This window comes from Pseudomonas agarici (assembly GCF_900109755.1).
GTDB lineage: Bacteria > Pseudomonadota > Gammaproteobacteria > Pseudomonadales > Pseudomonadaceae > Aquipseudomonas > Aquipseudomonas agarici.
On sequence record NZ_FOAR01000013.1, the window covers coordinates 57,672 to 115,342 of the forward strand.

A 57,671-nucleotide genomic window follows, 5' to 3' on the forward strand; every position below is an offset into this window, starting at 1 on the left:
GTTCCTTGCCGTCGTTGGTATCGACCACCTCCAGCCAGAGGCTACCGCAGCGTGGAAACATCGCCAGTTGGGCGAGAATCACGCTGATACGGTCGGTTTCCGGCAAGTCGATAAAACTGCCTCGGGCCCACTGGCGCGGGAAAATCAGTTCGGCAAAGCGCAGGCCGGCCATCAGCCGCACAGCGCCGTCATCTTCGCTGCAGACAAATTCGGCATAGGCGCTGCCGGCCCTGGCCTTGGCATAACCTACGACGTTGAGGTTCGCGGCATGCTCGGATATCTCGGAACAGACTTCGCCTTCGAAGCCGGGCCGGCAGTGCATAAAGAGGGTGTTCACAAAAAAATCCTGGGCTGGGCGACTGTAACGACGAGGCTTGACGGCATCTTGCGGACTTTCCCGCCCCATCGCCGGCAAGCGGGCGCGTACAAACGCGAACCTGTCACTTAAACCCGCGCATGATAGCCGAGTTGACAACCTCGTGGCCTGTACGGTGAGTAGGTGATCATGTACGGCTGACACACGGCCATGACCGAGGCGCTGTCACCCGTCATAGCCCGCTATGGCGAGGAACCGCAACGCCCGTCGGAGGCCGGTGGCGCCGAAATTGACTCACAGAACTCGCCACACACGCCACTAGTACTGCCCCGTAGAGTCCGACGATTAGCTAAATCTCAGGATCGGAGCTAGATTCAAGGCTCAGTTCGTTCCACCCGGCCCGTGCCGCGCGGGCCTCAAGGAGTCATTTCATGTCATCCCTCGATAGCCTGAAAACCCTTAGCACCCTGAAGGTAGGCAACAAGACCTACCACTACTTCAGCCTGCCCCAAGCCGCCCAGTCACTCGGCGACTTGGACAAGCTACCGATGTCGCTCAAGGTACTGCTGGAAAACCTACTGCGCTGGGAGGACGGCAAGACCGTCTCCGGTACTGACCTCAAGGCACTCGCCGCCTGGCTCACGACACGCAGCTCCGACCGGGAAATCCAATACCGCCCGGCCCGGGTCCTGATGCAGGACTTCACCGGTGTGCCGGCGGTGGTCGACCTGGCCGCCATGCGGGCCGCCGTGGCCAAGGCCGGCGGCGATCCACAGCGGATCAACCCGCTGTCCCCGGTCGACTTGGTGATCGATCACTCGGTGATGGTCGACAAGTTCGCCACGGCGGCGGCGTTCGGCCAGAACGTCGATATCGAGATGGAGCGCAATGGCGAACGCTATGCCTTCCTGCGTTGGGGCCAGAGCGCCTTCGACAACTTCAGCGTGGTGCCGCCGGGCACCGGGATCTGCCATCAGGTCAACCTCGAATACCTGGCGCGCACGGTCTGGACCAAGGACGAGGACGAGCGCACCTATGCTTTTCCCGACACGCTGGTCGGCACCGACTCCCACACCACCATGATCAACGGCCTCGGCGTGCTCGGTTGGGGCGTCGGCGGCATCGAGGCGGAAGCGGCAATGCTTGGCCAGCCGGTGTCGATGCTGATTCCCGAGGTGATCGGCTTCAAGCTCACCGGCAAGCTCAAGGAAGGCATCACCGCCACCGATCTGGTGCTGACGGTGACGCAGATGCTGCGCAAGAAAGGCGTGGTCGGCAAATTTGTCGAGTTTTACGGCGACGGCCTGGCCGATTTGCCTCTGGCAGACCGCGCAACCATCGCCAACATGGCCCCGGAATACGGCGCCACTTGCGGTTTCTTCCCGGTGGACGAGATCACCCTGGATTATCTGCGCCTGTCTGGCCGACCAGCCGCGACCGTGGATCTGGTGGAGGCTTACAGCAAAGTCCAGGGGCTCTGGCGCCTACCGGGCACCGAACCCCTGTTCAGCGATAACCTAGCACTCGACATGGGCAGTGTCGAGGCCAGCCTGGCCGGGCCAAAACGCCCGCAGGATCGGGTCTCGCTGCCGAATGTCGCCCAGGCTTTCAACGACTTCATCGGCTTGCAACTCAAACCCGCCAGCAAGGAAGAAGGTCGCCTGGAAAGCGAAGGCGGCGGCGGTGTCGCCGTCGGCAATGCCGATCAGGTCAGCGGCGTGGACTATAGCTATGAAGGCCATACCTATCGCCTGAAGGACGGCGCGGTGGTGATTGCCGCCATTACCTCCTGCACCAACACCTCCAACCCCAGCGTGATGATGGCCGCCGGACTGGTAGCGAAGAAGGCCGTGGAGAAAGGGCTGAAACGCCAGCCCTGGGTCAAGAGTTCCCTCGCCCCAGGCTCCAAGGTGGTCACCGATTACTACAAGGCCGCCGACCTCACCCGCTACCTCGACGAGCTGGGTTTTGCCCTGGTGGGTTACGGTTGCACCACCTGCATCGGCAACTCCGGGCCGCTGCCGGAGCCGATCGAAAAGGCCATTCAGCAATCGGACCTCACCGTCGCCTCGGTGCTTTCCGGCAACCGTAACTTCGAAGGTCGGGTGCATCCGTTGGTCAAGACCAACTGGCTGGCCTCGCCGCCGCTGGTGGTAGCCTACGCGCTGGCAGGTAGCGTGCGCATCGATATTAGCCGTGACCCGTTGGGCACCGGCAGCGACGGCAAGCCGGTGTACTTGCGCGATATCTGGCCGAGCCAGAAGGAAATCGCCGACGCCGTCGCCCAGGTCGATACCGCGATGTTCCACAAGGAATATGCCGAGGTGTTTGCCGGTGACGCCCAGTGGCAGGCGATCGAAGTACCGCAGGCCGCCACCTATGTCTGGCAGAAAGACTCGACCTATATCCAGCACCCGCCGTTCTTCGATGATATCGCCGGTCCCCCACCTGTAGTCGAAGACATCCACGGTGCCCGGGTGCTGGCGCTACTGGGGGATTCGGTGACCACCGACCATATCTCCCCCGCTGGCAATATCAAGGCCGACAGCCCGGCCGGTCGCTACCTGCGCGAACAAGGCGTGGAACCGCGGGACTTCAACTCCTACGGCTCGCGACGCGGTAACCATGAGGTGATGATGCGCGGCACTTTCGCCAATATCCGCATCCGCAATGAAATGCTCGGTGGCGAGGAAGGTGGCAATACCCTGCATGTGCCTTCGGGCGAAAAGCTGGCGATCTACGATGCCGCCATGCGCTACCAGGCCCAAGGCACGCCGCTGGTGGTGATTGCCGGCCAGGAATACGGCACCGGTTCCAGCCGCGACTGGGCGGCCAAGGGTACCAACCTACTGGGCGTCAAGGCGGTGATCGCCGAGAGCTTCGAGCGTATCCATCGCTCCAACCTGGTCGGCATGGGCGTGCTGCCGCTGCAATTTAAACTCGACCAGAACCGCAAGAGCCTGAAGCTCACTGGCAAGGAAACCTTGAGTATCAAGGGTCTGAGCGGCGCCGAACTGCAACCGCGGATGAACTTGTCGCTGACCTTGACCCGTGAGGACGGCAGTCAGGAAAAAATCGACGTGTTATGTCGGATCGACACGCTTAACGAAGTGGAATACTTCAAAGCCGGGGGCATCCTGCACTATGTGCTGCGGCAACTGATTGCTTCCTGATTATCCCCTAACATGTGACGCGAATACGCACCGGCATTGGCCGGCGCGTATTCCAAGGCGCATTGATTACAACCGCCACCTTTAATTCCCGAATATTATCTTACAAGCAATCAAACGGCCTCTTTCTTTCATTAATACTTTTTCTCACGCACGAAAGTAACATCGCATAAACCTTGCGCACTTTAAATTAAATCTCGACCCCTTATAAAATGGAGACAGCATCTACAACCAAAAACAAGAGAAACCATATGAATACAACGTTAGCGCAACATGAACAGGTACTACAAAAAAACAATCAAACACCAACAACTTCGCCCCCACAAATCGACTCCGGCGCGTCAGCATCTGCATACACCTCGGAAAACCGTATTACCGCCGCCGAGGCCTATTATCTATCGGTAGTGGACCAGGCGGGTGTAGTGGGCGGTCTTGGCGCGGAGCTCATTAATGTCGTCAACTCAATATTGCTTACCGCGCAAGACCAGTATCGTCACCCCGCGACCACTGCTCGCACAATTCTTGACAAGACCGATAGCGCCCTTGCCTACGCCTTTGAATTATTCAAGACAGAGAACAATCTGCCCGATAATTTCTTGTCCGATGATCAGTATGAAGGTCCGAAGGCTTATTGGGCTGACATCAGCCGCTCGCTGATCAAAGTCACTGACCAGGCACGCGCCTTGCTGGCCAAGGTGACAGACAACAATTCTCGCGCTGTGCCTGATGGGCGCCGCTACACCGCGAGCAACGTAGAAGTTGCCTGGTATGCCTCGGCGCGCAACCACCTCTTGTATTCATCGCAGGAGGCATTCATGGATGCCGTCGATGCCGCCACTGCCCACGGCAATTACCGGGAACATTATCTGCTGTTCAGTGATTGGATCGACATAAACCTGGGCAGTATCGACAAAAGCCCCTTCAAGGACGAAAAAGACCTGCTGCAACGCTGCCTGCGCTTTCTCGAACGTGCCGACGTGCAAACTTTCGCGGCCAGGCTGCTCAACGAACTGCTACCCGAATACGCCAGCCAGATCGGCAACCGAACCAACTTACGATTGACCGCCTATGCTATGGGCCGCTGGTCATACGACGATACCCTGGCGCCTTTTCATATCACCAGCCTGCTCTGGTCGGCTGACCCGGAAAATATCGAAGGTGCGCAAAACAGACAATCGGCGGATGTGCTGACCCTGCCGACCCCGGAGGGCTCGGAGCCGGTGGATATTCATTTCGCGCAGGGACTACAGCGTATTGCCCTGGATGCCCATGCCGGAGGTCTACGACAAGTCGAGCGCACGCTCAAGGCGCTCTCGGACCCAGACGACGCGCCGTTTTTTTCAATCCCTCCCCAAGATCCTTGTGCCAGCGCGCTCAGTGACGAGAAACTACGTGCTAGAGCGGATGAACGCTGGGGACAGACAAACAATATTGTCGAGGCACTCCACCCTACCGCTTTCTATCCTTTCTTTTTAGCGGGCGAGGACATTACCGGGGTAGCGCTGAAGGCGCTGAAGGCGCTATTAACCATTGATGAGGCCACGCGGTCTCTCTCGTATATCTGTCGCAGACCCGATATTCACAACCTTCTGTCGGACTTCACTGGCATGCGGATTCAATCGGGTGAAGGAGCCTGGGAGATTCTGCGTCGGCTCGTGCGCAGCCTTCTGGCCCCCATGGCCGCTATCGCAGATAACGGATTTTCTTCGATACCGGCATTTATCGCGCCCTGGCTAGCGGCTAATCAGCAAACGGATTTGCTCGAGCTGATTTTCACCAGCACGCTGCTGACACGCCAGTACCTTCCCGCCAGCGCCTGGAGACCGGGGATCGAACCACCGAAACCTACTGAAATTCCCTTGCCGGAGACCTTGCTCCTTGTGGATGATCCAGACGCCACGTTCGCGGCCAATCGACAAAAGTTGCAGGAGGTCATCAAGGAAACGTCGTCAACACCGGCATTCACCTCACGCCTGCTCGACAAGATCGGCTTGAATGCTCTCTTTATCCAGGCCCTTCCGGCATGGAACACCTTCGAACACTACCAACTGCTGCAAGGCTTGCCGACATTCAGCGAATGGGCCGCGCAAATGGCGCCGGCTCCCGTGCCAGCGACATCGGCGGCGTTGACTTCGGGCGAGCAAGCCTACCTGCTGGTGGAGACACTACTGAATATCGCCTGGCCAGCGGTGAAAGACCTATGGCAACTGGGTCCGAAGCTCAGCGGCGCGCCCACGGACAGCGAGGCCCAGACCTGGGGGAACCTCAAGGAGCGGCTGATTGCTTCTATCCATAAACGCCTGATGGACCAGAAAGTGATCGACCAGCCAGGACATGCGAGCTTTCTCGCCGGTCTGCTACTGCAACGCGCACGTCCAGAACTGTTCCTGCGCGACAGCGACAGCTTGACCCTCAATTATCAAAGTGATCCTGCCGCCATCACCTTGCGTTGGGCGGCAAGACTACTGAACGAAGTCAGTCCCCGTACCTCGATGGCCTGTTCGATCGCCGAAGTGGTGAGCATGGCCAAGGATATCGCCAGGCAAAGCGGTATCGATATCGATTCGCGGCAAATGCACGACGCCCAAATGCTTTCCCCAGCCAGGGAGGCAACGCAGCATCGACTCAGTGAGTTGAGTGGACTGATCCTGGGCGAACAGACCATCGCCACCGCCCGTGCCTGGGGTTATACCAACGCCATGGAGTGGCTCAACCTGACCAAGGACACAGAAGAGCGAAACCAGATGCATCTACTGTCGGTGAAACATGAGCAGGCGCCGGATCTGCGCGCCATGGCGAGCGTGCAACTCTGGGCCTTGGGTACTGATCCTCAAGCGAACTTCGGGGATCAGGACATCAGCACTCTCGATGCTTTTCTCTGTGGCATGAACATGGTCAATCACGATTATTACATTGCCCAGAGAAACGCCCTGCTGGAAAAGTTCACGTCTGATTCGAATCGCTACAAAGAACACTACAAGCCCATTATCCAATCGCAACTTGAATTGATCTTTCAGGGTTTGCCGCTGGAAAAACTTCATATCCTCGACACCGGGCGCTGGCGAATCCTCGCGCCCTCGTCACGCCACTCGTTGTTCTACAAAGCAGGCACCCTGGCCGTAGTCGAATTCGAAGCGCTGCAGGGCAAGCAAAGCCAATTCTTGAATATTCTGAAGTCGGATGATGGACTGCAAACCAGCTGGATCGATATCTGGAGCCGCTCCGCCATGCTGCTACCCAAGCCACCCTCTGCGGGAGGCAGGTTGGTGAGGTCTGGTATCCCTGCCGGTGTCGGATTGGAAGCCGGTGAATGGTACGCCGGGCTGAACGCATCCAGACTCTGCCCCAGCGATCCCGTCAGCACCGCCCATCAGGTAATAGATAAGCTGATCACCCCTGTATGGGATGCGCCCATGACATGGGCGGTCGATTATTCCAAGGAACAAAATATCCTCCCGCCACGCAATCGAGGAGAACGCTTCAGCCTGTTGTCGCTTATCCCGTTCTATGACTACTTTGCCAAACCTGCCGCCGAGCGAAGCAACGAGGACCATCTGGGCCTTACGATGGAGATCGTACTCACCGCGCTGCCTGGAGCCAAAGGCGTGGGTTCCGCCGTCAAGACATTGGGCACCGCCGTTCGAGCGGGCCTGCAAACGGCCCTTGGCCAAGGGCTGAAAAGCCAGGTTTTTTCCATCGGACAGCACGCGCTCACCACCGCATCGGGACAGACTGTCCGTAGAACCGTCATCGGTGGTTTATGGCAGACCTTGAATAATCTGGGCAGCGGCGTCAGCACGGGGCTGGCGAACCAGACCTTTCGCCAAGGCCTGCGCAAAGGCGGCCTGCAACTGACTTATGCGGTTGGCGAAAGCATCTTTTCCGCTTCGCCCATCCCCTTGTACAGCCCACGGACACTTGTGCGTTCGGCCAACAAGCTCTGGCAGAATATACGCAGTAGCGCAGGACAGACCGTGGAAGCGCTGAACAATGCCAAGCAGGCGTTCAAGCAACAACTTGACTCGGCGGCAAGCCAGGTCACCGGCAGGTTTCGGAAGAACAACGGCTGCCCGATGCCAGTTCGTCGCAGCCCAAGGGCGACCAACCTTCCATTCGATAAAATGCTGTCCGTTCGGGCACTTGATTGTATTTCTCTTGAGAATACCCTGCCTATCAGGCACGTTCCCAAGCTCGATCTTTTCCTCGGCTCCGATACCCCGCAAATCCTGGTAAAGCGGATACCGGAAGCAAACTCGACGAACGTACATGCAGCCTTTAAGAAGAAGGCCAATAGCCGGTCAGAGGCGATATTCACGCAAAAATTTCTGATGAAAAATCCAGATGAGAGCTGGAACATCGCGGTCCGTGATCGGGATAATAGCTGGGCGGCGCTCACTGCCAGGCAACTCACTCATTATCATGAAAAGATAGAAAGCATTCTGCCAAGTCGTGCGCTGCGCAATAAGTTTTATATGCAGATGCAAGGAGATACGCTTAATTCACCCTCATGGAAAAAACTTCATGAGACATCCTTACAGGAAGCACGGACACCCACGATTTCACGACTTAAACGCCCCGCGCCGGAAACCCCCGAATCGCCTCCCGCGACAACCCGACATTTCGATAGCGTTCCTCACTGTCCGGGCCTGAAAAGCCAGGAGATTCCGCGATCGGAGTGGAGCGAGTTCCTGTACAAATACATGGGCCGGGATAAGTATGCGGCTATTCGCGGAAGTGGCTACGGCACTGCCTTGCACATGCACCTGCCGGTCACCCGGCAAAGTCCGTTGGGCGACTTTACCCGTACCGATTATGGCATCTATGTGACCGACCTGGCACCGGGCAGCCTCCCGCACGAGAAGCTCTCCCAGAGTATTTTCGGCAAGCTGCACGGTCGCACGCAACAGAAAGCCCGAGCCTCTCATTACTTCGAACTGAGAACTTGCGAATTGCCAGAAGGTTGGACCTTGCACCGAATCTCCGGCCAAGGACTCTCGGGCGACAATATCTTCTTGATCAAAGGTCCCGTGCAAAATGGTCTCTTGCCGGACCTGCCTTTGAAAGGCTCGAAATTCAAGGAACCACTGAAGATCGTGGCAAGCCACGGTAAGTACCCACCTCCCGCACAGCCGTAACCCTCTTCAGGGACGAATACGCAGGGATTAAAAAGTGAACGGGCGCTGAAAGCTGAAATATATATTCAATATCTCTCCCGCCTGGCCGATAGGTTATCAAAGCCTTGCGGATTGAAAAACCATGCGTAACAACCAACCCATCACCCAACGCGAGCGCACCTTTCCCGCTCAGCAACGGTTGATTTCCACGACCGACGCCAAAGGTGTGATCAGCTACTGCAACGACGCCTTCGTCGAAATCAGTGGGTTCTCCCGCGAAGAGTTGATCCGTGCGCCGCACAATCTGGTGCGGCACCCGGATGTCCCGGCGGCGGTGTTTGCGCACCTGTGGAATACGCTGAAACAAGGCCAGCCATGGATGGGCATTATCAAGAACCGCTGCAAGAACGGCGACCATTACTGGGTCAACGCCTATGTCACACCGGTTTTCGAAAGCAATCAGGTGATTGGCTATGAATCGGTACGGGTCAAGCCCAACGCCGAACAGATTCGCCGGGCAGAGGCGTTGTATCGACGCCTCAATCAGGGCAAGTCGGCCATCCCCCAACGCGACAGGTGGCTGCCGGTGGTGCAGGACTGGCTGCCGTTCATCCTGGTCAGTCAGGTGAGTTTCCTGATCGGCGTCTGGCTCAACTCTCACTGGGGCTTCGCCCTCGCCGCCGCCGTTTCGGTACCGTTGGGCCTGCTCGGTCTGAGCTGGCAGCAACGCGGTCTCAAGCGCCTGCTACGCTTGGCCGAACAGACCACCTCGGACCCGCTGATCGCGCAGATGTACACCGACAGCCGAGGTGCCCAGGCGCGCCTGGAGATGTCCATTCTCAGCCAACAAGCACGCCTGAAAACCTGCCTGACCCGCTTGCAGGATACCGCCGAACACCTGAACGCCCAGGCCCGCAAGTCCGACGAGCTGGCCCGGAAGAGTTCCAATGGCCTGGACCGCCAACGTCAGGAAACCGAACAGGTGGCCACCGCCGTCAACCAGATGGCCGCCACCACCCTGGAAGTCGCCAGCCATGTCCAGCGCACGGCCGACGCCACCCAGGAAGCCAATCGGCTGACCCGCCGTGGCCGCGATATCGCCGGGGAAACCCGCGAAGCCATCGAGCGCCTGTCGATGGTGGTCGGTGAAACCGGCGGCACCGTGACCCAACTGGCTAAGGACAGCGACGAGATCGGCGGCGTGGTCGATGTGATCAAGGGCATCGCCGACCAGACCAACCTACTGGCCTTGAACGCCGCCATCGAAGCGGCCCGCGCCGGGGAAATGGGTCGTGGCTTCGCAGTGGTTGCCGACGAGGTGCGCCAACTGGCGCAACGCACCAGCGAATCCACCGGGCAGATCCATACCCTGATCGCCAAGCTGCAACAGACCGCCAGCATCGCCGTGCAAACCATGCACGCCGGTCATCGCCAGGCCCAGGAAGGCGTGGCGCGGGTCCTGGAGGCGGACGCCGCGCTGGTGGGCATCAGCGCGGCGGTAGCCAATATCACCGACATGACCACCCAGATCGCCGCCGCTACCGAAGAACAGAGCTGCGTGGCCGAAGAGATCAGCCGCAATATCAGCACCATTGCGCAATTGGCGGAGCAGACTTCGGAGCAGGCGCACGACTCGGCACAATTGAGTGAAGAACTGACCCATACCGCCAATACGCAATACTCTTTGGTGGAGCGCTTTAATCGCTGACAGATCACTGGCGACACAACAAACCCGATGACTGACAATCATCGGGTTTTTATTGTGTGAATAAAATAAGCAATTTTTCTTTTTAGCAAGTAAGAATTTTCTTTATATATACAAACTTAAAGCTTACACAAAATAAACAAACAACCCCACTCAAGCAAAACTCTTGACAACCAATCAAACTTACTATTCGTTGGGGCCTTGGCATCCTATCGCACAGGCAGTTACCTTTCATTCAAGACTTGAGTGCCTTATTTGCCAAATAAGCATGCGACAACGCAAAACACCGGCAATAAACGCCAATGCGTTCGAGTGTGAAAACGGCTGTCAATATTCAATTGGATTACAGGGATATCCGTATGAAGGATTTAGCAAGCACTCCACAAATTCGTCTCATGACCCAGGATCTTATTGCCCCCTTTGTCAAGCAGGCAGATCCGAAGGATGGGCTGTTGCAGGCCAACGACCTTAATTACCCAGTCACTGTGTCGTTTCCAACTTGGCCCGATGCGACACCTGATGACCGCTATCAACTCACCTGGAATAACACACTGATTGGCGAGCCAATGCAACTTCCATCCGCTCCACCGCCTGGAGATATGTTGTACCCCGAGCTTCCCGTGACGATGCTATCTGTCGAAGGGACCTACCAACTCGGCTATGCGGTCACGACATTTCCCGACACAATGCCCCTGCTGTCCCAGACAACACCCATTATCATCGACCGCACCCCACCTGGCGGCACACTGCTCGCTGCCCCAATCCTCCCGGCGCTCGCCGTCGACGGCCTGACCGACAGTGAACTGATCGAACTGGGTAACCAGCTCACGATCACTATCCCCGGCTACTTCGACATGCAATGGGGCGATGTCATCCATAGTTACTGGGGTGAACAGGCCGGCCCCGCGCATACGGTACAGGCTGATGAGCCCGGAACCGACAAAGTCCGGATCACTGTCGAGCGCCACTTCCTCGAACAACTGGGCAACGGCGAGCTCACCGTCAGCTACAACGTCCGCGACCGGGCCGGTAATACCTCGGTACGTTCACAACCGGTCATCCTCAAGTTGCGGTTGCAGCAACTGCCGGTCAACCTGCAAGCCCCCATCGCCCTGCAGATCGAAGGCGGCCAGGTTCACGATGTACACGCCCGCATAGGCGTGAAAATCGCGGTTCCCCGCTACGAGCATGTCGCCATTGGCGACGAAATCAGGGTGTTCTGGAACGGCGAGCAAACCGCCGGCCGACGCGTTATCAGTGCCCATGAGCAGCAAAAGCCCCTGCTGCTGAACGTGATGGTGCGTTACCTGGCCATCTCCCGTCATGGCGACGGTCCGGCCAGGGTGCATTACCAAGTCTGTCGCAATGGCGAGCTCTTCACCTCCCCGGACCTGGAGCTAGAAGTTTTTTTGCAATTGCCCGGGCCCCAAGACCCGACGCCGCAGACGGTGGTCAACGAAGCACTGGCGGCTCCGGTAATCAAGGGCAAGAACCCGAATGCCCGGACGCTGGACAACTACCTCGACGAGGACCACGCGCAACTCTCGGCCGACGCGATCATCGCCTGGCGCGACGCCTTCCGGGCCGGTGATCGGATCAATCTGTTCTGGGGCAAATCGACGCAGCCGCTGGTACACCTGATCGGCCAACGGGATATCGACAGCGGCGGCGCCCTGGTGATCAATGTGCCGAACCGTCTGATTACCGAACAGGGCTGCGGGGTGGACATCTGCGTGCAGTACACCGTGACGCGCGAAGACAACCCAAACACCTCCTACTCCCCCAAACAGTCGGTGGCGGTGATCTTCCAGATGCAGTTGCCAGGCGGTTCGCAGGGGCTACCGGAACCCGTGTTCAGAGGGGCCAACGTGCTGAATGTGATCGACCCGCGCAAGGACCCGGAGGGCACCGTGGTACATGTGACCCCGTATCGCAACATGAAGGTTGGTGATCGGATCGTCCTGCAGTTCTTCGGCTTCGATGCCCTGACGGGAGGCCGCGAGATCGTTGCGGCGCAGTTCACCGCAGAGCGCTGGGTGAGCGACCGCGAGATCCGCCACGGCTGTCGCTTCCGTGTGCCGCTGGCACGCCTGATGGCCGTCGAGCATGGCCGTGGTCGGGCGCGTTACGAGGTCATCGGCGAGCTGGGACGCAACACTTCGCTGCCGGCCGACGTCTATATCTCATCGCGTGCAACCGTTATGGTCCGCTGATCGCCGAGCATAAAAAAACCTCGACGAAGGATCGTCGAGGGATTTTCCGTCACGCGGGGACAATGATATCCGGCATGATGCCCGGCCATTAGAAACCGTAGCGCATACCGATATTCACACCCCAGGGTTGTTCGATGTTCTCGCCGTTCATGTAGTCGAAGTTAGCGTGCAACTGCAGGTTCTTCGACAAGGCAGCCGACACCCCGACACCCAGTTCGGCACGGGTACCGGACAGGTTGTTGTCAAAGGACACATCATTGATTTTCACCGTATTACCGCGACGAGAGAACTCATGGACCATCGCCGCCCGCAGATAAGGTTGCAGCAAGCCACCATCACTGAGTTCAAGGTTACGCCCCAGGGTTGCCCCCGCCTTGCCGAGCACGGACAAGGTGTGGTCGTTTTTTGCCCGCAGGCCATTGTCCAGAGTGTAGCTGTCGCCCTTGACGTTGACCGTGGACAGTTGCGCATAGGGTTCGACAAACATCGCGTCTTGCAATTTGATGTGCTTACCGAACTCCACCGAACCACCGTAGGCAAAGTTGTCATAGCTACCCTTGGCCTTGGCACCATTGGTCATCGAGACATCCGCCTGGTTGCGAAAGCGGTTGAGCTTGGCGACCGCATCCAGGTAGTAGCCCTCCTCCGTCAACCAGGTGCCGTAGGCCCCGATGTAACCGCTGTCGACTTTGCCGGCGGTGCCGCGACTCAGGCTCAGGTCGGACTCGCTATGACCGGCCATGACCCCGACCAGCAGTTGCCCATTGCCCACCGGCACGGGCAGGTCGACCCCAAGCGACAAGCCTTTCTGACGTTGCTTGTAGCTAAACCCGCCATCCGCGCCAACGTTGTACTGGTTGCCGTAACCGCGAATCCAGCCGCCTCCTTCGCCACTGGTACGAATTTCGCCCATGCGATTGCGCAAGGTCGCCAACTCACCATACCAGACCGTCGGCCCGACACTGAACAAGCCCAACGCCGCCTGAGTCGAGGGGCTGATGGTCTTGCCGGAGCCGACGATAAACCAGTCGTCACCTTGTTTTTCCAACTGGTAGGAATAGACACCGATGTCGACACTGCCGCCGACCACATCGAACACGGCACTGCCGCCTTCAGTGTGTACTACCTGCAGTGGGGTGATCTCGGGAGAATTGGGCTCCAGGCCGGTGTTCTGGATATTCAGCAGAAACTCGCCATGGGCCTCGCCATTGATGTCCAGCTTGTCGCCGGTGTTGTCCACCAGGTTGACCTGCATATTGAACATTCCGCTGCCGGACAACTCGCCCAGCGACAGGGTATAGAACTGCTCGGCGGAGCCCAGGGTCACACTGCCGCCGCCCAGGGACAGCGACTTGACCTCGGCATCACCAACCATTGTCCAGTTCGCGCCGTTGTTGATAGCCACGCTGTTGGTGTTGACCAGGTTACCGGTGAGCTGGGCATTGTTTTGCACAATGACATCCAGGGTGCTGGTGTCGTCAGCGACCAAATCGCCGGAAAGGGTGCTGTTGTCGGCAGTGAAACTCAGTTCGCTGGCCCCCGTGACATCCACCAGCCTGCCGTTACCGGCCAACAGAGTCGAACCGTTTTGCACGACAATACCCGCCACCGCCGCGTCGACGATCCGGATAGCCGGCCCGGTTAAGCCTTCGAGCGTTGAATTGTCCAACACCACGGAGGTACTCGAACCGACCGGTGCCGGCATACCTGGACCTAAGGTGTCGCCGGTGATATGCAAACCAACGGACTCCCCCTGGCCCAGGCTACCGTTGCTCATGTGCAAGGTACTGCCAGCGAGACGAATCGCCTCTCCGTCATTTCCCCCTCCCGCAGTGGCGGTTACCACGGTGCGATTCAAGGTGAGGTCACTCAGCGGCGCGACGATTGCACCAATTCCCACGCCAGAAACGCTACTGTTTTGAAGATTGGCCGAAGAACTCAATAGGTCATCACCGGTGAATACTGTACCGATCTCCAGTCCTCTGCCTGTCGCATTGTTGATCGTGCCATTGACCACAGATGTGCTGGCATCGAACAAGGACAACCCACCATTGACAGTCCCGTTGTTGATATTGACCACGGAACCACCGCTGACCGTTACCCGATCGGTCACCGCCCCGTCGAAGATTTGCAATACTCCCCGGTTGGTCACGGTCCAAGACTCTACCGGGCTGGAAGCGTCCAGGGTTTCAAGCCGGTTGTTCACCGTTCCGGTTATTGCACTACGCTCATCGAGCTGTGTCGCATGAACCTGAAAACCCAACGTCGCCCCACAGGACAAGCCTATAACCTTCAAACCGGCCTTATAAATAAGGTCTCTGCTTTCCTGATTCAGGTACCACATACTATTTCACCTGCATAAATAGAGAGTGTTCTATTCTGCGCAGGGCAATAGGGCTTTAACACACAACACATCCCGATGGACTACAAGCAAACTCCCAAACAAAGGGTGCAAAACTCCTACAGAAATTTACCCGCCACCAACGCAAAAAAATATTTATATAAATCCATTGACACCCGCCGTAAATCCCGATTACTTCAAAACCAGATTGAGCCTATCCAGCGCTTTATCGCCACGTCGAGTTTAATGATGTTGTAGGGTTGCGCACTTTATGAAAAGTGCCGATCAGACGCATGAATTCGCTCGCACGAAATACCTTATATAAAAATTTTCAATACTGAGAAACTGACAATGTGCATCTCAAAAAGCCCGATCATCCTTAACCGTAATACCTATAGCCGAACAAAACTGAATTTCTACGACAAGCCGGATGTAACCCTGGCATTGATTGATGGCCTATTACCCATCACTGCATTGAATGCGCCCCTGGAAGTTACCTTTCCACTGGCCGACGATGCCGGCCTTCATTATTCCTATCGATTGTTCTGGGAAGATGACCCACTGGGTGATGATTGGGTAAACGTGACACAAGATGACTTGGACAACCCGACGCGCCGCTTACGGCTGTACGTCCCCACGGAGTATCTGGTGGAGAAAAAAGATCCGGCCAATCCGACGGACAAAAAATACAAGTTGATCTATAAGTTCTTTAATAACGACAACCAGCTCGCTACTCCCTCTTTTGATTATCTGCTGGAAATCGACCAGACCAGACCCGGTTTGCCTGACCACGGCCCCATGATTTTCCCGCGCGAAGTAGAAGGTGGCCTGACTTCGGCGGAATTGACGGCACTGGGTGACCAGCTGGATGTCCGTATCACCAGTTACAACGTCATGGTGGAGGGCGATACCATCGAGACGTGGTGGGGAAATATCCGGGGCCCGTCTACTACTGTCACTAAAGAGGAGGAGGAACTGCAGGCCCTCATGCTGCCTTTTACCCGTGCCTTTCTCGAACAGGTCGAAGCACAGATCGGCAGCGGCGAAGCCGAAGTCACTTACTTCGTGACTGACCGCGCACTGAACATCTCTCCACGCTCCGAACCCGCCTATGTCAAGCTGCTATTGGAGGATATCCCGGAAGATCTGCGCGCACCGATTGTGCAGCAGGCCGACGATGGCCTGATCGACTATCAGGACGCGAAAACCGGCGTTACCGTCGGCATTCCCCACTACGACGGGGCGGCGCCCGGTGACAGAATCAGGCTGTTCTGGGGCGACGGCAACCCACTGCCGGAGCTCGACCTGCGTCCTGGCGACGAAAACAAGGACCCCGTACTGGAACCCGTTCTGCAGTTCGATGTGATCAATCTCATTCCGCAGGGACAGGTCAACGTCAAGTATGAGGTCCGTCGCCAAGGCGATCTGAAGGGCACTTCGCTGGTCAAGCCAGTCACTGTGTTTCTTACTTTGCCGATACCTGAAGAAGACCTGCGCGCCCTGACCCTTCAAGGCACCAGTAGCAATCCCAATGTCGAGGACAATGTCATCGACCCGGATGACTACGAACTCGATGCGCGAGCGATTTTCCGCTGGGTGACCGGCCTGCGTGTCGGCGACTTCATCAACCTGACCTGGGGCGAGCAGCAAGTTGCACAGTGGTATGAAATCAAGCAGTCCGATTTCGATGCCGGAGTGGATTTCACCATCCCCATCAGCAATCGGGTTATCCAGGATCAAGGCACCGGGCCGGCCATTGCGGTCAGCTACACCGTGACCCGCACCGGCAACCCCAACCCCGCCAACTCGCCGGTCCAGCCGGTTGCGGTACGCTCGCGAACCGAGCAGCCAGGTAGTGACGCCGGATTGCTAGCGCCACGTTTTACCCGCACGACACCGGGCGGTGTTATTGGCCCGATCGAAAACCCCAATGGCACACCACTGCACGTTGATCCCTACGACAATATCAAGGAGGGGCATACCGTCTACATGACCTTCGACGGTTATGACAGGGACGACAACCTGATCGCCGGCGCACACCACACCGATCAACGCGAATTCGATCAATGGGATATTGTCAACGGTTATGACTTCACCATACCCGATGACAAATTACGGGCACTTTGTGTCGGTCGTGCAGAAGCTACTTTCCGGGTTATCCCCAAACCCGAGCATAACCAGGAACCGGCAACTTCTCTGGTGGGCCATGTACGGGTGGATATGAGCCGTCCTGGCTTTGGTTGCGCATAACGTGTTTAACGACGGATCAGTTCGATCCGCCGTGGCAAATACCTGAAGTTTGAAATATCGCCGGGAAAACCCGGCGATATTGAGCAGTTCTTCGCAGCCATTTATTGATTGACTGCAATACTATTTCGACAGGATTTAATAAAATGAATGATTCTTTTGAAAAATATCAGACTCAAGCCAACGAACGCCTGCTGCAAAAACCCAGGGTGGAATCAGCACTTGATAATGGTGAGGGACTCTTACCTATCGATGTCCTGAATGCTCCGGTTCCGGTTACTTTTCCGGTATGGGTCAACCCCAGTACCGCCGAAACCTATCAGCTACTCTGGAATGATGTGCCTATCGGAACCCCCGTTCCCATTACCGAAGACGATAAACCGGGAGATCTGTTGACACTTGATATTGCGCCGGAGCTGTTGAAAGAAGGCACTTATCAACTGAAGTATCAAATACGCAACACTCACAATGGCGCAACCACACCTTCTTTTTTCACGCCCATTGAAATCGACACCACCGCCCCTGGTCACCCCACCACTCTCGCGCCCCTGGACTTCCCCCCAGCCGTCAATGACGGCCTCACTTCGGAAGAACTGACACAACTGGGCGATGTGCTTCCAGGCACCATCCACGGTTACAGCGGCTTCGACATCGGCGACCGGATTCGAACTTTCTGGGGCGCCATCGAAGGCCCCGGCGGCCAAGTCGAGGAAGATGACATAGAGCCCCGCAAAGTCATCATCGAATTTCCCCGTGCCTTTCTCGAATCGCTGGAGGACTTCAACGGTCCGGTGTTTTACCAGGTCACCGATCGGGCCGGCAATCCTTCGGATAACTCCACCACCACCCAGGTTCGGCTGTTGCTCAACGAACCGGTTACCGATCTCCCCGCGCCGATCATCGACGGCTATATCGAGCCCATCGACCACGAACAAGCGCAAGCCGGTATCGAAGTGTGGATTCCCACCTCGGAGCTGGTGGCAGGCGACGACCAACTTCTCTTGCATTGGGGCAGTGTCCCCTTAGGCCCATTCGACCCCGAGTCCATCGGCCAACCGATTGTCCTGCGCATTGATGTGGATTTCGCGACCGTCGAAGCCGCTGGCGACGGCGCCATCCGCCTGAGCTATGAGCTCAGCCGTGAGGGTCATGTCATCGGCTACTCGTTACCACTGGATATCGTGGTCAGGGCCAGGCTGCCGGTGCCCGGCCAAATGCAACGACCGGTCATTCGCGGCGCCTCGCCCGGCGCCACGGACAACCTGATCGACGAAAATGATTTTGAACGGGATGCGAACGCCATCATCGCCTGGAACCCCGGCTTTATCGAAGGACAGCTCATCCAACTGTCCTGGGGCGGTCAAGCAATGTTCGAACCGCCTTACCGCATCACCGCAGGCGATGTCAGCGCCGCCCGCGACCTGAATCGACCGGTTCTGAACAGTCGCTTCCAGCCGGTCGGCACCGGCACCGATATTCGCGTGCAGTACATCGTCACCCAGGCCGGCAATCCAAATACTTCAAGATCGCCGGAACAGAGCATCATCGTCCGCTCGCGGGATGAACTGCCCGGTGGGCCGACAGGGCCCGACGCCCCGCTGTTCACTGACTTGAACGAACACGGTGCGATCAACACGATCAACGGTCGGGACGGGGCACCAGTCCACATCGCCCCTTATCTGAATATAAAGCCTGGTGATGTCATCCATTTCCTTTACGAAGGCTTCGACCAGCTGGTGGGCGGCAATCCGAAAAACCAGTGGCCGCATACCTCCGAACCGCTGACCGAGGAACAGACCCGCAACGGCTACGACCTGCGGGTGCCAAGAGCGGTGCTGGACAGCAGTTGCTACGGCCACGCCGAGGCTACCTTCAGCGTGGACAGCATCACCGGCACCGGCCGCTCGAAACGCCAGAGCGCCTACGTCGACATGCGCGTGGGCAGCCGATGTCCGCCAGCGTTTCGCCAATAACCGCCCCCTCATCCTTCTGGAGCTATTATCATGTCTGAGCACATCAACCCACGAAACCTCGATCAACCCGTGATCCTCAGCGTCAATCCCGCCGGAATCGGTGCCGTCGACGTAGAGAACCCGGAAAAACCCCTGCCTGTGCTGGTGGGACCGCTGAACCTCAAGCCCCGAGATCATATCGACCTGTACTGGGGCGATGCGGCGGAGCCGGTCAGCAGCTACGATCATCCCCAGGACGCGCCACCGATCAATGACTTCGTGACCCTAGCGGTGGCTACCCAAGGCATTGAATCGGCCAGAGATCCGCTGCCGGTTCGCTATCGCTTCACACCGTTTCCCGGCAGCGCGCCGCAAGACTCCGACATCACCCACATCCGGGTAAAACTGCAAAGCCCTGGCGGCATCGATATCGATCCGGCAACACCTTACGAGAACGAAGCCCTGCGCCCGCCCCAGGTACAACCGCCGGCGGTGATCGTCGATCCACGGGGGGTCAGGGTGATCGTCATGCCTTACCAGCATATGAGCGAAGGCGATCGCATTCGGATCAACTGGGCCGAAGAGGCGGTCGATCATCCGCCCCTGACGGCAGCGGAGCTTGACCGGGAGGTGATCATCTCGATTCCGGCGCAAATCGTCGAGGCAGCCGGCAACTCCAACAATCTGCCGGTGCGCTACGAGATCCATGATGTGGTCGGCAATTGGTCGAAACGCTCACCCGCCAGCCATGTCGTGGTCAGTATCGGCTCACACTGAGCCTAACCCCGCCGGTTGCCATAGGCAGGGCAGCCGGCGTTTCAAGCAACATGACGCCCGATAAAATCAGCGACATGCCGCGCCGCCGTGTCCAGATGCTGTTCATGGCTCAGACCGCTGGCCTTCAGCGGTTTGAGATCGTGATCGGCGGCCTGCAGCCAGCTCAGTTCCAGCCGCGCCGACAGCCTATAGTCGGCTACCGTCCGCCGATTGCCCAAGGCATCGCGCTCGCCCTGCACGATCAGCGTCGGCGTCACCAGATCGGCCAAGTGCGCCACTCGCGGTTTCTCCGGCTTGCCAGCGGCGTAGAACGGATACCCCAGGCAGACCAGTCCTTGTGCGCTGAGGTCGTCGGCCAACAGGCTAGCCATGCGTCCGCCCATGGATTTGCCACCGATGAACAATGGCCCCCTGACTAACCGCCGTACTTGCTCGTACACCTCGCGCCAACAGTCCAGCAACCTGGCCTGTGGGTTGGGCGGACGCTTGCCGCCCTCCAGGCGCCGCTGGGCCATGTAGGGAAACTCGAAACGCAGCACGTCAATGCCCAATGCCGCCAGGCGCTCGGCCATGGCGTTCATGAAATCACTGTCCATTGGCGCACCGGCACCGTGGGCGAGGATCAGCGTGGCCTGCGGGACGTCTTCCCTGACAGCGTTGTACAGATAGGCGGGATTGCCCGGCCAGGAGATCTGCGACCGGGTTGCCTGCTGAATCGACATAGAACCTCTCACTTCAACGCCCGCACTGACAGCGGGCTTGTGGCGCCGAAATTGACTGACACTAGCCACACAGGCCACTAGATATGTAATGCATCGCTGCGCCGCTTTTCCTGAAAATGAACGCACCTTAGCTGCCTGCGCAGACATTGCGAGGCCGGCGCTGCCGACACGGGAAACTTCCCGCGGTCATTTTAAGATGAGTATTGCCATGCCCCAAGATGCCCTCACCGACGCCCAACCACCTACTTCCAACCCCTTGCCAGCCGAGCGCGCGGTCAGGCCCGGACCAGAGAAAACCCGTCCCTCGCTTAGCCGCGCTTTCGCCAGCGTGGACGAAGCTGTCCAGTATGCCCATGGCCAAGCCGCTGTCAAAGCTTCCGGGCGACAGTTGTCGTTGATTCTGAAACATGCGCAAAAGGACGAATTCAAGGTCACGGAACCGCAAGACGCGGCACCGTCTCTCTTCGACCCGACGGTCGTCTTCGAACATGACGCCCAGGGCGCATTGCAAGTGCCCGAGGACTTTAGCCTCGTCGGTCTCTACGGCCAAGCCGAGACACAACACGAGCTCCTGCCGCCTCGGGAAAGCGGCCTGTATGAAAATTTCTTCAGTGCCCACGACTTATTCGCCGGACTCCATCACGCGCGTCGTTTACGGCCAGCGATACCCCAGTCTCTGCCGCTACCAGTGTTTTACGGCACGCCAGACGGCGCGCTGCTGGCCTATCAGGCTAGCGATAGCGACCTGGAGCAGGCGCTGTTGCCCGAAGGGGCGAATTGGCAGGCCCGGGCCGGGCACTATGATGAGCAACTGGCAAGTGGCGTGTTGCCTCCCAGCCAGTTGGTCCGGACCCTCGCTGCCGCCGGCCAACTACGAGTGCTGCAGACCAGCCGCCTGTGGAACCGCCTGGGCGAGGTGAGCGCGATCAAATGGACACCATTCGCCGATGCCGCCCTGCCGCAATTAGGCCCAAGCTTCCTCTCGGCGGACGACGCCGCGCGCCATGCCCAGCAGATTATCCAGGGCGGTACCGACAAGGAACTCGGCGGACTGATCTTCCAGCGCGAGGACGGCAGCTTTGTCGCCACCTTGCCCACCAGCGGCAGCGGCAGCCGATTCGACAGCGAGAGCCTGTATCCCGTCACGGAAACCGGTATTGCCGACTTTCCGCCAGGGCACCGGCTGCATGCGGTGTACCGCTCCAACATCAGCTTGTCGGCCATCCAGGAACAGGTCGGCAGCGCCTTAGGCAATCCATCGAGGCACAGCGAGCAGGAGAACCGCCTCAGACTCAAAAGCATCACCCCCGATGAAGTGCTCGCCACTCTCATCCCGCGCCCCCCCCAGGGGATAAAGGCGTTCTATGTGCTGATGACCGACTTGAACATCATTAAGTACATGCCTAGCGAGTCCGCCGAGGAAGACGCCCTGATCCCGCGCCTACTCCCTGGAAGTGACCTCGGCGACCTCGATCGGCTATTGCCGAGCGATTTCATCAAGGCCCTGGCAAGGGCCGGCGGGCTCTACATCGTCCGTGGCGACAACTATTGGGGCCCGCCGGGCAAAGTGCCCGAGGATTGGCAGCCCTACCCGTCCAGCCAAGCACCGGCCCGAGCGTTGCTGGCCTTCGGGCCGGTGTTCGACACCGCGGATGCCGCCGCCCTCCACGCCAATCAACGTATCAATGGCCAATACCGGGAGCGGCGGATCGGCTTCATCATCACCGACATCCACAACCGCTACGTGGCAAGCGAGCCCATCACCGCCAGCGAACCGTTGTTTACCACCAACCCGCTGCCGCGTATGGAGAATGACGGAACCCTGACGGGGCTACCCGGTTTTCGCCTGGCCGGTCTCTACTACAGCGCCGAGCTGTATCCGCAAAACCTACCATGCAAGGACGTCTGGATTTACCGGAACTTCTTTCTGCCCGACGAGCTGCTGGCCGCGCTCAAACTGATCGAAGGTTACCGCCCGGCCCCGACCGCGTCACATTTACCCTTGTACCTGAGCACCCGCGATGGCGCGCAACTGAAGTACGTCTCTCTGGACACCACGTTCGATCAATCGCTGCTCGCCGGCTCGACGAATCTTCCCAGCTACGGTGAACGACTGGTCCAGGGCATACTCGACCCGTTGGATTTGGTTCATTCGCTGGCCGAGACCGGTGAACTGAGCGTATTGCACCCGAGTGAACTCTGGGGATCGCCCACTCGCCTGACGGGCGAATGGCACGCCTATCAAGAACTGCGACGGCGCACGCTGGGACCGATCTTTGCCACGGCGGACGACGCCGCCCGCCATGCCCATGCGCAAATCGCCCGTCGCTACGACAAGGTGTATGGCGGCGTGATCCTCAAGCGCGAGGATGGCCAATTCGTTGCCACCACACCGCTGGTTTCGCCTACCGAAATTTTCGACCACACGCATGTATTCCCGATCAGCAACGGTTTTCCCCTGGAGGGCCACAGAATTGCCGGGATCTATAGCTCTCGCCTCGGCATGCTGGATTTTGCCTTACCGCAGAGCGAAGCCCGGCTCTACCTGAACCTGTTTCCGACCTGGGATATCTACCGGGCAATCAAGGATCGCTCGATTCCATTACACTACTTCTCATGCCAAGACGGCTCGTTGATCCGCTACAACAGCAAACATTCCCCGGATGAAGTCGATCTGTTCAACGCGCTACGGCCCCCATCGACGAGCCCGCTGAACCTGATGGAAAATCCGACGGAGCAGCACTTCAAAAGCACCAGGGACGAGGATAAGGGAGCAGTACTGGCCTTCGCCCGCGACCTGGTAAAAACCGGCGAGCTACGGGTCCTGGTCAACGGTCGCGAGATCTGGACAACCCCTGGCAAGGTGCTGACCCTGCGCGACACCGCCGCCGGCGTGCAGGTCGACACCGACAACGCCTCCATCGCCACTGCCGTGCCCAGATTCAGCCCGGTGTTCATGACGCCGCTGGACGCCGTGCGCCACGGGCTCGCACAGATTGGCCAGCGAAGCGGGCGCAGCTTCGGTTTCATTTTCAGGAAAACCGCCAAGGAATATGTCGCCACCGAGGCGGTCCCCGATACCAGTGCGAACTTCGATCGGGCGCTCATCCTGCCGCCACAGATTGGCGTCCTCGGCCTGATCCCCGGGTATGTCATCGACGGCCTGTATGTCGCGACCGGCAGCCAGCGGACGCCGTCGACCGATGCGGTCTACCCACATTTCATCAGCGCGCGAGACTTTGCCTACGCCATCAAGACCGCCCGTGAAACTGCCATCGTGCCCGGCCACCAGGCCACTACCCGGCTTTATCTGTCGACCCTCGACGGCGCCTTGCTAAGCTATGAGGTACCGTTGGTTCCGGACGCGGACGAAGTGATCCGCGGCAGCGTCTTCCATAACGACGGTATCGACACCCAAGGCCAGTTGGAGAACGGCTCACTGTCCGGGCAAGACTATGTTCGTCGCGTGGCGGCAAGCGGCAAGCTGAGCGTGCGCCACCCCGGCACCCTGTGGCGCCAGACAGGTCCGGTGAGTGCTACCTGGAAACCTTCCGACAGTGCCGCAACCGGCACCCAGCCTTATGCCCTCAGCCCGCTGTTCGCCCATGCCGACGACGCAGCGTTGCACACCCACAACAAGATCGGTCGCGGTCGTGGCGCGCTGCTGGTCGACGCGATCTATCGAACCTCCGCCCCCGATGGCTACGTCACCCTGGAGCCTTTCATCGATGGCCAGGCGATCAAGGTCACTCGCACTCTGGCCGACCTGAAGACCCAGGCCCTGGAGCAGCAGCGCCTTGAATTGACCCTGGGCAAGACACCGCTCGACAGCATTCACTATGCCAAGCCATTGGCCCCTACCCGCTATCAGATCGACGATAGCCCCCCCGTCGATTTCTTCGCCGTCGAGGATATCTGCTTCGTCACCAAGACACTGCTGGCCGACAACCTCTTCCTCAATGGCATCTACTATTCCAGCCAGGACGGCGCCCTGTTCAAGTACGAGCCCAGGGACTCGAACGCACAGCGTGAGCTGTGCACGCCGATAGAACCGGAGCGCATCAAGGGCCTCACCCCACCCCAGTTGCCCCTGGTGAATGCGGTCGCCGCCGCTGGCAAGCTGAGTGTGCTGCAAACCAGTCACCTCTGGCCCACCCTCGGCCCGATCGATCCCACCTGGACGCCTGTCTGGACGCTCACCGATCGCCATCCGCGAGCCACACGCGAACTGATACCGCCACTGATCAACAGTTTCAATATCGGCGGCGTCGGCGCCACCGACGTGATCGACCCGCAACGGCCCCTGCCCGTGGTGATTGCGCCGCTGAACCTCAAACCCAGGGACCGGATCGACCTCTACTGGGGCACTCATTCCACCCCCGTCGCCAGCCATACCCAAGGCAGTGAGCCCGGCGCCAGCCATCTCACCCTGCGGGTCGACACACGCTGGATCATGACCGGCGAGGTAACAGTACGCTATGTCCTCACCCCCTTCCCCGGCGGCGCGCCGGAAACCGCCGAGACCCGTTTGCGGGTCAAGCTGGACGTGCCCGGCGACCCCGACACCCAATCGGCGACACCGACCATCAACGACAAACTGGAATTACCGCAGGTGGTGCCCCCAGGAATCATCGAGGGTCCGGAGGGCGTCAGTGTGGTCATCAAGCGTTATGCCAACATGGCCGTTGGCGATTCAATCGTGGTGTCCTGGCATGGCCGCCTGGTGCAACACCCTCCCCTGACCGCGCCAAGCGACATCGTGGTGGTGCCGATCGATCCCGAGATTATCCGCGAAGCCGGCAACTCCGATGCGATCCTCGTGCGCTATGAGATACGCGATGGGGTCAACAACTGGTCGAGATGGTCACGTCCGGCGCTGGTCGAGGTGGGCATTGGCGATCCGTCCCTGCCCGCCCCGGTGGTGCCGCGCGCCCAAGGCATGCAGTTGGACCTGGACCGGCTCAATGGCGCCAACGTGCAGACACTGGTGTTGCGTTACGAGGGCATGAGCAGCGCACAGAACCTGCGCCTGCTGGTGGAACGGGAAACCGCGCTCGGCGCGGCGCTGCCGGCGTACAGCGCGCTCATGCGCGGCCACGATAGCGACCCCTTCGTGTCCTTCGAGGTGCCGAACGAGCAATTCCCGCTCATTATCCAAGGGCTGGCACGCTTCTATTATCATGTCGAAGAACCTAACCAACCCCTGCGCCGCTCCAAGAGCCGGTCGCTGAAAATCATCGGTCAGGCGCTGATACTCAAACCACCACGGGTGCCCGTGGCCGAAACCAACGGTAATGTGCTCGACCCGGCGGCCACCGGGGTGATTGCGCGGGTGGAGCCCTACCCATTAATTGCCGTGGGTCAGACGGTGACGCTGGTCTGGATCGGTACGACCGCCGCCGGCACCGAAATCCTTCATCAACAAACCCTGTCGGTCATCGACATCGGCAAGGACATCGACTTCACCATACCCGACGACAAGGTCAGTGTGTTGGCCGGAGGCTCTGTCGTGGTGCGTTATGAAGTCAAGACCGAAGCCCCTGAGCCGCTGGTGTCACAGCCGTTGCTGCTGCCGGTCAGCGCCCTGCCCCTGGATCTTCCACGCCCCACCGTAGTGGAGGCCCATGACACCGTACTGTTCCCGTTGCAGGCGCTCGATGGCGCGACGATCCGGGTCAGCTATGCCATGGAAACCAGCGACAGCATTCGCGCCTACTGGCGAGGCACGCCGGGAAGCGGCACGCCCCTGATCGACGCCAAGCCCGGCAGCATCGATGGCACGGTCGATTTCTCCGTTCCCGCCAGCGCCGTGAGCGCTAATATCGGCAAGCGCGTTGAGGTCGGTTACAGCGTCACCCGCCGGGGTATCGCCGCACCGTCGAAAGTCCTGCCGCTGGACATACTGCCCATCGCCCACGAAGACCTGCAGCCGCCTTTTGTTCGCGAGGCGCCGGACAACCTTCTGCTGGACCTCAACACCTTTGCCGGCGACGCCCATATCGAAGTGAGGAAATGGCCGCATATCCAGATCGGCCAGCGGATCTGGCTGAGAATCGACGGCACCCTGAGCAACGGTCGGCCTTTCGCTTTCACACTGTGGAACGCGGAACTGGTCAGTAATATTTCGGATGTCATCGAGGGCCTGCTCTCACGTACCCAGCTCGATCAGCTGCGCGATCTGAGCGGCCTGACTTTCACCTTCAAGGTGGCTTTCGACGGCAGCAGCGATGAGTCGAGTGCCCTGACGTTCCCGCGCCTGTCGCTAACGGTCAGGGCCCGCAAGCGCTTGCCGGAACTGGTTCTCGATACGCGCCCCGTCAGCCTGCCGGGAAAAATCTACCTGATTCCCTGTCATCCACGGGTGTTGCCGGAGTTCGGTCCCGGCACAACCCTGCAGCGCGCCGCCAGCGGCGGCGTGCCCGGCTATCACTACAGTAGCGATAATCCCGACATCGCCGTGGTCGACGGCAACGGCCGGGTCACCGTGCGCGGTAATGGCAAAACCTTTATCCGGGTCAACGACAGCGCTGGGCAGCGCAAAAGCTATGAAGTTACCGTCAGCGGTGTCATCCAGTGCTACAACCTGGGTGAAGGCGGCAGTACCGAGACGCTACGCAAGGCTCAAGCGCAAGGACTGAGCGTACCAACGCTGGAACAGTTGATCGACATCCGCACGGCATACGGCAAGCGCTGGCCCCTGCAATCGCCACTGAAGCAGAAAACCTGGTCATCGACCACGAAAACCCCATTGGGGCTGGTGCATGCGGTACTGGACATGACGTTGAACGTCATTGAGCCGGAGCGCCCTTATATCAAGATCACCCCTGGCCTGGGCCTGATCTATGAGGCCAGTGGCCTCGGGATCGGCCCCGTGCGACTCGCCAACTGCAAGTAAGGAGCAAGACAGTCGTCCTTGATCAACCCGCCGGTGGCCCTTGACCACCGGCAACTCCCACCCCATTGACTCCCGTCAATACCACCCGCTGGCTATTTGTCCATGCTTGGCTGGCTTCTAGTGGCTTATGTGGCTAGTTCTGTTAGTCAATTTCGGCGCCACGGCCCATGACCTGCGTAGCTGTTCCTCGCCATAGCCGGCTATGACTGGTCGCGGCGCCTGGGCCATGAACTTCTGGCATTCGAGCTTGAGCTAACGAACTCACCGTACAGGTCACTAATCTGCCTATAACTCCAGACCCCGCGAATGCAACAGTGTCGGCCGGGTCTGAACCGTGGACGGGGAACCATGAACACTTCAATCAGTACTGCCTACAACTACAAGGTGGTCCGCCAATTCGCCATTATGACGGTGGTGTGGGGCATCGTCGGGATGGGGCTCGGGGTCTTCCTCGCGGCCCAATTGGTCTGGCCCGAACTCAACTTCGACCTGCCATGGACCAGCTTCGGCCGTCTGCGCCCACTGCATACCAACGCGGTGATCTTCGCCTTCGGCGGCTGCGCGCTGTTCGCCAGCTCCTATTACTCGGTGCAACGCACCTGCCAGACCCAGCTGTTTTCACCGAAGGTTGCAGCGTTCACTTTCTGGGGCTGGCAGTTGGTCATTCTCCTGGCGGCCATTAGTCTACCGCTGGGCTATACCAGCTCCAAGGAATACGCCGAGCTGGAATGGCCGATAGATATCCTGATCACCATCGTCTGGGTGGCCTACGCCTACGTGTTTTTCGGCACCGTGATCAAGCGCACCACTCGACACATCTACGTGGGCAACTGGTTCTTCGGTGCGTTCATCATCACCGTGGCGATTCTGCATATCGTCAACAACCTGGAAATCCCGATCAGCCTGACCAAGTCCTACTCGGTCTATGCCGGGGCCACCGACGCCATGGTCCAATGGTGATACGGGCACAACGCGGTGGGCTTCTTCCTGACCGCCGGGTTCCTCGGGATGATGTACTACTTCGTGCCGAAACAGGCCCAACGCCCGGTGTATTCCTATCGCCTGTCCATCGTCCACTTCTGGGCGCTGATCACCGTGTACATCTGGGCAGGTCCCCACCACCTGCACTACACCGCCCTGCCAGACTGGGCGCAGTCGCTGGGCATGGTGATGTCGCTGGTCCTCCTGGCACCCAGCTGGGGCGGCATGATCAACGGCATGATGACCCTCTCGGGCGCCTGGCATAAGTTGCGCAGCGACCCAATCCTGCGTTTCCTGGTGGTATCCCTGGCGTTCTATGGCATGTCGACCTTCGAAGGCCCGATGATGGCAATCAAGACCGTCAACGCCCTCTCCCACTACACCGACTGGACCATCGGCCATGTGCATGCCGGCGCCCTCGGTTGGGTAGCGATGATCTCCATCGGCGCGCTGTACCACATGATCCCGAAAGTCTTCGGCCGCACACAAATGCACAGTATCGGCCTGATCAACGCGCACTTCTGGCTCGCGACCATCGGCACCGTGCTCTACATCGCCTCGATGTGGGTTAACGGCATCGCCCAGGGTCTGATGTGGCGCGCGGTCAACGAGGACGGCACGCTGACCTACTCCTTCGTCGAAACCCTGGTGGCCAGCCATCCCGGCTTCGTCGTACGGCTGGTCGGCGGTGCGATCTTCCTCTGCGGCATGCTGCTGATGGCCTACAACACCTGGCGCACCGTGGGCAGTGCCGAACCTGCCACCGTCACCGCCGCGCAGATGGCCTGAGGAGTTCGCCATGAAACACGAAGTGCTTGAAAAAAACGTCGGCCTGTTGATGCTGCTGATGGTCTTCGCCGTCAGCATCGGCGGCCTGACCCAGATCGTCCCGCTGTTCTTCCAGGACGTCACCAACAAGCCGGTGGAAGGCATGAAGCCCTACACCGCATTGCAACTGGAAGGTCGCGATATCTACATTCGGGAAGGCTGCGTCGGTTGCCACTCGCAGATGATTCGGCCGTTCCGCGCCGAGACCGAACGCTACGGGCATTACTCGGTGGCCGGCGAAAGCGTCTGGGACCACCCGTTCCTCTGGGGCTCCAAACGCACCGGGCCGGACCTGGCGCGGGTTGGCGGCCGGTACTCGGAAGACTGGCACCGTGCGCACCTGTACAACCCGCGCAACGTGGTACCGGAGTCGAAGATGCCGGCCTACCCCTGGTTGGTCGCTAATGCCCTTGATAGCAGCCACACCGAAACCAAGCTGCGGGCCATGCGCACGCTGGGCGTGCCCTATACCGACGACGACATCGGCGGTGCGGTCGCCAGCCTCAAGGGCAAGACCGAGATGGACGCACTGGTCGCCTACCTGCAAGTGCTCGGCACTGCGATCAAGAACAAGAGGTGAGCCATGGAGATAAGTAGTGGAATGATCCGCGGCCTCGGCACGCTGCTGGTGATGACTGCCTTTGCCGGGCTTGCGATCTGGGTGTTCAGCGCCAAGCGCAACCCAGAGTTCGCCCAGGCGCGCATGCTGCCGTTCGCCGACGAGCCCTCGCCCGAAACACCTGAACAAGACCCTGCAACAAGGAGCAATCGGCCATGACCATCTTCTGGAGTACGTACATCTGCGTACTGACCATCGGCAGCCTGATCGGCCTGACCTGGTTGTTGCTCGGCACCCGCCAAGGTGAAACCAAGGGCGGCGTCGACCAGACCATGGGCCATAGCTTCGACGGTATCGAAGAGTACGACAACCCGCTACCGCTGTGGTGGTTCATGCTGTTCGTCGCAACCCTGGTGTTCGCCGTGGGCTACCTGATTCTCTATCCTGGCCTGGGCAACTGGAAAGGCGTCCTGCCCGGCTACGAAAACGGCTGGACCGGCGCACACGAATGGGAAAAGGAGATGGACAAGGCCGATGCCAAATTTGGGCCGACCTTCGCCAAATTCGCCGCCATGCCTGTGGAAAAGGCGGCCAAGGATCCACAGGCACTGAAAATCGGCGGTCGCCTGTTCGCTTCCAACTGCGCGGTCTGCCATGGCTCAGACGCCAAGGGTGCTTACGGTTTCCCGAACCTGACCGACAACCTCTGGCGCTGGGGTGGCAGTACCGACGCAATCAAGACCACCCTCATGGGCGGGCGAATCGCGGCCATGCCGGCATGGGGCGAAATCCTCGGTGAAAACGGCGTGAAAAACGTCGCAGCCTATGTCCGTCATGACCTGGCCCAACTACCGCTGTCGCAGGACTCCACGGCAGACCTGGAAGCTGGCCGACAATCGTTCAACACCAGTTGCATCGTCTGTCATGGTGCCACTGGCCAGGGCAATCCGATCATGGGAGCCCCGGACCTGACCCAACCCGCCGGCTTTATCTATGGCAACAGTCTGGCACAGTTGCAGCAGACCATCCGCCACGGGCGCCAGGGTCATATGCCGGCCCAGAGCGAACTGCTCGGCAACGACAAGGTGCAACTGCTGGCAGCTTACGTATTCAGCCTCTCGCACGACCGTCAAGGAGAAGATAAAACTCAATAAATACCAGATGTTTCCCGCCGCATCGACGAAGATACGGCAACTTCCCGCCTGCACGCGACCAAGTGTCGCACCTGTCTTTTAGTCCGCCTACCCACTCTCGGGAATCGGTACTAAGCTTTGCAAACCCCGATCAATCCCTAACCCCTCGCCCGCCGGTCAATCGCGGTATTTTCGAGGACGGGCTTTGACCTTACACCGAGTATGGAAAGGCCGTAGAATCAGCGTCGTAACGTAGTGACCCGGGTCATGGCGCGTTGCAATGACCCTACACTTTATCCATACTTGCGACCGATTTTTACCCCTAATAACTATACCCAAACCGTGGAACCTTAGAATGAGCACAGCAATCAGTCCGACTGCTTATAACTATAAGGTAGTCCGCCAGTTCGCCATCATGACGGTGGTCTGGGGAATCCTTGGCATGGGGCTCGGCGTATTCATCGCTTCTCAACTGGTCTGGCCGGAGCTGAATTTCGGTCTGCCGTGGACGAGTTTTGGACGCCTGCGCCCGTTGCACACCAGCCTGGTGATCTTCGCCTTCGCTGGTTGTGCATTGTTTGCCACCTCCTACTATGTGGTGCAACGTACCTGCCAGGTGCGATTGATCTCCGATAGCCTGGCGGCCTTCCACTTCTGGGGCTGGCAGGCAGTGATCATCGGCGCCATCGTGACCCTGCCATTGGGTTACACCACCACCAAGGAATACGCCGAACTGGAATGGCCGTTGGCGATCCTCCTGGCGATCGTCTGGGTGGCCTACGCGCTGGTGTTCTTCGGCACTATCGTCAAGCGCAAGACCAAGCATATCTATGTCGGCAACTGGTTCTATGGTGCGTTCATTGTCGTCACCGCCATGTTGCACATCGTCAACCACGCGTCCCTGCCGGTGAGCTTCTTCAAGTCCTATTCGGTCTACGCCGGGGCGACGGATGCGATGATCCAATGGTGGTATGGGCACAACGCGGTGGGTTTCTTCCTGACCACCGGGTTCCTCGGGATGATGTACTACTTCGTACCGAAACAGGCCGAGCGCCCGATCTACTCCTATCGCCTGTCCATCGTCCACTTCTGGGCACTGATCACCCTGTACATCTGGGCCGGTCCCCATCACCTGCACTACACCGCCCTGCCGGATTGGGCGCAGTCGCTGGGCATGGCGATGTCGATCATCCTCCTGGCACCGAGTTGGGGCGGCATGATCAACGGCATGATGACCCTTTCGGGCGCCTGGCATAAGCTGCGCACCGACCCGATCCTGCGCTTTCTGGTGGTGTCGCTGGCGTTCTACGGCATGTCGACCTTCGAAGGTCCGATGATGGCGATCAAGACCGTCAACTCGCTCTCCCACTACACCGACTGGACCATCGGCCACGTTCACGCCGGCGCCCTCGGCTGGGTAGCGATGATCTCCATCGGCGCGATCTACCATATGATTCCCAAGCTGTTCGGTCGCGCGCAGATGCACAGTGTCAGCTTGATCAACACCCACTTCTGGCTCGCGACCATCGGCACCGTACTCTACATCGCCTCGATGTGGGTCAATGGCATCACCCAAGGCCTGATGTGGCGAGCCATCAACGAGGACGGCACCCTGACCTACTCGTTCGTCGAAGCCCTGGTCGCCAGCCACCCCGGCTACATCGTGCGTGCCCTGGGCGGTGCGTTCTTCGCCAGTGGGATGCTGTTCATGGCCTATAACGTGTACCGCACCGTTCGTGCCTCGAATCCGGCTGAAGCTGAAGCCGCCGCTCAGATCGCTGTCGTTGGAGCTCACTGATGAAGCACGAAGTCGTCGAGAAAAACATCGGCCTGCTAACCTTCTTCATGGTCATCGCTGTCAGCATCGGCGGCCTGACCCAGATCGTCCCTTTGTTCTTCCAGGACGTCACCAACAAGCCGGTCGAAGGCATGAAGCCTCGCTCGGCCCTGGAACTGGAAGGCCGTGACCTCTACATCGCCAACGGGTGTGTCGGCTGCCACTCGCAGATGATCCGCCCCTTCCGCGCTGAAACCGAACGCTACGGACATTATTCGGTTGCCGGTGAAAGCGTCTGGGACCACCCGTTCCTGTGGGGCTCCAAGCGCACCGGTCCAGACCTCGCCCGCGTTGGCGGTCGTTACTCCGACGACTGGCACCGTGCGCACCTGTACAACCCACGCAACGTGGTGCCCGAGTCGAAAATGCCGGCGTACCCGTTCCTCGTGGAAAACAAACTCGACGGCAAGGACACCGCAAAAAAAATGGAAGTCCTGCGCACCCTGGGCGTGCCTTACACCGACGAAGACATCGCCGGGGCGAGAGACGCCGTGAAGGGCAAGACCGAAATGGACGCGCTGGTGGCCTACTTGCAGGGCCTGGGCACCATCATTAAAAGCAAACGGTGATCTGGATGGATATCGGGATGATTCGTGGCCTGGGCACCGTCGTGGTGATGGTGGCCTTTATCGGCCTGGCGTTGTGGGTGTTCAGCCCCAAGCGCAAGTCGGAGTTTGACGACGCGACTTTGCTGCCTTTCGCGGATGACCCCGAAGCCATCAAGCACGTCGAGCAAGCTTCTAGGAGTAACAAAGAATGACTACGTTCTGGAGTCTGTACGTCACAGTCCTCAGTCTGGGTACCATCTTCGCCCTGACCTGGCTGCTGCTGTCGACCCGCAAGGGCCAGCGCGCCGAGCAGACCGACGAGACAGTCGGCCACTCCTATGACGGGATCGAGGAATACGACAACCCGTTGCCGAAGTGGTGGTTCATGCTGTTCGTTGGCACCATCATCTTCGCCCTCGGCTACCTGGCGCTGTACCCGGGCCTGGGCAACTGGAAAGGCCTGTTGCCGGGTTATGGCTATCTGGACAACGACCAGCAGGTCCCCTTCGCCGACGGCCAGACCGGCTGGACCGGCGTACATGAATGGGAGAAGGAAATGGCCCGCTCGGATGCGCGGTTCGGGCCGATCTTCGCCAAGTACGCCGCCATGCCGATCGAAGAAGTCGCCAAGGACCCGCTAGCCCTGAAAATGGGCGGTCGCCTGTTCGCGTCCAACTGCTCGGTATGCCATGGCTCCGACGCCAAGGGCGCCTATGGCTTCCCCAACCTGACCGACAACGACTGGCGCTGGGGCGGTGACCCGCAAACCATCAAGACCACCATCATGGGCGGTCGCCATGCGGTCATGCCGGCCTGGGCCGAGGTAATTGGCGAACAGGGCGTGGCCGATGTGGCCGCCTTCGTGCTGACCAATCTCGACGGTCGCAAGCTGCCGGAAGGCGCCAAGGCCGACCCGGCCAACGGGCAAAAGCTCTTCGCCGCCAACTGCGTGGCCTGCCATGGTCCGGAGGGCAAGGGCACCCCAGCCATGGGCGCACCCAACCTGACGCACCCTGGTGCGTTCATCTACGGCTCGAGCTTCGCGCAACTGCAGCAGACCATTCGTCACGGTCGCCAGGGCCAGATGCCTGCCCAGGAACAGACCCAGGGCAACGACAAGGTCCACCTGCTGGCCGCCTATGTCTACAGCCTGTCCCATGGCGACAACAAGCCCGCGGAATAAACTCCCGGCTCGCCGCTCCACCCATGACCCCGTCGGTGCAGACTGGCGGGGCCTTTTTTATCCGCAAGCGCTCTATCACGTGGGTAATCCGCATGCTAGGCCAGGCGATTTCATCTATAGTCAATTGACCTGCATCATGTTTTGTTACATTTGCTGCACTATTCGGATCGCTCCCTCAACGCGACCAAAGGTCGCACCCTTGAGCCAGAGTGACAGGCGTATCATTACGCCACTGCACTACCCTTTCTGATCGCGGTCGGCATGTACTGACCGAGGCTTTTCCCCCTACCGTGGGATGCAATGATGAGCAAGCAAATTCCGGTACACGACGTTACTCCGCCTGCACAGCACTCGAACAACACCGTCGATCTCTACGCTTCACGCGAAAAAATCTACACCCGTGCCTTCACTGGCCTGTTCCGCAACCTGCGGATAGCCGGCGGTGCCGCGCTGTTCCTGCTGTATTTCGGGACCGTATGGCTGGACTGGGGTGGCCACCAGGCGGTCTGGTGGAACCTGCCCGAGCGCAAGTTCTTCATCTTCGGTGCAACCTTCTGGCCCCAGGACTTCATCCTGCTCTCCGGCATGCTGATCATCGCCGCCTTCGGCCTGTTCTTCATCACCGTCTACGCCGGGCGCGTCTGGTGCGGCTACACCTGCCCGCAAAGCGTCTGGACCTGGATCTTCATGTGGTGCGAAAAGATCACCGAAGGCGACCGCAACCAGCGCATCAAGATCGACAAGGCGCCCATGAGCGCCAACAAATTCCTGCGCAAGTTCGCCAAACACAGCCTCTGGTTGTTGATCGGCTTCGTCACCGGCATGACCTTTGTCGGTTACTTCTCGCCGATCCGTGAACTGATTATCGACTTCTTCACCGGCCAGGCCGATGGCTGGTCGTATTTCTGGGTCGCTTTCTTCACCCTCGCCACCTACGGTAATGCCGGTTGGCTGCGCGAGCAGGTGTGCATCTACATGTGCCCTTACGCACGCTTCCAGAGCGTAATGTTCGACAAGGACACGCTGATCGTCTCCTACGACCCACGCCGTGGCGAAGATCGTGGCCCACGCAAGAAAGGTATCGACTATCAGGCTCAGGGCCTGGGCGACTGCATCGATTGCACAATGTGCGTACAGGTCTGCCCCACCGGCATCGACATCCGCGACGGCCTGCAGGTCGAATGCATCGGCTGCGCCGCCTGCATCGACGCCTGCGACAGCGTCATGGACAAGATGGAATACCCACGCGGCCTGATCAGCTACACCACCGAACACAACCTCTCCGGGCAGAAGACCCAGCATTTGCGGCCACGCCTGATCGGTTATGCAGTGGTTCTGCTGGCAATGATCAGCCTACTGGTGAGTGCCTTCTTCATGCGCTCGCTGGTGGGTTTCGACGTCAGCAAGGACCGTGTGCTCTATCGCGAAAATGCCGAGGGGCGGATCGAAAACGTCTACAGCCTGAAGATCATGAACAAGGACCAACGCGACCACACTTACGTCCTCGACGCCAGTGGCCTGCCGGACCTGAAGCTGCAAGGCCGGCGTGAGATCAAGGTACCCGCTGGCGAGATTTTCAGCATGCCGGTCGAACTGTCCAGCGCCCCCGAACAACTGCCGTCGAGTACCAATGAGGTGAAATTCATTCTCCGCGATGCCGATGACGACAGCGTCCACATTGAAGCCAAGAGCCGATTCATCGGTCCACAAATTCGCTAAGGGAATCCACGATGTCCGTCGCCACCGCCACCAGCCCCTGGTACAAGCACCTTTGGCCCTGGATCATTATCGCCATCCTGGCCTGCTCGGTGACCCTGACCCTGTCTATGGTGACCATCGCGGTGAAGAACCCGGACAACCTGGTCAACGACAACTACTACGAGGCCGGCAAGGGCATCAACCGCTCGCTGGACCGTGAGCTGCTGGCCCAGACCCTGCAGATGCGGGCCAACCTACGCCTCGACGAAGTCACCGGCGAAGTCGACCTGCGCCTGAGCGGCGCCAGCTATCCGGCGACCCTGCAACTCAACCTGATCTCGCCGACCCAGCCGCAGAAGGATCGACGGATCATCCTGACCCGTAGCGAGACCGAACAAGGGCGCTATATCGGCCAGTTGAGCGACAAGGTCGAAGGCCGGCGTTTCGTCGAGCTGCTGGGCAAGCAGGACGACAGGACCTGGCGTATGTTCGAGGAAGAGCAGGTCAGCCACGACCAAGACCTGCTGCTGGGCGACGAGCCACTGCAAGGCGCCGAAGACCTCGCCAAGTAACCTCGCTCGCCACCGAAGTCCGCTTGCCGGAATTGATTGACCGATGGCCCCTATGACCCGTCCCGTACCCTGCTACCACTGCGCCCTGCCGGTCCCCGCTGGCAGTCGCTTCACCGCGGTCGTCCTCGATGAAACCCGCGAATTCTGCTGTCCCGGCTGCCAGGCTGTGGCCGAAGCTATCGTCGCCGGCGGTCTGGCGCATTACTACAGCCACCGCAGCGAACCCTGCGCCAACCCCGCCGTGCTGCCGGTGCAACTGCCGGACGAACTGGCGCTATACGACCGCGCCGATGTGCAGCAACCCTTTGTCCACCACGATGGCGAGCTTGTCGAAGCCACCTTGCTGATGGAGGGCATCAGTTGCGCCGCCTGCGGCTGGCTGATCGAAAAACACCTGCGCAACCTGCCGGCCGTGGCCGAGGCGAGCCTGAACCTGTCCAATCATCGGTTGCAGGTGCGCTGGATCGACAGCCAACTGGCCCTGAGTACATTGCTCGTCGAGCTACGCCAGATCGGCTACGCCGCCCACCCTTACCAGCCCGACCGCGCCAGCGAACAATTGGCCAGCGAAAACCGCAAGTCCTTGCGCCAGCTAGGCCTGGCCGGCTTGCTGTGGTTCCAGGCAATGATGGCGACCATGGCCACCTGGCCGGAATTCAATATCGACCTGAGCCCCGAGCTGCACACCATCCTGCGTTGGGTCGCACTGTTCCTCACCACCCCGATTGTCTTCTACAGCTGCGCGCCGTTCTTTCGTGGCGCTCTGCGCGACCTGCGCACCCGGCACCTGACCATGGACGTCTCGGTCTCGCTGGCGATCGGCAGCGCTTATTGCGCCGGGATCTGGACCGCGATCAGCGGCGTCGGCGAGCTGTATTTCGATGCCGTGGGCATGTTCGCCCTGTTTCTGCTCACCGGTCGTTACCTTGAGCGTCGCGCCCGCGAGCGCACGGCGGCGGCCACCGCGCAACTGGTCAATCTGCTGCCGGCTTCCTGCCTGCGCCTGCTCGCGGACGGCCAGAGCGAACGAATCCTGCTCAGCGAACTGCGCCAGGGCGACCGCGTGTTGGTGCATCCCGGCGCCGTATTGCCGGCGGACGGCAGGATTCTCGACGGCCAGTCGAGTATCGATGAATCGCTGCTGACCGGTGAATACCTGCCGCAACCGCATGCTCCGGGGGACGCGGTCACCGCCGGCACGTTGAACGTCGAGGGAGCACTGACGGTCGAGGTCCTGGCCCTCGGCCAGGACACCCGCCTGTCCGCAATCGTTCGCCTGCTGGAGCGCGCCCAAAGCGAAAAACCACGCCTGGCAAAGATCGCCGACCGCGCCTCGCAATGGTTCCTGCTGCTGTCGCTGATCGCAGCAGCGGCCATCGGCCTGCTCTGGTGGCAGCTCGACCCGGAGCGGGCGTTCTGGATCGTTCTGGCGATGCTGGTGGCAACCTGCCCATGTGCGCTATCGCTGGCCACTCCGACAGCGCTGACCGCCGCCACCGGCACACTGCACAAGCTCGGCCTGCTGCTGACTCGCGGCCATGTCCTCGAAGGTCTGAATCAGATCGACACGGTGATTTTCGACAAGACCGGCACCCTGACCGAGGGCCGCCTGACCTTGCGCACCATCCAGCCATTGCGCGAGTTGGACAGCGAGTACTGCCTGGCTCTAGCCGCCGCCCTGGAAAGCCGTTCCGAACACCCGATTGCCAAAGCTTTCGGTCGCACCCCGCAAATCGCCGAAGATGTCCTGAGCACACCCGGACGTGGCTTGGCGGGCCGCGTCGGCGAACAGCAGCTACGTATCGGCCAGGCGGCTTTCGTCTGTGAGCTCAGCGGTTGCGCGATCCCCGCGCCGCCGCAGGCCAGCGGGCAATGGCTGCTGTTGGGCGACAGCCACGGCGCCCTCGCCTGGTTGGTTCTCGACGACCGACTGCGCAGCGATGCACCGGACTTGCTCGCGGCCTGTCGCGCGCGCGGCTGGCGGACCCTGTTGCTGTCCGGTGACAGCTCGCCGATGGTCGCCAGTATCGCCACGGAGTTGGGTATCGACGAGGCCCGTGGCGGACTGCGTCCAGAGGACAAGCTGCAAGTCCTGAAACAACTGCAACAACAAGGGCACAAGGTGTTGATGCTTGGCGACGGCGTCAACGATGTGCCGGTCCTGGCCGCCGCCGATATCAGCGTTGCCATGGGCTCGGCCACGGACCTGGCGAAAACCAATGCCGACGCGGTACTGCTGTGCAATCGCCTGGATGCCCTGGCGCAGGCCTTCGGTCTGGCCCGCCGCACCCGTCGGGTAATCATCGAGAACCTGATCTGGGCGGCGCTGTACAATGGTCTCATGTTGCCGTTCGCCGCCCTCGGCTGGATCACTCCGGTGTGGGCCGCGGTCGGTATGTCCATCAGTTCGTTGACGGTGGTGTTGAATGCCCTGCGCTTGACTCGCCAACCGAGCCCGCCGGTCAACCAGGTCCTACCCGATACCCGCCCGCTGCCGGCCTGAGCCGTGCGGGCCTGGAGCAAAGATGCCAGCTCTTTACGTGATGATCCCAGCGGCACTGCTGATCGTCGCCATCGCCGTCTACATCTTCTTCTGGGCGGTGGACAGCGGCCAATACGACGATCTCGACGGTCCGGCCCACAGTATCCTGTTCGACGACCAGGACCCTAACCACCAGGCCGCCATCGAGGAGGCCAACGGGACTCCCCGCGACCACGACCAGCAGGCCCCTCCCCATGCTTGAACTGGCGCCCCTGTTGGTCTCGGCGGTGATTCTCGGCTTGCTCGGCGGCGGTCATTGCCTGGGCATGTGCGGCGGCCTGATGGGTGCCCTGACTCTGGCGATTCCCCAGCAACAGCGAGCCCGACGCCTGCGCCTGCTACTGGCTTACAATCTAGGGCGGATTCTCAGCTACACCGCCGCCGGCCTGTTGATCGGCCTCCTCGGTTGGGCAGCGGCCAACAGTCCGGCGGCAATGCTGTTGCGGGTGCTGGCCGGCTTGTTGCTGATCGTCATGGGCCTGTACCTGGCCGGTTGGTGGAACGGCCTGATCCGCGTGGAAAGCCTCGGGCGCGGCCTGTGGCGACATATCCAGCCCGTCGCCAGCCGCCTGTTGCCAGTGTCTAGCCTGCCCCGAGCCTTGCTGCTCGGGGCATTGTGGGGTTGGCTGCCCTGTGGCCTGGTCTACAGCACACTGCTATGGGCAGCGAGCCAGGGCAATGCTGTCGACAGCGCGCTGCTGATGCTGGCCTTCGGCCTCGGGACCTGGCCGATCCTGCTAGCCACCGGGCTGGCGGCGGAACGGGTCACAGCGATCCTGCGCAAGCGCAGCGTGCGCCTGGGCGGTGGGTTGCTGGTTATGTTGTTCGGCTTGTGGACCCTACCCGGCCCTCATCAACACTGGTTGATGGGGCACTGATCCTTGTGACGAGCGAGGTCCTCGGAACGCTGCATCGTCCTGTCGGCCCGGTCGGGGTGCAGGGTGTTCGATGCCTACCTGGGACAGCAGCGTCGCCGGCGGCTTTCCCCCCAAATCATCTAAAACTCAGATGACTGCGGACCGCTGTACCATCCCGGCACACGCTGGCCTCAAGAACTCCCACTGAGGTACCCTTACAGTTTATGCGTGTCACCCTACAAGGATTTGAGAAATGTCTGAGCCCGTGAAACTGCGCTCCCACAGCCAGGCTCATTGCAAGGATTGCAGCCTGGCTCCTCTCTGTCTGCCACTTTCACTGAATCTGGAAGACATGGATGCGCTGGACGAAATCGTCAAACGTGGGCGTCCGCTGAAAAAAGGCGAGTTCCTGTTTCATCAAGGCGACACCTTCAGCTCCGTTTATGCTGTACGTTCGGGGGCCTTGAAGACTTTCAGCCTGAGCGACGGTGGCGAAGAACAGATCACCGGCTTTCACTTGCCCAGCGAACTGGTCGGCTTGTCCGGCATGGATACCGAGACCCACCCCGTATCGGCCCGGGCCCTGGAGACCACCTCGGTCTGCGAGATTCCCTTTGAGCGCCTGGACGAACTGGCCCTGCAACTGCCGCCATTGCGCCGTCAGTTGATGCGAGTGATGAGCCGAGAAATCCGCGACGACCAGCAAATGATGCTGTTGCTGTCGAAAAAGACCGCTGACGAGCGGATCGCTACCTTCCTGGTCAACCTTTCCGCACGTTTTCGCGCCCGCGGATTCTCCGCCCGGCAGTTCCGCTTGAGCATGTCGCGCCACGAGATCGGCAACTACCTGGGGCTGGCGGTGGAAACCGTATCCCGAGTGTTCACCCGTTTCCAGGTCAACGAACTGATCGTCGCCGAAGGCAAGGAAGTGCAGCTCCTCGACCCGATCCAACTCTGCGCGCTTGCCGGCGGTTCGCTCGAAGGCTGATCCAGACACACGTCGCGGGTATACTGGGGCGCTTACAGCCTTCCAGGACACCGCGACGATGGCCTTTGACAGCTTCGACATCAAATCCTTGATCCGCCCGGTTATCGACTTTCCGAAACCGGGAGTGATCTTTCGCGACATTACCCCGCTGTTTCAGTCGCCCCAGGCAATCCGAGTGGTGGCCGATACCTTTATCCACCGGTATGTCGAAACCGACTTCAGTCATATCGGTGCGATGGATGCCCGTGGTTTCCTGATCGGCTCGATTATCGCCTACCAGTTGAACAAGCCGCTGATCCTGTTTCGCAAACAGGGCAAGTTGCCGGGGGATGTGCTGTCCGAGGGTTATCAGACCGAATACGGCGAGGCCTTCCTCCAAGTCCATGCCGACAGCCTGTGCGAAGGCGACTCGGTACTGATCTTCGATGACCTGATCGCTACCGGCGGCACGCTGAGCGCCGCCGCCAACCTGGTACGGCGCATGGGCGCCAAGGTCCTCGAAGCGGCTGCCATCATCGACTTGCCGGAACTCGGCGGCTCCCAGCGCCTGAACGACATGGGTATCCCGAGCTACTGCCTGACCCAGTTCTCTCTGTCGGAAACGTGACCCTCTCAGCCCAGTACTTCACTCAGGGGAATGAAGTTGACCCAATCGCCTTCCACCAGCGTGGTACCTTCCAGCACTTCCACCAACCCTTCGGCCCACGCCGCGCTGCGTAGCACGCCGGAACTCTGGTTGCGATAGATGACCGCCCTGGCGTTTTCCAGGCGCCCGCGCAAGTATTCCCGGCGGTTGCCCGGCTTCGGCCAGGAAAACCCGGCCGGGACCTTGAACTGCAAAGGCCGGACCTCCTGTACGCCCAGGCGCCGCAGCAGATAAGGCCGAGCCAACAGTGCAAAAGTCACCAACGTCGATGCAGGATTGCCCGGCAGGCCAATCACCGGCACGCCACGAAAGTGCCCGAAGGTCAGGGGTTTTCCAGGCTTGATCGCCAGCTTCCAGAGGTCCAATTCACCTTCTTCACGCAGGGCGATGCCGAGGCAATCGGCTTCACCGACCGACACGCCGCCGGTGGAAAGAATCAGGTCAACATCCCCCAGCTCCGTCAGGCGCTGGCGGGTGGTCGGCAGGTCATCCGGTAGGATGCCGGCATCCATCACTGCGCAGCCCAGGCGTTTGAGCCAGCTGCACAGCAGCACGCGATTGCTGTTGTAGATATGCCCCGGTCCCAGCGCTCGACCTGGCTCGATCAACTCATCGCCAGTCGACAGAACGGCGACCCGGACCCGGCGAATCACCGACAGTTCGGCACAACCCAAGGACGCCGCCAGGCCCTGTTCGATCGGCCCTATGCGGGTGCCCGCCGATAGTACCTGTTCGCCAACCGTGGTTTCCTGCCCCTGGGGGCGGATGTTCTGTTGCAGCACCAGCGGCTCGTTGAAACGTACCCGTTGATCGGCCTGGACATCGACGTTCTCCTGCATTTCAACGCAGTCGGCGCCTACCGGTAGCGGCGCCCCGGTAAAGATCCGTGCGCAGGTGCCGGATAACAACGGCGCTGGCGCGTGTCCAGCGAAAATCCGCTGGCTGACCGGCAATGGTTCACCGTGCCAGTCGGCCAGGCGCAAGGCATAACCGTCCATGGCGCTGTTGGGCCACGGCGGCAGGTCGAGACTGGAGACCAGATCTTCGGCCAACACCCGGCCCTCGGTCTCCGCCAGCGGCAAGCGCTCGGCTTCACGAATCGGCGCCGCCTCAGCCAGTTCCAACAATCGGGCCAGGGCGATCTCGACCGGAATCAGGGCGCCGGTCTTGCCCGGCTTACCCACGGGATTCACAAGGTGGCGCCTGTTTCAGGTGAGGAACGAAATTGCACGGACGCTGGCGAGAGTCCAGTTGCTCGGCGAGGATCCCGTCCCAGCCGGTACGCACCGCATTGGTCGAGCCCGGCAGGCAGCAGACCAAGGTCCCGTTGGCCAACCCGGCCAGAGCACGGGACTGCACGGTGGAGGTGCCAATATCGGCCACGGAAATCTGCCGGAACAGCTCGCCGAAGCCGTCTACCTGCTTGTCCAACAGGCACGCAACCGCTTCCGGGGTACTGTCACGACCGGTGAAGCCGGTGCCACCGGTAATCAACACGACCTGGACCACGTCCTCGGCGATCCAGGTGGCCACTTGCGCGCGGATCCGGTACAGATCATCCTTGAGCAGCACCCGCTCCGCGAGGCGATGACCGGCGGCGGTCAGGCGATCGACGAAGACCTGCCCGGAAGTGTCGGTTTCAAAGGTACGGGTATCACTGACAGTCAAGACCGCGATATTCAGCGGCACAAAGGGCGTATCAGCCTTGGTTTTCATAGGCCTGGTCCAGTTGTTATAGGAGAAACATGCCGGTGTTATATCACAGCGCTGCCTTTCATAAATGCCGTCATGAACGCCGTAACAGAGTCCTGCCCCGTCGAGGCTCGCCATGTCGTTGATCAAGGTTTCCATTGTGGTCCTGGCCGGTGGCCGTGGCCAGCGCATGGGCGGCCAGGACAAGGGCCTGTTGGAGTGGCGGGGCCGGCCGCTGATCGCCCATCTGCATGCCACCGCGCGGACGCTGACCGACGACCTGGTCATTTCCTGCAATCGAAATTCGCAACGCTACGCGATCTACGCCGACCGCCTGGTAGCGGACGACAGCGACGACTTCCCTGGCCCGCTGGCAGGAATTCGCGCCGCACTGGCGGTGGCGCGCCACTCACACCTGTTGGTACTGCCCTGTGATGTGCCACGGGTCGATCGCAACCTGCTCCAGGCCATGATCGACGCGGCTGGCCAGCACCCGGAACAGCCCCTGATGGTGCGCCAGGGCGAACACTGGGAGCCGCTGCTGTGTGTGATTCCCGTGGCACTGGCAGGGGCTTTCGAGCGAGCCTGGGCGAGCGGCGAACGCAGTCCGCGCAAGGTCATGTTGCCCTTGCAGGCCCTGGCCCTACAGTGCCCGGCGAACGATCCCAGGCTGGCCAATCTCAATACTGCGCAACTGCTTGAGCATGGCGATAACCCGCCGGATGGACACAGGCGAGGAACTTGCTGAAAATACTGTCGTCTTAAATACTAATCAATCCGAATTTTTTCTGGAGAAGCACCATGACTCACCGGCCCCTCGCCGCCCTCATGCTGACCATGGGCCTGGCAGCCCTCGCCGGCTGTTCATCGCCGACCGTGATCACCCTGAACGACGGGCGTGAAATCCAGGCCGTGGACACTCCGAAGTATGATTCCGAATCCGGCTTCTACGAGTTCCAGCAGTTGGACGGCAAGAACACCCGCATCAACAAGGATCAGGTGCGTACCGTCAAAGAGCTGTAACCCTTCGCGCGCCCCGGCAAAGCCCGCCTTGTGCGCATGTGCAGGCTTTATGCCGGACTGAACCCGGTTCACCAGCGTAGGGTGATTTCGCTCTCGAAACAGCGCGTCTGCCCACTGATCGGGTCGACGAAACGCAATCCCTGGGCCAATAGCTTGAGCGGATTGGCGTAATCATCCTTCGCCTCCTTGAGCACCCGTGGATAAAACGGGTCGTTGCAAATCCCAGCCCCCAGGGCAGCCATGTGTACCCGCAACTGATGCTTCTTCCCCGTCACCGGATACAGGGCATACCGCCAGAGTCCGGCCCCCTTCTCGATCACCTCGATGGCCGTCTCGGTATTGCTGGCACCTTCGCCTTCACGCATGCGAAAGAACGGCTCGCCCTCTACCAGGCGACTCTGGTGAGTCCACGGAAAGGACAATTCGGGCAAGGGGCGGGCAATCGCCTCGTAGCGTTTCTCGATTTGCCGGGTCGGAAACAACGACTGATAAGCCGAACGGCTCTGGGGATTGGCTGAAAACAGCACCAGCCCGGCGGTATGCCGATCGATCCGGTGCAACGGTACCAGGTTGGGGTTGTCCAACCGGTGGATCAGCCGGCGCAGCAAGGTTTGCTCGACATACTCGCCAGCTGGGGTCACAGGCAGGAAATGCGGTTTGTCGGCTAATACCAGGTGCTCGTCGGCATAGAGAATCGTCTCCGTGACCGGAATCGGCGTCTCGTTCGGCACTTCGCGAAAATAATGAATCTTCAGGCCTTCGCGATAGGCCAACTGTGCCGTGATCGGCCGGCCCTGGGCGTCGAGCACTCGGCCCCGGGCAATCCGGTCGAGCCATTGCTCGCGACCGATGGCCTGAAAGTGCTCGCACAAGCACTCCAGCACCGTGGGCCAGGCACCTGGAGGCAGGTACAAGGTGCTGGCCTGGTTTTCGGCGGCGTTGAAAGGCGAAGCGGACATGACGGGGCTCGAACGGTTGGCTAGACAGGCATTATCCGGCAAGACCCAGGTGCCCCGTCAATCAATCGTGCCGCTAGTGGCCTGTACGGTTAGTTCGTTGGCTCAAGCTCGGATGCCACAAATCCATGGCCAAGGCGCTATGGCGAGGAACAGCAACGCCGGTCAGAGGCCGGTGACGCCGACATTGACTCATAGAACTCACCCCACAGGCCACTAGGCCTCAAACCGCAGCCAGTTGATTCCTCAACAGCGTCGAACCGGCCGCCTCGGTGTAGTCCTTCAGCCAGCGCAACACATCCGCTGCCTCCCAGCGCCCCGGATCGTAGAGCGCATAAAGCAATCCCTGGTAACCCACCACATCCAATTGGCGGTGATAGCCCGCCCGCTGGAATAGCGCCTCGATTTCCGCGAAGCAGGTGTTAAAATGCAGCTTGTTGAACGGCGTCTTGCCTTCCGTCACCAGCCCATCCAGGCGCAACTCCAGCACCGCTTCGCGGACGACGTCCGCGGACATGCGGTTCACGCTGGCTTTCAACTGTTCGACATTGACCATGCTTTTACCCTCTTGATCTTTCCTGGTTTCGTCCCTGGGTGCGCATGTCATGGTGGACATCCTGTCCCAACGTCGAGACGAAAACTGTATGAATATACAGTAACTTAATTTTTTGTAATCCGCCAACGGATTACCGGCCACACACCGCGTGTCATGATTCCCTGGGATGGACCTTTCCATAGACGTTGCCGCCGATGAACGAACCCACCGTACCGAGGATCACCATGGCATAGGTTGCGCCATCAATCTTTCCATACCATGTCAAGGTCGCGGTGCTTACACCTACCACCAATGTCGCGAGAAATTTGCGTCCGCCCAATTGGTTGACCAGAAACACTTGCCTCCCTTTCATTTCACTTCCTCCCTGCACCACTGAGCGCGCTGCATCAAAACGTCATGAGGCGACGTAAGCACAGGCGTTTTGCGGGTGCAAGCTCAGGCAATCTGATGAAACAGAAGGACCGGGACAGCGTTGACAGCGAGGATGTAGAGGAAGGATTCAGCGTACAAAGGCCACGACCTGCTCGACGTCGAAAGGCCAACCCAGCTCTGCGCCGGTGTCTGCCCGCCGCAACACCGGAATCCGCAGGCTATAAGTCTCGAACAGCACTTCGCTGTCGGCGATGTCTATCAATTCGACCATCAGGCCGTGTTCGACCAACGGTATCAACACAGCTTCGGCGGCTTCACATAGATGGCAACCCAGGGTGCCGAACAACTGGCAGTCAGGAAGCATGGCAAAAGGCTCGAGACAAGATGAAGACTCATTTTAGGCTCCCTGTGCGGGGCAGTCGAGCCGGGGACTCAAGGCGTGAAGCGCACAGGGTGGAGCGCCGAATCAATCCTGACTGACCGCCCCAATCTTATGTATCGACAGGTCGGCACCGTAATACTCTTCTTCCTGACTCAGGCGCAGGCCGTGCAGCACCTTGATCCCCCCATACACGGCAAAACCGCCGATCAATGCGACCACCACGCCCAACGCCGTACCGATCAACTGGCTGGCCAGGCTGACGCCGCCCAGCCCACCCAGCGCCTGCTGGCCGAAGATCCCACAAGCCACGCCACCCCACACCCCGCACAGACCGTGCAACGGCCAGACACCCAGGACATCGTCGATCTTCCACTGGCTCTGAGCGGCAATAAAGCACCAGACAAACAATCCGCCCGCCACCGAGCCGGTCACCAGCGCACCGATCGGATGCATCAGGTCGGAACCGGCACAAATCGCCACCAGCCCGGCCAACGGCCCGTTGTGCAGAAAGCCCGGATCGTTGCGGCCGATGATCAACGCCGCTACCGTGCCGCCGACCATCGCCATCAATGAGTTGACCGCCACCAGGCCGCTGACGCCCTGCAGGGTCTGTGCGCTCATCACGTTGAAACCGAACCAGCCGACGATCAAAATCCACGAACCCAGGGCCAGAAACGGAATGCTCGAAGGCGCGAACGCCACCAGACGACCCTCACGATAACGGCCCTGACGTGGCCCTAGCAGCAGGACCGCCGCCAGCGCCAGCCAACCGCCCATGGCGTGCACCACCACCGAACCGGCAAAATCATGGAAGCTCGCTCCCAAGTGTGCCAGCAACCAGGCCTGCAGGCCGAAATTGCCATTCCAGACAACGCCCTCGAAAAACGGGTAGACGAACGCCACGATCAGCGCCGTGGCGCACAATTGCGGGGCAAACCTTGCGCGCTCGGCGATCCCGCCGGAGATGATCGCCGGAATGGCCGCGGCGAATGTCAGCAGGAAAAAGAACTTCACCAGCCCGTAGCCATGATCGCCGCTGATCTGCGCTGCCGGGTGCAAGAAGCTCACTCCATAGGAAATCCAGTAACCTATGAAGAAATAGGCCAAGGTCGAGACCGCGAAATCACTGAGGATCTTCGACAACGCGTTTACCTGGTTTTTCTGGCGCACGGTGCCGACTTCGAGGAAGGCGAAGCCGGCGTGCATGGCCAGAACCATCACCGCGCCAAGCAGGATAAACAGGGTATTGGAACCATGGACCAGACTGTCCACAGCGCTTTGCAAATTTTCCATGGAGACGGCAGACCTGAAGTCAGGGAAAGCACCAAAATTGTTCACAGCGCCTATTTTTCGCACCTTAGTGGCGCAACCGGCGACTGGCGGTGAACCGCTTTGGCGCAGGGCGAAGAGCAGGGTCAACGAGCGCTTTGGTTTTTTCCGCGTGTTTGAATTATTTAAGGTAAGGTTTTCGCGCAGTTGCCCCTATCGACGCCCAGACACGGCGCACGCACCGACAACCACACACCCGCACGCAGCAAAACCCGTACCAGCCAATCAGAGTGAACCTTCGCACAAGGCCCGCACTCGAATCTGTCACACGTCGTCCACAACGCCTCTTAAGGAGATCAACACCATGGCCAGCAAAACGGCAAAGACTGCTCAGGAAATATTGATGGCGGATTTTCACACGCTGATCGGCGACACGGAACGCCTGCTTGAACACACGGCGACCCTGGCGGGCGACCAGGCCGATGAACTACGCGCGCAGATTCACGACAGCCTGCTAAAGGCCAGAGAGACCTTGCAATTGACCGAAGCGTCCCTACGCGAGCGCGGCCACGCCGCCGTGGAAGCGACTGAGGACTACGTCCAGGCCAATCCCTGGCAGTCCGTCGGCATCGCCGCCGGGATCGGCTTTCTGATCGGCCTGCTGGCCACACGGCGCTGATCATGGCGAGCGATGAATCGAACCGCGCCCGCTCCTCCACGCGACGCCTGGGTGCCGCCTTCCTCGGCCTGCTGCACAGTCATGTCGAGTTGTTCGGCATCGAACTGCAGGAGCAGAAGTCCCGCACCGTCAGCCTGTTACTGTTCGCCGGACTGGCACTGGTCTTCGCGTTACTGCTGTTGATCGGCCTGTCGGTGCTGGTACTGATCCTGGTCTGGGACACCTATCGCCTGAGCGGCATCATCGGCTTGTGCATCTTCTATACGCTGGCGGCGTTATTCTGCGGCCTGCGCCTGAAAGCTGCGATCTTCGATGAGTCCTCTCCCTTCAACGCCACGCTCGAAGAGCTGGCCAACGACCGCGAGCGACTGTTGCCATGAGCGAACCTGAACTGAAAAAGTACAGCTCGCGCCGGGAAATGCGCAAGGCGCTGATCCGCCTGCGCATGGAAATGCATCGTCAGGAAATCCGCCATGAGTCCCAGCAGATGCTGCAACCGCTACAGCGCCTGCGCGGCATGGGCCAACACTGGCAGGAAAATCTCGGCATCAAGCACGCGCCCTTGTGGGGAATCGGTGTGGTCACGTTGCTGGGTTTTCTCGGCGGCAAGGGCGCCAAGGGCAGCGGCCTCAATGGCCTGTCACGGCTGATACGCCTGGGCACCAGCCTGATCCCGCTGATCAAGCTGGTGCTGCAGGGTGGGTCAGGCAAGCGTTGATCGCCGCGCCTGGCCGATCGATAAAGCCGCGCCTGGCAGTTTTTGCTTGCAGGCACGCCATCTAACCGGGAAGCTGGCGGTTCAATCACCCGACGGAGAGAACGCGCCTTGGATTGGCCAACCCTGCTCAACCGCGAACGCCTGGGAAAGCCCCTGCACAGCCCGCAAGAGCTGGGTCGCAGCCCTTTCCACAAAGATCATGACCGAATCATCTTCTCCGGCGCCTTTCGTCGCCTGGGCCGCAAGACCCAGGTACACCCGGTGTCGAGCAACGACCATATCCACACTCGCCTGACCCACTCGCTGGAAGTCAGTTGCGTCGGTCGCTCCCTTGGCATGCGCGTCGGCGAAACCTTGCGCGACGCCCTGCCCGACTGGTGCGAGCCGAGCGATCTGGGCATGATCGTACAATCGGCCTGCCTGGCCCACGACATCGGCAACCCGCCCTTCGGTCATTCCGGCGAGGACGCGATCCGTCACTGGTTCCAGCAGGCGGCAGGACGTGGCTGGCTGGATGACATGAGCGTCGCCGAGCGTGCCGACTTCCTCAATTTCGAAGGCAATGCCCAGGGGTTCCGGGTGCTGACCCAACTGGAATATCACCAGTTCGACGGCGGCACCCGCCTGACCTACGCAACCCTCGGCACCTACCTCAAGTACCCTTGGACCGCTCGTCACGCCGACTCGTTGGGTTACAAGAAACATAAGTTCGGCTGCTACCAGAGCGAGCTGCCGATCCTTGAGCAGATCGCCCTGAAGCTCGGCCTGCCACAGCTCGAAGAACAGCGCTGGGCGCGGCATCCGCTGGTCTACCTGATGGAGGCGGCCGACGACATCTGCTACGCCCTGATCGACCTTGAGGACGGCCTGGAGATGGAGCTGCTCAGCTATGCGGAAGTTGAGTCGCTGTTGCTCGGGCTGGTGGGCGATGACTTGCCGCAGACCTACCGGCAACTGGGCCCACAGGGCTCACGGCGACGCAAGCTGGCGATGCTGCGCGGCAAGGCCATCGAACACCTGACCAATGCCGCCGCCCGCGCCTTCGTCGAACAGCAAGATGCCTTGCTGGCCGGCACCCTGCCGGTCGATCTGGTGGAGCACATGCATGGACCGGCCAAGCACTGCGTGCTCAACGCCAAGGACATCGCACGCAGGAAGATCTTCCAGGACAAGCGCAAGACGCTCCACGAGATCGGCGCCTACACGACACTGGAAATCCTTCTGAACGCGTTCTGCGGCGCCGCGCTGGAACAGCACGGCGGTCGCACACCGTCGTTCAAGCATCGGCGGATCCTCGATCTGCTCGGCAATAATGCGCCTGATCCTGACTGGCCCCTGCACACTTCGTTCCTGCGTATGATCGACTTCATCGCAGGGATGACCGACAGCTACGCCAGTGAAATGGCTCGGGAAATGACCGGCCGCTCAAGTCCCCAGTGACCTCACGAACCCGCCTGCGACCAGCAGGCGAGTCCCTGATCGAACCGCGATGCCCCGCGCACCACGCAGAGAAAGCCTACATTTGCCCCGGAATCACCTGATGGAGCCTATGTTCGGCCCGCTGAAATAATCCATTCCCTCTTAGTCTGCCACCCGGACTCAATCCGACCCCTCGCTCAACAAGCGCCCGACTTCAGGCCCACCCCCCCGTTCCATGCCTGCTCCTGAAGCCTTGTTCGAAGTAGGTAGTTCGCCTGGAAAATCGCATGTCCAAACAAAACCTGCGCGTATTGCTGGTGGAGGATCATCCCTTTCAACTGGCCGCGACACAGAGCTTGCTCAACAGCTACGGCTACCACCTTCTCACTCCCGCCGCAAACGCCGCCGAAGCACTGAAGGCCATGGCGACCTCGCCGGCACCCTTCGATCTCATGCTCTGCGACCAATGCCTGCCCGATATACTGGGACTTGAATTGATCGAAACCGCCCACCAGCGAGGCAAGATCAGGCAAGCGATCCTGCTCAGCAGTCTCAGCCTCGAAGAGCTCCAGGTGCTCGGCGAGATGGCCTTGTCACGGCAGATTCCCTTGTTGGGTTGCCTGACCAAACCCCTGAATGGCCAGGCCCTGAAAAGCATATTGGCGTTTGAAAGACAGCGGATGGCGAAAAGTCATTCATTGTGAGGGAAAATACTTCAGCCACTGCACCAGACACACAATCCAAGTATATAAATACTACAAATACAAACCCATCAATTTGTAGGACGCTTCCTAATAACCTATAAAAAATAACAAATATTTAACTAATACTCATAACCAAAAAATCTAAAAAGCCGTACATTTCCACCTTTGATTTGCCAAGAGCGTAAGCCAACAGCCTAATTAAAGTAGGAATATTCCTATACAGCTTCTGTAGGCACCTCTATTCATGCGCCTCGGGGTGCAACTGAGCTAATGTGCGCGTTTTCTACGAAGCTCGTATGGGATTTTATTATGAACTCGGTTTTTATCGTCGACGACCACCCCGTTGTCCGCCTTGCCATTCGGATATTGTTGGAACAGGAAGATTGTTATGAAATAGTTGGCGAAACGGACAATGGCGTCGATGCAATGCAGATGGTTCGCGAATGCATGCCGGATCTGGTCATTCTCGATGTCAGCATTCCCAAGCTGGATGGCCTGGAAGTGCTGGCCCGCCTGGACGGAATGAATCTGTCGCTGAAGACCCTGGTATTGACCGGGCAGTCGCCTTCGCTCTTTGCCATTCGCTGCATGCAATCGGGAGCTGCCGGGTATGTCTGCAAAACCGAAGATTTGAGCGAATTAATGAGCGCGGTCAAGGCAGTATTATCCGGCTACAATTATTTCCCTAGTCAAGCGTTGATCGGTGGGCGAAAAGATGAATCGACAAATCCGGAGTTGGAACTTTTCAGACTGGTGAATGACCGAGAACTGATGGTCTTGCAATTGTTCGCTCAAGGTCGGACGAACAAGGAAATCGCCAAGGGCATGTTCCTCAGTAACAAGACCGTCAGTACCTACAAGAAACGCCTGATGCAGAAACTGAAAGCCAAATCCCTGGTAGAGCTGATCGAAATGGCTAAACGCAACGCGGTAGTGTGAGAAAACGGATGCCCACGCGCTTAAAGGATTATCTGGCAATCGTCACGGGAATGCTCCTGTGCCTGTCAGCGCTTGCACAACCCAGCGATGTCACCCACTTCACCCTGCTCAGCCGTTCGGGTAGCGGTCAACTGGAGGTACGGCTCGACAAGGACCAGCGCCGCTGGATACAGGACCAGCGCATGCTGGTGCTGGGCACCTCCGCTCCGGACTATCCGCCGTTCGACATGACGAGCAGCGGGCGTGATTACGAGGGCATCACGGCGGACTATGCGGGCATTCTCGCCAAGACCATGGGGCTGCCCGTCAAGGTATTGAGCTTTGCCAGCCGGGAAGCGGCCATCGAGGCTCTCGAAGACGGACAGATCGATCTGCTCGGCAGCGCCAATGGTTTCGAAGCCGTCAACAAAAACATCTCGCTGTCCGTCCCCTATGCCGTTGACCAGCCCGTATTGGTCACCCGGGAGGGAGAGACCCGCTCATTGACCGACGGCCTGGCCGGCATGCGCCTGAGCATGGTTTATCACTACCTGCCATTGGATGAAATCCAGACCCTGTATCCCGACGCAATCATCCAGTTCCATCCTTCCTACCAAAATGCCATCAACGCAGTTGCCTTCGATCAGGCCGATGTGTTTCTGGGCGATACCATTTCCACCCACTACCTGATCAACAAGGGTTATCTGCGCAATGTGAAAATGGCCAACTTCGGCAAGCATGAAGCCTACGGTTTCAGCTTTGCCGTGCGTGGCGACAACCCGCTGTTGCTGGGCATCCTCAACGGCATTCTCCAGGCCATTCCCACCAGCGAGCGCGAGAGTATCGCCCAACGCTGGAGCGCCGGCAGCGACATCCTGCTGACCGACCACAAGCTGCAACTGACCACTCGCGAGGAACAGTGGCTCAAAGCCAATCCGGCGGTGCGGGTGGTGGTCAACGAGGCCCTGGCGCCCATTACCTTCTTCGATGCCGATGGCAACTTTCGCGGGGTAACGGCCGACCTGCTGGAACTGATCCGCCTACGCACCGGCTTGCGTTTCGAAGTGCAGAAGTCCCGCAGCCTGGACGACATGATCAAACGCATCGGTGGCGGTAGGGCCGACGTCATCGCCGCCATCAGCCCGACCAATGCACGGGAAAACCTCCTGCATTTCAGTCGCCCTTACATGGAGAACTCCTTCGTTCTGCTCACGGCCAAAGGCAAGGACAGCCCCACCAACCTGGACCAGATGCAAGGCAAGCGCCTGACCATTACCCGCGGCAGTCCGCTGATCGACTACCTGCGCAACAACTTTGCGCAGATCCGCCTGGTGGAGACGGATGACAGCCTCAAGGCAGTCGAGCTGCTCGCCCTCGGCCAGGCGGAGGGCGCGGTCGGCTCACTGGTGATCGCCAATTACCTGATCGCCTCACAGGTGTTCGAAGATAAGCTGCAGATCAGCGCGACCATCGGCACCCAGCAGGCGGTCTTCTCGCTGGCCACCGCACGCGGCGCCACCGAACTCGGCTCGATCCTGGACAAGGCGCTGCTGAGCATCGCGCCTGACGAACTGGGCATCGTCAACAGCCGCTGGCGCGGCTACACGCCGGTTTCCGACAGCTATTGGCGCAACTATCACCACCTGATCATCCAGATCATCGTCGGCGCCAGCGTGTTGTTGCTGCTGTCGTTGACGTGGAACGCCTACATGCGCCGCCAGATCCGCCAACGCCAACTGGCGGAGCGCGCACTGAGCGACCAGTTCGAATTCATGCGTGCCCTGGTCAACGGCACCCCGCACCCGATCTACGTGCGCGACCGCCAGGGCCTGCTGCAGACCTGCAACGACAGCTATCTGGAGGCGTTCTCGGCGAAGCTGGAAGATGTCGTTGGCAAAAGCGTGCAGGACGGTGCAAGAACGCTCGGCAACGAGCAGGAGGCCAACCAATACCAGGCCGACTACCTGCGGGTCATCGACAAGGGCACGGCGCTGATCTGCGATCGCACCCTGCATATTGGCGGACGGGAACTGACCATCTATCACTGGATACTGCCTTACCGCAATTCCCTGGGCGACGTGCAAGGGATCATCGGCGGCTGGATCGATATCAGTGAACGGCGCCAGTTGTTCGAGGAGCTGCGTTCGGCCAAAGAGCAGGCCGATGACGCCAACCGGGCTAAGAGCACTTTCCTAGCCACCATGAGCCATGAGATCCGCACCCCGATGAACGCGGTGATCGGCATGCTGGAACTGACCCTCAAGCGCGCTGACCAGGGACACTTGGATCGACCCGCCATCGAGGTTGCCTACAGCTCGGCCAAGGACCTGCTGGAACTTATCGGCGACATTCTCGATATCGCCCGTATCGAATCCGGGCGCCTCAGCCTGTCCCCGGAACGTGTCAACCTGAACGAACTGGTGGACTCGGTCGCCCGTGTGTTCGACGGTCTGGCCCGCCAGAAAAGCCTGGGCCTGGTGATGCCGGCACCGACGCAGGATCGCTCGTGCGACGTGCTGGTCGATCCACTGCGCCTCAAACAGATACTGTCCAACCTGATCAGCAACGCAATCAAGTTCACCGAGCAGGGCCAGGTCAGCATCGGCTTGAGCATCCAGGCCAGTGCGGACCCGCGACAGGTCGACGTGCAACTGCGGGTCGAGGACACCGGCATCGGCATCACCGCTGCCGACCAGGCCCGCCTGTTCCAGCCGTTCGCCCAGGCCGACAACTCCGGTCATCTGGCCCGCAGCGGTGCCGGGCTGGGCCTGGTCATCTGTCGCAGCCTCTGTGAAATGATGGGTGGAACCCTGACACTCTCCAGCGTGCCCGGCCACGGCACTCAGGTCACTGTGTCACTCAAGCTCGACTGTCTGGAACCGCTCCAGGGCGTGGTCGAGGGTAAACCGCAGATTCCTCCCGCCCTGCATGAGCTGAATGTACTGGTGGTCGACGACCACCCCGCCAATCGCTTGTTGATGTGCCAGCAACTGGGCTTTCTCGGGCATCGATTCAACACCGCGCAAAACGGTGCGACTGGCTTGCAGGCTTGGAAGAACGGGCACTTCGACCTGGTCATCGTCGACTGCAACATGCCCGTCATGAACGGCTATGAGCTGACCCGCCATTTACGTGAACATGAGGTCGCACAGGCATTGCCACGGTGCACGGTGCTCGGTTTCACCGCCAACGCCCAGCCGGAGGAGCGCACCCGTTGCCTGCATGCCGGGATGGACGATTGCCTGTTCAAGCCGATCAGCCTGACCGAGCTGAGCCAGAAGCTGGCCGACCTGCGCCCACTCCCCTTCGATCCGCCTTTCAGCGTCGATGGTCTGAACGCCCTGACCGGCGGTAAACCGTTGCTGGTGCGACGGCTGATGGACGAACTGCTCAATAGTTGCCGTACCGACCGCGAGGAGCTGAGCGCACTTGCGCTGCAGTCCGGCCTGGGTGCGTTCATGGATATGGCCCACAAAATCAAGGGTGCGGCTCGAATCATCCAAGCCAAGACCTTGGTCGAGCAATGTGAAAACATGGAGCATGCCTGCGAGCAGAACGTGTCGGCGCACGTGATCGAAAACGCCAGGGAGGCGATCCTCAAGGCCATGTCAAATCTGGAAGCGGCCCTACAACAGCATCTGACCCGACTGACTGACCCTTCCCCCACGCAGGATGATCCTCTCCCGCCCGATAAAGTCCTCTGAGCTGCTTCGAGTTATCCTCCAACCACTCGGTGCAAACCCGCTCCGAACAGTTGCCGTTGCGGGTGCTCCACGAAACGATAGAGCCGGCCAGGCCCGTGCGGGCGGGCTCAGTCGGTCAGGCGCAGGAAAATGGCCACCAGTTGCTCGATGCCCGCCTGGTCCTCCGGGGTGAAGCGCGCCAGGCGCGGACTGTCGAGATCGAGCACGCCGATCAGCTTGCCGTCCTTGACCAGCGGCACCACCAGTTCGCTGTTGGAGGCGCTGTCACAGGCGATATGCCCGGCGAATGCATGTACATCCTCGACCCGCTGGGTTTGCAGGCTGGCCGCCGCCGTACCGCAGACGCCACGCCCAAAGGGAATCCGCACACAGGCGATCTGTCCTTGGAACGGTCCGAGCACCAGTTCCCCATCGCGATTGAGGTAGAAACCAGCCCAGTTCAAGTCATCCAGTTGGTTGAACAGGAATGCCGAGAACTGCGCCGCGTTGGCAATGAAATCACGCTCGTGCGCCAGCAACGACTCCAATTGCGCACAGAGCAGGCCGTAGCCCTCCAGCCCCGTGCCGGCCTTTTGCAAATCGATCATGGTGTCTGCTCCAATAATTTCAATCCGACCCAGTAACGCGCAAACTGATAGGCACAACGACCGTTGCGATTGCCCCGTCCGGTGGCCCAGCGTACCGCCTGGATATCCAGTTGTTCATCACGCTGCCAGCTCAGCCCGGCCTTGAGCGCCAGTTCGCCGATCCAGTGCTCGACCACACTTAGATAGTGTTCCTGGGTAAACGGGTAGAACGACAGCCACAGGCCGAACCGATCGGAGAGCGCAATCTTATCCTCGACCGCCTCGCTGGGATGCAGCTCACCGTCGACCCGCGTCCAATGCTCATTGTCGCTTTGCTTCTCCGGGACCAGGTGACGGCGGTTCGATGTCGCGTACAGCAGCACATTGTCCGGTGCCTGCTCCAATGAGCCGTCGAGCACGCTCTTGAGCACCCGGTAGTCGCCTTCACCGGACTCGAACGAGAGGTCGTCGCAAAACAGCACGAAGCGCTGTGGCAATTTTATCAGTTGCTCCACCACGCGTGGCAGGTCGGCCAGGTGATCGCGCTCGATCTCGATCAAGCGCAAGCCGGCGCCGGCATGTTCGGCCAGCAAGGCGCGGACCAACGAAGATTTGCCAGTGCCACGCGCGCCCCAGAGCAGCGCATGGTTGGCCGGCAGGCCGTCGATGAACTGCCGGGTATTGCGGGCCAGTTGCTCGCGTTGCAGGTCGATACCCATCAGGTCGGACAAGCGCATGTCCAGGCTGACCTCCAGCGGCAACAGGTAGCCGCTACGACCTTCGCGCTGCCAGCGGGCCACCAGGCAATGCTCCCAGTCGATCACCTGGCGCGTGGCGGGCAACAAGGGCTCCAGGCGAGAGAGAAACGCATCGGCGCGTTCCAGAAAGG

The 57,671-nt window shown here is 59.9% G+C and carries 43 protein-coding genes and 1 pseudogene (2 of these 44 cut by a window edge); 32 read left to right on the forward strand and 12 right to left on the reverse strand.

Annotation, left to right across the window (positions count from 1 at the left end; genetic code table 11):
* Positions 1-337, reverse strand: partial view of a 23S rRNA (cytidine(2498)-2'-O)-methyltransferase RlmM gene (gene rlmM, locus BMX68_RS13710; RefSeq protein ID WP_017131823.1) — the 5' end (the start) only. It extends 731 nt beyond the left edge of the window; 337 of the gene's 1,068 nt are visible here — the first part of the coding sequence; the start codon lies at positions 335-337; its stop codon lies beyond the left edge, outside the window.
* 410 nt (positions 338-747) lie between these two features.
* On the opposite strand from rlmM, the gene acnA reads away from it, so the two are divergent.
* The 4 genes from acnA (at position 748) to BMX68_RS13730 (ending at position 12,518) form a co-directional block, all read left to right on the forward strand.
* Positions 748-3,489: an aconitate hydratase AcnA gene (gene acnA, locus BMX68_RS13715; protein WP_074862284.1), complete on the forward strand. Its 2,742-nt coding sequence runs from the start codon at positions 748-750 to the stop codon at positions 3,487-3,489.
* Between the two features lie 248 nt (positions 3,490-3,737).
* Entirely contained in the window at positions 3,738-8,621 is a 4,884-nt protein-coding gene (locus BMX68_RS13720; protein WP_143063289.1) for a hypothetical protein, read from the forward strand.
* 121 nt (positions 8,622-8,742) lie between these two features.
* Positions 8,743-10,308: a methyl-accepting chemotaxis protein gene (locus BMX68_RS13725; protein ID WP_060782779.1), complete on the forward strand. Its 1,566-nt coding sequence runs from the start codon at positions 8,743-8,745 to the stop codon at positions 10,306-10,308.
* Between the two features lie 356 nt (positions 10,309-10,664).
* A complete protein-coding gene (locus tag BMX68_RS13730; protein WP_026013158.1) occupies positions 10,665-12,518 on the forward strand; it encodes a hypothetical protein in 1,854 nt (617 codons plus the stop codon).
* 88 nt (positions 12,519-12,606) lie between these two features.
* Here the strand turns inward: BMX68_RS13730 and BMX68_RS13735 are convergent, their stop codons facing one another.
* Entirely contained in the window at positions 12,607-14,724 is a 2,118-nt protein-coding gene (locus tag BMX68_RS13735) for an autotransporter outer membrane beta-barrel domain-containing protein (RefSeq protein WP_017131821.1), read from the reverse strand.
* Positions 14,725-15,210: 486 nt separating this feature from the next.
* Between BMX68_RS13735 and BMX68_RS13740 the strand changes: the two genes are divergently transcribed.
* The 3 genes from BMX68_RS13740 to BMX68_RS13750 all read left to right on the forward strand — a co-directional run bounded on the left by BMX68_RS13740 (position 15,211) and on the right by BMX68_RS13750 (position 19,835).
* Positions 15,211-17,109 carry a hypothetical protein gene (locus BMX68_RS13740; protein WP_017131820.1) on the forward strand — a complete coding sequence of 633 codons (1,899 nt, stop codon included), beginning with the start codon at positions 15,211-15,213 and terminating at the stop codon, positions 17,107-17,109.
* 143 nt (positions 17,110-17,252) lie between these two features.
* Complete coding sequence (locus BMX68_RS13745) at positions 17,253-19,079, forward strand: hypothetical protein (RefSeq protein WP_060782777.1); 1,827 nt, start codon at positions 17,253-17,255, stop codon at positions 19,077-19,079.
* A 30-nt stretch (positions 19,080-19,109) separates the two neighbouring features.
* Positions 19,110-19,835 carry a hypothetical protein gene (locus BMX68_RS13750; RefSeq protein ID WP_060782776.1) on the forward strand — a complete coding sequence of 242 codons (726 nt, stop codon included), beginning with the start codon at positions 19,110-19,112 and terminating at the stop codon, positions 19,833-19,835.
* Positions 19,836-19,876: 41 nt separating this feature from the next.
* Here the strand turns inward: BMX68_RS13750 and BMX68_RS13755 are convergent, their stop codons facing one another.
* Positions 19,877-20,557 (reverse strand): alpha/beta family hydrolase, encoded by a 681-nt coding sequence (locus tag BMX68_RS13755; protein ID WP_017131818.1) that lies wholly within the window; start codon positions 20,555-20,557, stop codon positions 19,877-19,879.
* A 208-nt stretch (positions 20,558-20,765) separates the two neighbouring features.
* Here BMX68_RS13755 and BMX68_RS13760 point away from each other — a divergent pair, with 208 nt between their 5' ends.
* The 16 genes and pseudogenes from BMX68_RS13760 (at position 20,766) to BMX68_RS13835 (ending at position 41,785) form a co-directional block, all read left to right on the forward strand.
* Complete coding sequence (locus BMX68_RS13760) at positions 20,766-27,452, forward strand: immunoglobulin-like domain-containing protein (RefSeq protein WP_017131817.1); 6,687 nt, start codon at positions 20,766-20,768, stop codon at positions 27,450-27,452.
* A 348-nt stretch (positions 27,453-27,800) separates the two neighbouring features.
* A pseudogene (gene ccoN / locus BMX68_RS13765) lies at positions 27,801-29,222 on the forward strand (cytochrome-c oxidase, cbb3-type subunit I).
* A gap of 10 nt (positions 29,223-29,232) precedes the next feature.
* Positions 29,233-29,841, forward strand: a complete 609-nt coding sequence (ccoO, locus tag BMX68_RS13770) for a cytochrome-c oxidase, cbb3-type subunit II (protein ID WP_017131814.1) — start codon at positions 29,233-29,235, stop codon at positions 29,839-29,841.
* 3 nt (positions 29,842-29,844) lie between these two features.
* Positions 29,845-30,039, forward strand: a complete 195-nt coding sequence (locus BMX68_RS13775) for a cbb3-type cytochrome oxidase subunit 3 (protein ID WP_279615812.1) — start codon at positions 29,845-29,847, stop codon at positions 30,037-30,039.
* Positions 30,036-30,974: a cytochrome-c oxidase, cbb3-type subunit III gene (gene ccoP, locus BMX68_RS13780; protein WP_017131812.1), complete on the forward strand. Its 939-nt coding sequence runs from the start codon at positions 30,036-30,038 to the stop codon at positions 30,972-30,974. Before BMX68_RS13775 ends, ccoP (BMX68_RS13780) begins: the two co-directional genes overlap by 4 nt.
* Before the next feature lie 334 nt (positions 30,975-31,308).
* On the forward strand, positions 31,309-32,751 hold the full coding sequence (ccoN, locus tag BMX68_RS13785; RefSeq protein WP_017131811.1) for a cytochrome-c oxidase, cbb3-type subunit I: 1,443 nt from the start codon (positions 31,309-31,311) through the stop codon (positions 32,749-32,751).
* A complete protein-coding gene (gene ccoO / locus BMX68_RS13790; protein WP_017131810.1) occupies positions 32,751-33,359 on the forward strand; it encodes a cytochrome-c oxidase, cbb3-type subunit II in 609 nt (202 codons plus the stop codon). Before ccoN (BMX68_RS13785) ends, ccoO (BMX68_RS13790) begins: the two co-directional genes overlap by 1 nt.
* A gap of 5 nt (positions 33,360-33,364) precedes the next feature.
* The gene (locus tag BMX68_RS13795) at positions 33,365-33,550 is read left to right on the forward strand and encodes a CcoQ/FixQ family Cbb3-type cytochrome c oxidase assembly chaperone (RefSeq protein WP_003183474.1); all 186 of its coding nucleotides are present in this window, start codon (positions 33,365-33,367) and stop codon (positions 33,548-33,550) included.
* On the forward strand, positions 33,547-34,521 hold the full coding sequence (ccoP, locus tag BMX68_RS13800; protein ID WP_017131808.1) for a cytochrome-c oxidase, cbb3-type subunit III: 975 nt from the start codon (positions 33,547-33,549) through the stop codon (positions 34,519-34,521). Before BMX68_RS13795 ends, ccoP (BMX68_RS13800) begins: the two co-directional genes overlap by 4 nt.
* Before the next feature lie 303 nt (positions 34,522-34,824).
* Positions 34,825-36,240: a cytochrome c oxidase accessory protein CcoG gene (ccoG, locus tag BMX68_RS13805; protein WP_017131807.1), complete on the forward strand. Its 1,416-nt coding sequence runs from the start codon at positions 34,825-34,827 to the stop codon at positions 36,238-36,240.
* Positions 36,241-36,251: 11 nt separating this feature from the next.
* Positions 36,252-36,791: a FixH family protein gene (locus BMX68_RS13810; RefSeq protein ID WP_017131806.1), complete on the forward strand. Its 540-nt coding sequence runs from the start codon at positions 36,252-36,254 to the stop codon at positions 36,789-36,791.
* A 52-nt stretch (positions 36,792-36,843) separates the two neighbouring features.
* The gene (locus BMX68_RS13815) at positions 36,844-39,294 is read left to right on the forward strand and encodes a heavy metal translocating P-type ATPase (protein ID WP_026013156.1); all 2,451 of its coding nucleotides are present in this window, start codon (positions 36,844-36,846) and stop codon (positions 39,292-39,294) included.
* Positions 39,295-39,316: 22 nt separating this feature from the next.
* Complete coding sequence (gene ccoS / locus BMX68_RS13820; RefSeq protein ID WP_017131804.1) at positions 39,317-39,535, forward strand: cbb3-type cytochrome oxidase assembly protein CcoS; 219 nt, start codon at positions 39,317-39,319, stop codon at positions 39,533-39,535.
* Positions 39,528-40,211, forward strand: a complete 684-nt coding sequence (locus BMX68_RS13825) for a sulfite exporter TauE/SafE family protein (protein ID WP_017131803.1) — start codon at positions 39,528-39,530, stop codon at positions 40,209-40,211. Before ccoS ends, BMX68_RS13825 begins: the two co-directional genes overlap by 8 nt.
* Positions 40,212-40,443: 232 nt before the next feature.
* Positions 40,444-41,178, forward strand: a complete 735-nt coding sequence (gene fnr, locus BMX68_RS13830) for a fumarate/nitrate reduction transcriptional regulator Fnr (RefSeq protein ID WP_017131802.1) — start codon at positions 40,444-40,446, stop codon at positions 41,176-41,178.
* Between the two features lie 58 nt (positions 41,179-41,236).
* Positions 41,237-41,785, forward strand: coding sequence for an adenine phosphoribosyltransferase (locus BMX68_RS13835; RefSeq protein WP_017131801.1), 549 nt, complete (start codon positions 41,237-41,239; stop codon positions 41,783-41,785).
* Between the two features lie 5 nt (positions 41,786-41,790).
* Here BMX68_RS13835 and BMX68_RS13840 read toward each other — a convergent pair whose 3' ends face one another.
* A complete protein-coding gene (locus BMX68_RS13840; protein ID WP_017131800.1) occupies positions 41,791-43,017 on the reverse strand; it encodes a molybdopterin molybdotransferase MoeA in 1,227 nt (408 codons plus the stop codon).
* Positions 43,001-43,540: a molybdenum cofactor biosynthesis protein B gene (moaB, locus tag BMX68_RS13845; RefSeq protein ID WP_017131799.1), complete on the reverse strand. Its 540-nt coding sequence runs from the start codon at positions 43,538-43,540 to the stop codon at positions 43,001-43,003. The genes BMX68_RS13840 and moaB overlap by 17 nt, the downstream gene beginning before the upstream one ends.
* 112 nt (positions 43,541-43,652) lie before the next feature.
* Here moaB and mobA point away from each other — a divergent pair, with 112 nt between their 5' ends.
* A complete protein-coding gene (mobA, locus tag BMX68_RS13850) occupies positions 43,653-44,264 on the forward strand; it encodes a molybdenum cofactor guanylyltransferase MobA (RefSeq protein ID WP_017131798.1) in 612 nt (203 codons plus the stop codon).
* 53 nt (positions 44,265-44,317) lie between these two features.
* The gene (locus tag BMX68_RS13855; RefSeq protein WP_017131797.1) at positions 44,318-44,539 is read left to right on the forward strand and encodes a YgdI/YgdR family lipoprotein; all 222 of its coding nucleotides are present in this window, start codon (positions 44,318-44,320) and stop codon (positions 44,537-44,539) included.
* Positions 44,540-44,607: 68 nt separating this feature from the next.
* Here the strand turns inward: BMX68_RS13855 and BMX68_RS13860 are convergent, their stop codons facing one another.
* The 5 genes from BMX68_RS13860 to BMX68_RS13880 form a co-directional block, all read right to left on the reverse strand.
* Positions 44,608-45,498 carry a pseudouridine synthase gene (locus BMX68_RS13860; RefSeq protein ID WP_017131796.1) on the reverse strand — a complete coding sequence of 297 codons (891 nt, stop codon included), beginning with the start codon at positions 45,496-45,498 and terminating at the stop codon, positions 44,608-44,610.
* Between the two features lie 220 nt (positions 45,499-45,718).
* Positions 45,719-46,051, reverse strand: coding sequence for a hypothetical protein (locus BMX68_RS13865; protein ID WP_017131795.1), 333 nt, complete (start codon positions 46,049-46,051; stop codon positions 45,719-45,721).
* A 151-nt stretch (positions 46,052-46,202) separates the two neighbouring features.
* Entirely contained in the window at positions 46,203-46,403 is a 201-nt protein-coding gene (locus BMX68_RS13870) for a hypothetical protein (RefSeq protein WP_017131794.1), read from the reverse strand.
* Between the two features lie 147 nt (positions 46,404-46,550).
* Positions 46,551-46,787 (reverse strand): glutaredoxin family protein, encoded by a 237-nt coding sequence (locus BMX68_RS13875; protein ID WP_017131793.1) that lies wholly within the window; start codon positions 46,785-46,787, stop codon positions 46,551-46,553.
* Between the two features lie 102 nt (positions 46,788-46,889).
* Positions 46,890-48,098, reverse strand: a complete 1,209-nt coding sequence (locus BMX68_RS13880; protein WP_017131792.1) for an ammonium transporter — start codon at positions 48,096-48,098, stop codon at positions 46,890-46,892.
* Positions 48,099-48,438: 340 nt separating this feature from the next.
* Between BMX68_RS13880 and BMX68_RS13885 the strand changes: the two genes are divergently transcribed.
* From BMX68_RS13885 to BMX68_RS13915, 7 genes are all read left to right on the forward strand, one after another.
* Positions 48,439-48,753, forward strand: coding sequence for an ElaB/YgaM/YqjD family protein (locus BMX68_RS13885; RefSeq protein ID WP_017131791.1), 315 nt, complete (start codon positions 48,439-48,441; stop codon positions 48,751-48,753).
* A 2-nt stretch (positions 48,754-48,755) separates the two neighbouring features.
* The gene (locus tag BMX68_RS13890; protein ID WP_017131790.1) at positions 48,756-49,133 is read left to right on the forward strand and encodes a phage holin family protein; all 378 of its coding nucleotides are present in this window, start codon (positions 48,756-48,758) and stop codon (positions 49,131-49,133) included.
* Complete coding sequence (locus BMX68_RS13895; protein ID WP_017131789.1) at positions 49,130-49,471, forward strand: hypothetical protein; 342 nt, start codon at positions 49,130-49,132, stop codon at positions 49,469-49,471. Before BMX68_RS13890 ends, BMX68_RS13895 begins: the two co-directional genes overlap by 4 nt.
* A 108-nt stretch (positions 49,472-49,579) precedes the next feature.
* Entirely contained in the window at positions 49,580-50,911 is a 1,332-nt protein-coding gene (locus BMX68_RS13900) for a deoxyguanosinetriphosphate triphosphohydrolase (protein WP_017131788.1), read from the forward strand.
* Positions 50,912-51,177: 266 nt separating this feature from the next.
* Positions 51,178-51,594 (forward strand): response regulator, encoded by a 417-nt coding sequence (locus BMX68_RS13905; RefSeq protein ID WP_017131787.1) that lies wholly within the window; start codon positions 51,178-51,180, stop codon positions 51,592-51,594.
* Between the two features lie 309 nt (positions 51,595-51,903).
* Complete coding sequence (locus BMX68_RS13910; RefSeq protein WP_017131786.1) at positions 51,904-52,533, forward strand: response regulator transcription factor; 630 nt, start codon at positions 51,904-51,906, stop codon at positions 52,531-52,533.
* Positions 52,534-52,541: 8 nt separating this feature from the next.
* Positions 52,542-56,216 carry a transporter substrate-binding domain-containing protein gene (locus tag BMX68_RS13915; protein WP_026013155.1) on the forward strand — a complete coding sequence of 1,225 codons (3,675 nt, stop codon included), beginning with the start codon at positions 52,542-52,544 and terminating at the stop codon, positions 56,214-56,216.
* Between the two features lie 107 nt (positions 56,217-56,323).
* Here BMX68_RS13915 and msrC read toward each other — a convergent pair whose 3' ends face one another.
* Together msrC and BMX68_RS13925 are read right to left on the reverse strand one after the other, a co-directional pair.
* Positions 56,324-56,803 carry a free L-methionine (R)-S-oxide reductase MsrC gene (gene msrC, locus BMX68_RS13920; RefSeq protein WP_017131784.1) on the reverse strand — a complete coding sequence of 160 codons (480 nt, stop codon included), beginning with the start codon at positions 56,801-56,803 and terminating at the stop codon, positions 56,324-56,326.
* On the reverse strand, positions 56,800-57,671 hold the 3' portion of the coding sequence (locus BMX68_RS13925) for an ATP-binding protein (RefSeq protein WP_017131783.1). Its footprint extends 19 nt past the window's final position; 872 of the gene's 891 nt are visible here — the last part of the coding sequence; the start codon falls outside the window, past its right edge — the gene reads right to left on this strand; its stop codon occupies positions 56,800-56,802. Before BMX68_RS13925 ends, msrC begins: the two co-directional genes overlap by 4 nt.

What these genes read in the sequence shown, in the direction of transcription:
- ccoS (WP_017131804.1), top strand. Translation starts at nt 39,317, where the DNA reads ATGCCAGCTCTTTACGTGATGATCCCAGCGGCACTGCTGATCGTCGCC.
- BMX68_RS13810 (WP_017131806.1), top strand. Translation starts at nt 36,252, where the DNA reads ATGTCCGTCGCCACCGCCACCAGCCCCTGGTACAAGCACCTTTGGCCC.
- BMX68_RS13870 (WP_017131794.1), bottom strand. Translation starts at nt 46,403, where the DNA reads ATGAAAGGGAGGCAAGTGTTTCTGGTCAACCAATTGGGCGGACGCAAA.
- BMX68_RS13860 (WP_017131796.1), bottom strand. Translation starts at nt 45,498, where the DNA reads ATGTCCGCTTCGCCTTTCAACGCCGCCGAAAACCAGGCCAGCACCTTG.
- BMX68_RS13750 (WP_060782776.1), top strand. Translation starts at nt 19,110, where the DNA reads ATGTCTGAGCACATCAACCCACGAAACCTCGATCAACCCGTGATCCTC.
- moaB (WP_017131799.1), bottom strand. Translation starts at nt 43,540, where the DNA reads ATGAAAACCAAGGCTGATACGCCCTTTGTGCCGCTGAATATCGCGGTC.
- BMX68_RS13755 (WP_017131818.1), bottom strand. Translation starts at nt 20,557, where the DNA reads ATGTCGATTCAGCAGGCAACCCGGTCGCAGATCTCCTGGCCGGGCAAT.
- ccoO (WP_017131814.1), top strand. Translation starts at nt 29,233, where the DNA reads ATGAAACACGAAGTGCTTGAAAAAAACGTCGGCCTGTTGATGCTGCTG.
- acnA (WP_074862284.1), top strand. Translation starts at nt 748, where the DNA reads ATGTCATCCCTCGATAGCCTGAAAACCCTTAGCACCCTGAAGGTAGGC.
- BMX68_RS13885 (WP_017131791.1), top strand. Translation starts at nt 48,439, where the DNA reads ATGGCCAGCAAAACGGCAAAGACTGCTCAGGAAATATTGATGGCGGAT.
- BMX68_RS13745 (WP_060782777.1), top strand. Translation starts at nt 17,253, where the DNA reads ATGAATGATTCTTTTGAAAAATATCAGACTCAAGCCAACGAACGCCTG.
- BMX68_RS13720 (WP_143063289.1), top strand. Translation starts at nt 3,738, where the DNA reads ATGAATACAACGTTAGCGCAACATGAACAGGTACTACAAAAAAACAAT.
- BMX68_RS13875 (WP_017131793.1), bottom strand. Translation starts at nt 46,787, where the DNA reads ATGCTTCCTGACTGCCAGTTGTTCGGCACCCTGGGTTGCCATCTATGT.
- BMX68_RS13740 (WP_017131820.1), top strand. Translation starts at nt 15,211, where the DNA reads ATGTGCATCTCAAAAAGCCCGATCATCCTTAACCGTAATACCTATAGC.
- BMX68_RS13905 (WP_017131787.1), top strand. Translation starts at nt 51,178, where the DNA reads ATGTCCAAACAAAACCTGCGCGTATTGCTGGTGGAGGATCATCCCTTT.
- ccoN (WP_017131811.1), top strand. Translation starts at nt 31,309, where the DNA reads ATGAGCACAGCAATCAGTCCGACTGCTTATAACTATAAGGTAGTCCGC.
- BMX68_RS13730 (WP_026013158.1), top strand. Translation starts at nt 10,665, where the DNA reads ATGAAGGATTTAGCAAGCACTCCACAAATTCGTCTCATGACCCAGGAT.
- fnr (WP_017131802.1), top strand. Translation starts at nt 40,444, where the DNA reads ATGTCTGAGCCCGTGAAACTGCGCTCCCACAGCCAGGCTCATTGCAAG.
- BMX68_RS13890 (WP_017131790.1), top strand. Translation starts at nt 48,756, where the DNA reads ATGGCGAGCGATGAATCGAACCGCGCCCGCTCCTCCACGCGACGCCTG.
- BMX68_RS13915 (WP_026013155.1), top strand. Translation starts at nt 52,542, where the DNA reads ATGCCCACGCGCTTAAAGGATTATCTGGCAATCGTCACGGGAATGCTC.
- BMX68_RS13725 (WP_060782779.1), top strand. Translation starts at nt 8,743, where the DNA reads ATGCGTAACAACCAACCCATCACCCAACGCGAGCGCACCTTTCCCGCT.
- ccoG (WP_017131807.1), top strand. Translation starts at nt 34,825, where the DNA reads ATGAGCAAGCAAATTCCGGTACACGACGTTACTCCGCCTGCACAGCAC.
- BMX68_RS13760 (WP_017131817.1), top strand. Translation starts at nt 20,766, where the DNA reads ATGCCCCAAGATGCCCTCACCGACGCCCAACCACCTACTTCCAACCCC.
- BMX68_RS13815 (WP_026013156.1), top strand. Translation starts at nt 36,844, where the DNA reads ATGACCCGTCCCGTACCCTGCTACCACTGCGCCCTGCCGGTCCCCGCT.
- BMX68_RS13855 (WP_017131797.1), top strand. Translation starts at nt 44,318, where the DNA reads ATGACTCACCGGCCCCTCGCCGCCCTCATGCTGACCATGGGCCTGGCA.
- BMX68_RS13910 (WP_017131786.1), top strand. Translation starts at nt 51,904, where the DNA reads ATGAACTCGGTTTTTATCGTCGACGACCACCCCGTTGTCCGCCTTGCC.
- BMX68_RS13825 (WP_017131803.1), top strand. Translation starts at nt 39,528, where the DNA reads ATGCTTGAACTGGCGCCCCTGTTGGTCTCGGCGGTGATTCTCGGCTTG.
- BMX68_RS13880 (WP_017131792.1), bottom strand. Translation starts at nt 48,098, where the DNA reads ATGGAAAATTTGCAAAGCGCTGTGGACAGTCTGGTCCATGGTTCCAAT.
- BMX68_RS13775 (WP_279615812.1), top strand. Translation starts at nt 29,845, where the DNA reads ATGGAGATAAGTAGTGGAATGATCCGCGGCCTCGGCACGCTGCTGGTG.
- BMX68_RS13795 (WP_003183474.1), top strand. Translation starts at nt 33,365, where the DNA reads ATGGATATCGGGATGATTCGTGGCCTGGGCACCGTCGTGGTGATGGTG.
- ccoO (WP_017131810.1), top strand. Translation starts at nt 32,751, where the DNA reads ATGAAGCACGAAGTCGTCGAGAAAAACATCGGCCTGCTAACCTTCTTC.
- BMX68_RS13865 (WP_017131795.1), bottom strand. Translation starts at nt 46,051, where the DNA reads ATGGTCAATGTCGAACAGTTGAAAGCCAGCGTGAACCGCATGTCCGCG.
- ccoP (WP_017131808.1), top strand. Translation starts at nt 33,547, where the DNA reads ATGACTACGTTCTGGAGTCTGTACGTCACAGTCCTCAGTCTGGGTACC.
- msrC (WP_017131784.1), bottom strand. Translation starts at nt 56,803, where the DNA reads ATGATCGATTTGCAAAAGGCCGGCACGGGGCTGGAGGGCTACGGCCTG.
- mobA (WP_017131798.1), top strand. Translation starts at nt 43,653, where the DNA reads ATGTCGTTGATCAAGGTTTCCATTGTGGTCCTGGCCGGTGGCCGTGGC.
- BMX68_RS13895 (WP_017131789.1), top strand. Translation starts at nt 49,130, where the DNA reads ATGAGCGAACCTGAACTGAAAAAGTACAGCTCGCGCCGGGAAATGCGC.
- ccoP (WP_017131812.1), top strand. Translation starts at nt 30,036, where the DNA reads ATGACCATCTTCTGGAGTACGTACATCTGCGTACTGACCATCGGCAGC.
- BMX68_RS13835 (WP_017131801.1), top strand. Translation starts at nt 41,237, where the DNA reads ATGGCCTTTGACAGCTTCGACATCAAATCCTTGATCCGCCCGGTTATC.